This window comes from Pseudoxanthomonas japonensis, assembly GCF_010093445.1.
Taxonomy (GTDB): Bacteria; Pseudomonadota; Gammaproteobacteria; order Xanthomonadales; family Xanthomonadaceae; genus Pseudoxanthomonas_A; species Pseudoxanthomonas_A japonensis.
Window position 1 is genome coordinate 1 of record NZ_PDWW01000030.1, and the last position, 48,308, is coordinate 48,308.

General features: G+C 68.3%; 47 protein-coding genes. 17 read left to right on the forward strand and 30 right to left on the reverse strand.

Going from position 1 to position 48,308, the window contains the following annotated elements; translation table 11 throughout:
* Positions 1-152: 152 nt before the first annotated feature.
* From CSC78_RS16475 to CSC78_RS16530, 12 genes are all read right to left on the reverse strand, one after another.
* Positions 153-365, reverse strand: a complete 213-nt coding sequence (locus tag CSC78_RS16475) for a hypothetical protein (RefSeq protein ID WP_162338956.1) — start codon at positions 363-365, stop codon at positions 153-155.
* 650 nt (positions 366-1,015) lie between these two features.
* Positions 1,016-4,486, reverse strand: coding sequence for a hybrid sensor histidine kinase/response regulator (locus CSC78_RS16480; RefSeq protein ID WP_162338957.1), 3,471 nt, complete (start codon positions 4,484-4,486; stop codon positions 1,016-1,018).
* A gap of 63 nt (positions 4,487-4,549) precedes the next feature.
* Positions 4,550-5,947 carry an FAD/NAD(P)-binding protein gene (locus tag CSC78_RS16485; protein WP_162338958.1) on the reverse strand — a complete coding sequence of 466 codons (1,398 nt, stop codon included), beginning with the start codon at positions 5,945-5,947 and terminating at the stop codon, positions 4,550-4,552.
* Between the two features lie 49 nt (positions 5,948-5,996).
* Positions 5,997-7,406 (reverse strand): cardiolipin synthase, encoded by a 1,410-nt coding sequence (gene cls / locus CSC78_RS16490; RefSeq protein ID WP_162338959.1) that lies wholly within the window; start codon positions 7,404-7,406, stop codon positions 5,997-5,999.
* Between the two features lie 283 nt (positions 7,407-7,689).
* Complete coding sequence (gene rpmG / locus CSC78_RS16495) at positions 7,690-7,854, reverse strand: 50S ribosomal protein L33 (protein ID WP_027070918.1); 165 nt, start codon at positions 7,852-7,854, stop codon at positions 7,690-7,692.
* Between the two features lie 13 nt (positions 7,855-7,867).
* Positions 7,868-8,104 (reverse strand): 50S ribosomal protein L28, encoded by a 237-nt coding sequence (gene rpmB, locus CSC78_RS16500; RefSeq protein ID WP_093489741.1) that lies wholly within the window; start codon positions 8,102-8,104, stop codon positions 7,868-7,870.
* 414 nt (positions 8,105-8,518) lie between these two features.
* Entirely contained in the window at positions 8,519-10,291 is a 1,773-nt protein-coding gene (locus tag CSC78_RS16505; RefSeq protein ID WP_162338960.1) for a DUF885 domain-containing protein, read from the reverse strand.
* Positions 10,292-10,466: 175 nt separating this feature from the next.
* Entirely contained in the window at positions 10,467-11,126 is a 660-nt protein-coding gene (locus tag CSC78_RS16510; protein WP_162338961.1) for a DUF4304 domain-containing protein, read from the reverse strand.
* A gap of 43 nt (positions 11,127-11,169) precedes the next feature.
* Complete coding sequence (locus CSC78_RS16515; protein WP_162338962.1) at positions 11,170-12,066, reverse strand: ParB/RepB/Spo0J family partition protein; 897 nt, start codon at positions 12,064-12,066, stop codon at positions 11,170-11,172.
* A complete protein-coding gene (locus CSC78_RS16520; protein WP_162338963.1) occupies positions 12,066-12,863 on the reverse strand; it encodes a ParA family protein in 798 nt (265 codons plus the stop codon). The genes CSC78_RS16515 and CSC78_RS16520 overlap by 1 nt, the downstream gene beginning before the upstream one ends.
* Before the next feature lie 185 nt (positions 12,864-13,048).
* Positions 13,049-13,705: a 16S rRNA (guanine(527)-N(7))-methyltransferase RsmG gene (rsmG, locus tag CSC78_RS16525; RefSeq protein WP_162338964.1), complete on the reverse strand. Its 657-nt coding sequence runs from the start codon at positions 13,703-13,705 to the stop codon at positions 13,049-13,051.
* Entirely contained in the window at positions 13,702-14,343 is a 642-nt protein-coding gene (locus CSC78_RS16530) for a 4'-phosphopantetheinyl transferase family protein (protein ID WP_162338965.1), read from the reverse strand. The genes rsmG and CSC78_RS16530 overlap by 4 nt, the downstream gene beginning before the upstream one ends.
* A 159-nt stretch (positions 14,344-14,502) precedes the next feature.
* Between CSC78_RS16530 and CSC78_RS16535 the strand changes: the two genes are divergently transcribed.
* Positions 14,503-14,760 (forward strand): GlsB/YeaQ/YmgE family stress response membrane protein, encoded by a 258-nt coding sequence (locus CSC78_RS16535; protein ID WP_162338966.1) that lies wholly within the window; start codon positions 14,503-14,505, stop codon positions 14,758-14,760.
* A 209-nt stretch (positions 14,761-14,969) separates the two neighbouring features.
* Here CSC78_RS16535 and xth read toward each other — a convergent pair whose 3' ends face one another.
* The 4 genes from xth to CSC78_RS16555 all read right to left on the reverse strand — a co-directional run bounded on the left by xth (position 14,970) and on the right by CSC78_RS16555 (position 19,425).
* On the reverse strand, positions 14,970-15,740 hold the full coding sequence (xth, locus tag CSC78_RS16540; RefSeq protein WP_162338967.1) for an exodeoxyribonuclease III: 771 nt from the start codon (positions 15,738-15,740) through the stop codon (positions 14,970-14,972).
* A 27-nt stretch (positions 15,741-15,767) separates the two neighbouring features.
* On the reverse strand, positions 15,768-17,327 hold the full coding sequence (locus CSC78_RS16545) for an MFS transporter (RefSeq protein WP_162338968.1): 1,560 nt from the start codon (positions 17,325-17,327) through the stop codon (positions 15,768-15,770).
* Positions 17,328-17,402: 75 nt separating this feature from the next.
* Positions 17,403-17,894, reverse strand: a complete 492-nt coding sequence (locus CSC78_RS16550) for a hypothetical protein (protein WP_162338969.1) — start codon at positions 17,892-17,894, stop codon at positions 17,403-17,405.
* 4 nt (positions 17,895-17,898) lie between these two features.
* Positions 17,899-19,425: a coniferyl aldehyde dehydrogenase gene (locus tag CSC78_RS16555; protein WP_162338970.1), complete on the reverse strand. Its 1,527-nt coding sequence runs from the start codon at positions 19,423-19,425 to the stop codon at positions 17,899-17,901.
* A gap of 49 nt (positions 19,426-19,474) precedes the next feature.
* On the opposite strand from CSC78_RS16555, the gene CSC78_RS16560 reads away from it, so the two are divergent.
* Together CSC78_RS16560 and CSC78_RS16565 are read left to right on the forward strand one after the other, a co-directional pair.
* Positions 19,475-20,035 (forward strand): gamma carbonic anhydrase family protein, encoded by a 561-nt coding sequence (locus CSC78_RS16560; protein ID WP_379608957.1) that lies wholly within the window; start codon positions 19,475-19,477, stop codon positions 20,033-20,035.
* Between the two features lie 38 nt (positions 20,036-20,073).
* Positions 20,074-20,451, forward strand: a complete 378-nt coding sequence (locus CSC78_RS16565; protein ID WP_162338971.1) for a VOC family protein — start codon at positions 20,074-20,076, stop codon at positions 20,449-20,451.
* Positions 20,452-20,461: 10 nt separating this feature from the next.
* Here the strand turns inward: CSC78_RS16565 and CSC78_RS16570 are convergent, their stop codons facing one another.
* Together CSC78_RS16570 and CSC78_RS16575 are read right to left on the reverse strand one after the other, a co-directional pair.
* The gene (locus tag CSC78_RS16570) at positions 20,462-21,100 is read right to left on the reverse strand and encodes a Pr6Pr family membrane protein (protein WP_162338972.1); all 639 of its coding nucleotides are present in this window, start codon (positions 21,098-21,100) and stop codon (positions 20,462-20,464) included.
* Positions 21,101-21,110: 10 nt separating this feature from the next.
* A complete protein-coding gene (locus tag CSC78_RS16575) occupies positions 21,111-21,389 on the reverse strand; it encodes a YkgJ family cysteine cluster protein (protein WP_379609012.1) in 279 nt (92 codons plus the stop codon).
* Between the two features lie 170 nt (positions 21,390-21,559).
* On the opposite strand from CSC78_RS16575, the gene CSC78_RS16580 reads away from it, so the two are divergent.
* The 7 genes from CSC78_RS16580 (at position 21,560) to CSC78_RS16610 (ending at position 29,683) form a co-directional block, all read left to right on the forward strand.
* Complete coding sequence (locus tag CSC78_RS16580; protein ID WP_162338973.1) at positions 21,560-22,240, forward strand: RDD family protein; 681 nt, start codon at positions 21,560-21,562, stop codon at positions 22,238-22,240.
* Entirely contained in the window at positions 22,237-23,235 is a 999-nt protein-coding gene (locus CSC78_RS16585; RefSeq protein ID WP_162338974.1) for a stage II sporulation protein M, read from the forward strand. Before CSC78_RS16580 ends, CSC78_RS16585 begins: the two co-directional genes overlap by 4 nt.
* The gene (locus CSC78_RS16590; RefSeq protein ID WP_162338975.1) at positions 23,225-24,793 is read left to right on the forward strand and encodes a DUF4129 domain-containing protein; all 1,569 of its coding nucleotides are present in this window, start codon (positions 23,225-23,227) and stop codon (positions 24,791-24,793) included. Before CSC78_RS16585 ends, CSC78_RS16590 begins: the two co-directional genes overlap by 11 nt.
* On the forward strand, positions 24,790-25,989 hold the full coding sequence (locus CSC78_RS16595; protein ID WP_238391321.1) for a DUF4350 domain-containing protein: 1,200 nt from the start codon (positions 24,790-24,792) through the stop codon (positions 25,987-25,989). The genes CSC78_RS16590 and CSC78_RS16595 overlap by 4 nt, the downstream gene beginning before the upstream one ends.
* Positions 25,986-26,987: an AAA family ATPase gene (locus CSC78_RS16600; RefSeq protein ID WP_162338976.1), complete on the forward strand. Its 1,002-nt coding sequence runs from the start codon at positions 25,986-25,988 to the stop codon at positions 26,985-26,987. Before CSC78_RS16595 ends, CSC78_RS16600 begins: the two co-directional genes overlap by 4 nt.
* 366 nt (positions 26,988-27,353) lie before the next feature.
* Positions 27,354-28,652: a DUF58 domain-containing protein gene (locus CSC78_RS16605; protein WP_162338977.1), complete on the forward strand. Its 1,299-nt coding sequence runs from the start codon at positions 27,354-27,356 to the stop codon at positions 28,650-28,652.
* 8 nt (positions 28,653-28,660) lie between these two features.
* Complete coding sequence (locus CSC78_RS16610) at positions 28,661-29,683, forward strand: DUF4380 domain-containing protein (protein ID WP_162338978.1); 1,023 nt, start codon at positions 28,661-28,663, stop codon at positions 29,681-29,683.
* Between the two features lie 10 nt (positions 29,684-29,693).
* Here the strand turns inward: CSC78_RS16610 and CSC78_RS16615 are convergent, their stop codons facing one another.
* The 4 genes from CSC78_RS16615 to aroE form a co-directional block, all read right to left on the reverse strand.
* Positions 29,694-30,467: a ThuA domain-containing protein gene (locus CSC78_RS16615; protein ID WP_162338979.1), complete on the reverse strand. Its 774-nt coding sequence runs from the start codon at positions 30,465-30,467 to the stop codon at positions 29,694-29,696.
* A gap of 79 nt (positions 30,468-30,546) precedes the next feature.
* Positions 30,547-30,897 (reverse strand): hypothetical protein, encoded by a 351-nt coding sequence (locus CSC78_RS16620; RefSeq protein ID WP_162338980.1) that lies wholly within the window; start codon positions 30,895-30,897, stop codon positions 30,547-30,549.
* Positions 30,898-30,965: 68 nt separating this feature from the next.
* Positions 30,966-31,766 (reverse strand): type I restriction enzyme HsdR N-terminal domain-containing protein, encoded by an 801-nt coding sequence (locus CSC78_RS16625; RefSeq protein ID WP_162338981.1) that lies wholly within the window; start codon positions 31,764-31,766, stop codon positions 30,966-30,968.
* Between the two features lie 42 nt (positions 31,767-31,808).
* Positions 31,809-32,657: a shikimate dehydrogenase gene (gene aroE / locus CSC78_RS16630; RefSeq protein WP_162338982.1), complete on the reverse strand. Its 849-nt coding sequence runs from the start codon at positions 32,655-32,657 to the stop codon at positions 31,809-31,811.
* A gap of 353 nt (positions 32,658-33,010) precedes the next feature.
* Here aroE and CSC78_RS16635 point away from each other — a divergent pair, with 353 nt between their 5' ends.
* A complete protein-coding gene (locus CSC78_RS16635; protein WP_162338983.1) occupies positions 33,011-33,733 on the forward strand; it encodes an outer membrane beta-barrel protein in 723 nt (240 codons plus the stop codon).
* Positions 33,734-33,794: 61 nt separating this feature from the next.
* Here CSC78_RS16635 and CSC78_RS16640 read toward each other — a convergent pair whose 3' ends face one another.
* The 4 genes from CSC78_RS16640 to CSC78_RS16655 all read right to left on the reverse strand — a co-directional run bounded on the left by CSC78_RS16640 (position 33,795) and on the right by CSC78_RS16655 (position 36,685).
* Complete coding sequence (locus CSC78_RS16640) at positions 33,795-34,256, reverse strand: GNAT family N-acetyltransferase (protein ID WP_162338984.1); 462 nt, start codon at positions 34,254-34,256, stop codon at positions 33,795-33,797.
* 1 nt (position 34,257) lies between these two features.
* Positions 34,258-35,247 carry a porphobilinogen synthase gene (gene hemB / locus CSC78_RS16645; RefSeq protein WP_162338985.1) on the reverse strand — a complete coding sequence of 330 codons (990 nt, stop codon included), beginning with the start codon at positions 35,245-35,247 and terminating at the stop codon, positions 34,258-34,260.
* A 97-nt stretch (positions 35,248-35,344) separates the two neighbouring features.
* Positions 35,345-35,593 (reverse strand): hypothetical protein, encoded by a 249-nt coding sequence (locus CSC78_RS16650; RefSeq protein WP_162338986.1) that lies wholly within the window; start codon positions 35,591-35,593, stop codon positions 35,345-35,347.
* Between the two features lie 72 nt (positions 35,594-35,665).
* On the reverse strand, positions 35,666-36,685 hold the full coding sequence (locus tag CSC78_RS16655) for a chorismate transformation enzyme, FkbO/Hyg5 family (protein WP_162338987.1): 1,020 nt from the start codon (positions 36,683-36,685) through the stop codon (positions 35,666-35,668).
* 132 nt (positions 36,686-36,817) lie between these two features.
* On the opposite strand from CSC78_RS16655, the gene CSC78_RS16660 reads away from it, so the two are divergent.
* Positions 36,818-37,279 (forward strand): hypothetical protein, encoded by a 462-nt coding sequence (locus CSC78_RS16660; protein ID WP_162338988.1) that lies wholly within the window; start codon positions 36,818-36,820, stop codon positions 37,277-37,279.
* A 61-nt stretch (positions 37,280-37,340) separates the two neighbouring features.
* Here CSC78_RS16660 and CSC78_RS16665 read toward each other — a convergent pair whose 3' ends face one another.
* The 3 genes from CSC78_RS16665 to CSC78_RS16675 all read right to left on the reverse strand — a co-directional run bounded on the left by CSC78_RS16665 (position 37,341) and on the right by CSC78_RS16675 (position 40,808).
* Positions 37,341-37,775, reverse strand: coding sequence for a cytochrome c oxidase assembly factor Coa1 family protein (locus CSC78_RS16665; protein ID WP_162338989.1), 435 nt, complete (start codon positions 37,773-37,775; stop codon positions 37,341-37,343).
* 25 nt (positions 37,776-37,800) lie between these two features.
* A complete protein-coding gene (locus CSC78_RS16670; RefSeq protein ID WP_162338990.1) occupies positions 37,801-40,026 on the reverse strand; it encodes a S9 family peptidase in 2,226 nt (741 codons plus the stop codon).
* Between the two features lie 65 nt (positions 40,027-40,091).
* Positions 40,092-40,808 (reverse strand): glutathione binding-like protein, encoded by a 717-nt coding sequence (locus CSC78_RS16675; RefSeq protein ID WP_162338991.1) that lies wholly within the window; start codon positions 40,806-40,808, stop codon positions 40,092-40,094.
* Positions 40,809-40,917: 109 nt separating this feature from the next.
* Here CSC78_RS16675 and CSC78_RS16680 point away from each other — a divergent pair, with 109 nt between their 5' ends.
* The 4 genes from CSC78_RS16680 (at position 40,918) to CSC78_RS16695 (ending at position 44,844) form a co-directional block, all read left to right on the forward strand.
* On the forward strand, positions 40,918-41,547 hold the full coding sequence (locus tag CSC78_RS16680; RefSeq protein ID WP_162338992.1) for a TIGR00645 family protein: 630 nt from the start codon (positions 40,918-40,920) through the stop codon (positions 41,545-41,547).
* A 3-nt stretch (positions 41,548-41,550) separates the two neighbouring features.
* Positions 41,551-42,051 (forward strand): GNAT family N-acetyltransferase, encoded by a 501-nt coding sequence (locus CSC78_RS16685; RefSeq protein WP_238391322.1) that lies wholly within the window; start codon positions 41,551-41,553, stop codon positions 42,049-42,051.
* Between the two features lie 48 nt (positions 42,052-42,099).
* The gene (gene uvrD / locus CSC78_RS16690; protein ID WP_162338993.1) at positions 42,100-44,316 is read left to right on the forward strand and encodes a DNA helicase II; all 2,217 of its coding nucleotides are present in this window, start codon (positions 42,100-42,102) and stop codon (positions 44,314-44,316) included.
* A gap of 81 nt (positions 44,317-44,397) precedes the next feature.
* On the forward strand, positions 44,398-44,844 hold the full coding sequence (locus CSC78_RS16695; RefSeq protein WP_162338994.1) for a universal stress protein: 447 nt from the start codon (positions 44,398-44,400) through the stop codon (positions 44,842-44,844).
* A gap of 10 nt (positions 44,845-44,854) precedes the next feature.
* On the opposite strand, the gene CSC78_RS16700 is transcribed toward CSC78_RS16695, so the two are convergent.
* Positions 44,855-45,160: a DUF2782 domain-containing protein gene (locus tag CSC78_RS16700; RefSeq protein WP_162338995.1), complete on the reverse strand. Its 306-nt coding sequence runs from the start codon at positions 45,158-45,160 to the stop codon at positions 44,855-44,857.
* A 96-nt stretch (positions 45,161-45,256) separates the two neighbouring features.
* Here CSC78_RS16700 and polA point away from each other — a divergent pair, with 96 nt between their 5' ends.
* Positions 45,257-48,040, forward strand: a complete 2,784-nt coding sequence (gene polA, locus CSC78_RS16705) for a DNA polymerase I (protein ID WP_162338996.1) — start codon at positions 45,257-45,259, stop codon at positions 48,038-48,040.
* The last annotated feature ends 268 nt before the right edge of the window (positions 48,041-48,308 follow it).

Below are 48,308 nucleotides of genomic sequence, written 5' to 3' on the forward strand. Positions count from 1 at the left end.
CAGAGGCTTTGAAAGCATTGCTGTAGCGATGGGTGGTTCTGGGGCCTGGCTTGGGCATGGGGACACTCCTGAGGGTTAGGTCGGGGTGTCCACTAAACCGTAGGAACTACCGGTTCGGCTTGAATGATTTGTTAGGTGTGACGGCCGCTATGCTAGCGACGGCCGTCACGGCGGTAGTTGGGGGCGTACTCGCCATCATTGGGGCGAAGCTTGAACGCATAAGGGTCATCCTTGTAGATAGCGGTCGCGGCGCCGGCAAGATTTGCCATGCAGAAGATCGCACAGAAGACGCGGATAAACTTGTCGCTTGTGCGATATGCAGCGATGGCCAGCCCGATTGCAAAGACTATGAAGACAATGGCCATCACCTACTCTCCAAGGCACACCTAACACCTTGAGTTAAGCCGACCCGCGAAGCGGGTTCGGCTTGAACGAACTGTTATGCAGCCTGGGTAGTAGGTAGCCCGGACTGTCGAAGCGATCTTAGCCGAGAAAGCCGGGCGAAGAGGCAATCACTGGATGGGGTGCGGACAGTGAGTGGCCCGCGCTTTTGCGGCCGAAGCCAACGGCGCCGCCTGTCCGAAGGTTTTGAAGCCATCCTCGTGCCGAGCGGCGCGAGCCTACTGCATCCGGAGCCGTTTGAGGCGGAGCCGCGAGACGCGGGTGATCACGTTGGGTCAGCGACCTACCAACGCCGAAGCCGCAGTGCAAGAACGAGTTACGCGTCACCGAAGCGGACAACACCAACACACCAACCCACGCATAACACCTAGTAGACCCCATACATGGGGTGATAACGCCGAGTATTGAATCTTGGCGGAGGGTCGTCAATCGGGTGTTTCCTTTGTGACATCAACGTCTTGCGCCAGCGCGCTCCCGTATCGGGTGCTGATAGCCCGGGCGTTATCAGACACTCGCCAAGAGGCGGGATTATCAGGGGCTCGATGGGGTGATAACGCCGATTGCGCCGGGAGTGCGGGTGCCCGGCGGAAGGTAGGTCCGTGTGCGGAAAACCTCACTCGCTAGGGGCAGGCATGGTGCTTGGCACGTGGTGGGCGGCCAGGAAGGCGCGCAGCGAGGCGGGCTTCACCGGCTTGGTCAGCAGGCGATAGCCCCGTTCCCGGGCTTCGCGCTTCAGCTCGTCGCGGCCGTCGGCGGTGAGCAGGGCGCCGGCGATGGGGCCGGGGCTGGCGGCGCGCAGGGCGTCGAGCGTGGCCAGGCCGTCGAGGCGGTCGTGCAGGTGGTAGTCGACCAGCATCACCGCCGGGCCTTCTGCGATCTTCTCCAGTGCCTCGTCGACCGTCGTGGCGGTGATGACGTCCACCTGCCAGCGGCCGAGCAGCGCCTGCATGCCGTCGATGATCTCGCGGTCGTTGTCGACACACAGCACGCGAAGGCCGGCGAGGGAGTCGGAGGACAGTGTGCGGCGCGGCGACGTCCGTCGTTCGATGGGCGCGGCGCCGCGCGGTACGACGATGGAGAACATGCTGCCGCGATCGACGCTGCTGCGCGCGTCCAGTTCGTGCTGCAGCAGGCGCGAGATGCGCTGGCAGATCGACAGGCCGAGGCCCAGCCCGCGCTCGCCCCAGTCGAACGGCTGCTGGTAGCGGTGGAACTCGTCGTAGATCTGCCGCATGTGGTTCTCGGGAATGCCGGGGCCGGTATCCCAGACCTGCAGCACGACGCGCTCGCCCCGCACGCGCATGCCGATCACGATGCGGCCTTCGCGCGTGTAGCGCAGCGCGTTGGCGAGGAAGTTCTGCAGCACGCGGCGCAGCAGGCGGCGGTCGCTGCGCACCGGTATCGCGCGTGCGTGCACGTGCAGTTTCAGGCCGCGGCCGGCGGCGACCGGCGCATACTGCGCGGCGAGTTCGCGTAGCAGTTCGCCCGCATCGAAGTCGGTGATCTGCGTCTGCAGCCCGCCGGCATCCAGGCGCGAGACATCGAGCAGACCGTCGAGCAGTTCCTCGGCCGCGCGCAGCGACGCGTCCACGCGTTCGGCCAGGTGCTTGCGCTCCTGCGCCTGGTCGTCGGCTCCTTGTTCGCTGTCGCGCAACGCACTGACGAACAGGCGCGCGGCGTTGAGCGGTTGCAGCACGTCGTGGCTGATCGCCGCCAGGAAGCGCGTGCGCGACTGCTGCGCATGCTCGGCCGCCTCGCTGCGCTCGGCGACGCGCTGTTCCAGCGTCTCGTTGGTTTCCAGCAGCAGCGCTTCGGCATGCTTGAAGTCGGTGATGTCGTTGTAGCTGGTCACGTAACCGCCGCCCGGCAGCGGCTGGCCGCGCATCTCGATCACCTGGCCGTCCGCACGGACGCGCTCGAAGATGTGCGGCGAGCCGGCGCGCATGTAGCGGATGCGCTTGTTGATCTGCGCGTCGATGTCGCCATCGCCGAGCTCGCCGCGCTCGGCGTTGTAACGGATCAGGTCGGCGACCGGGCGGCCCACGTACAGCATGCCGTCGGGATACCCGAACATCTGCTGGTAGCGGCGGTTCCATGCCACCAGACGCATGTCCGGGTCGACCACGCTGACGCCGGCGCTGATGTTCTCCAGCGTCGTGGACAGGATCTCGCGGTTGAAGCGCAGTTCCTGCCCGGCCTGGTCGAGCACCGCCACCACTTCACCCAGTTCCATGCCCGAGCCGCGCAGCACGCTGGTCAGCACGATGCGCGCGGAAGCCGCGCCGATCGCGGCGGCAAGCAGACGCTCGGTGAACTGCACCCAGGCGCGATCCGCCGGCGCATGCGGTTGGAACTCGCGTTCCAGCAGTTGCGCCTGTTCGGCGAATGCACGCCGCGCGTGACGCTCGCCGACCACGCGCTCGGCCAGCGTGCGCAGGTCGCCGACGCGCACGCTGCCGGGCCATTCGCCGGCGACCAGCGCGGGCCGCTGCGCGTAAGGGTCGAGGAACGGCGCGGCACGCAGGCGCTCGTCGACGCCGGGGCGGGAGCGCGCGGAGACGATCATCATGGCGCCGGTGTTCACCAGCAGCGACCAGAACGTGCCGTGCGTCAGCGTGTCCCAGCCGCTCAGGCCGAACAGCTGCTGCGGACGCAGCCAGCGGATCCCGAACGGGCCGTCGTGCAGCCACAGCAGGTCGAACCAGCCGGCCTGCGTCATCGTCGGCAGCAGCAGCGTGTAGATCCAGGTGGCGAAGCCCAGCACCATGCCGACCTCCACGCCGCGCCGGCTGGCGCCGCGCCAGTACAGGCCGCCGATCAGGCCGGGCGCGAACTGCGCGACCGCCGCGAACGCCATCAGCCCGTACGACGCCAGCGTGCTGTCGTTGCTGCTGCTGCGGTAGTACGAGTACGCCGTCAGCGCCAGCAGCAGGATCGCCACGCGGCGGATCCACAGCACGCGCGAGGCGACGTCGGCTTCGGCATGGCGTTTGCCCCAGCCGCGTCGCAGCAGCACCGGCATGATCAGGTCGTTGCTGACCATGGTGGCCAGCGCGATGCTCGCCACGATCACCATGCCGGTGGCCGCGGAGAAGCCACCGATATAGGCGATGATCGCCAGGGCGGTGCGCCCTTCCGCCAGCGGCAACGCCAGCACGTAGCTGTCGTCGGCGACGGCGGTGCCGCCGAACAGCGACGCGCCCGCGGCCGCCACCGGCACCACCATCAGCGAGAACAGCGCGAGATAACCGCCGAATAGCCAGCGCGCCTTGCGGATGTCGCCGACGTCGCTGCATTCGACCACGGCCACATGGAACTGGCGCGGCAGGCAGACGATGGCCAGGAAGCCGAGCAGCGTCTGCGCGATGAAGCCGACCGGTGGTGCGTTCTCGAACAGCGTGCGCGCCGAATCGGTGACGCGGAAGGCGTTGTCGTCCAGCCACAGGTAGGCGAACACGCCCACCGCGATCATCGCCACCAGCTTGACCACCGACTCCAGCGAGATCGCCAGCATCATGCCGTGGTGATGCTCGGTCGCATCGACCTGGCGGGTGCCGAACAACGCGGCGAACAGCGCCATCAGCAGCGCGACATACAGGGCGGGATCGGTGAAGAAGCCGTGCGTGCTGTCGCCGCCGGCGCCACTGAGCACGCTCAGGCTCATCGCCACGGCCTTGTACTGCAGCGCCAGGTACGGCACCACGCCGATCAGCGCGATCACCGTGACCAATGCCGCCAGCCGGCGCGAGCGGCCGTAGCGCGACGAGATGAAGTCGGCGATGGAGACGGTGTTCTCGCTGCGTGCGATCAGCGCCAACCGCTCGATGATGCGCCAGCCGAACAGCAGCAGCAGGACTGGACCCAGGTAGATCGGCAGGTAGCCCAGGCCATTGCGCACCGCGCTGCCCACCGCGCCGTAGAACGTCCACGACGAGCAGTACACCGCCAGTGCCAGGCTGTAGACGACCGGACGCAGCCAAGGGCGGTCGGGATACATCGGGCGGCGGTCGCCCCACCACGCCACGCCGAACAGCAGCGCGGCGTAGCCGATCGACACCAACAGCAGGATCCAGCTGGAAACCAACGCCCTCTCCCGGCGCTCAACCCGTCGCCGAGTGTACCGGCTGCCGCGCGTCGCGGTGGCGGGTCAGGGCGCGGGGATCGCCAGCAATTCGCGCACGGCCGTCTCGGCCTGGCCGCGCAGTTCGGGGATGGCGATGCTCTCCCACACGCAGCCGATGCGCAGGCTGCCGAGGATGAACACGCGCGGCTGCGCGGTGCCGTCGGCGTCGACCATGCGGCCGTCGCGTGCCGCCTTCAGGCCGATGCCATGTGGTCCCGGTTGCGCGTGGCCCTTGCCCAGCACGTCGTGCAGCAGCGGGTTGCGCATGGTCTGCGCGCGCATTTCCACGCCGGTCGCATTGACCACGTAGTCGACGTCGAACTCGTCGGTGCGTCCGTCGCGGGTGTGCGTGGTCACGCGCAGGCGGCGGCCTTCGTTCATCACCGTGTCCAGCCGGCCGCGGTGCAGGCGCAACTGCCCACGGTCGAGCATCGCCTGCAGCACGGCGTGCACTTCCGGCGCGATGCGGTGGCGATGCACGTCCCACTGGCGCACCACGTGGCGCAGGAATCGGCGCTGGTCGGCGATCGACAGCGATTGCCACAGCGCCTGCCCGTGTGGACGGATCCGTTCCATCGCCGCCTGCCACGGCAAGCCGTCGGCGACGGCCTGCTTCGCCGCGGCACGCAGGAAGCGCATGCGCGCGCGCAGACTCATCGACTGCATGGGGGCCGGGTCGAACGTGGCGGCGGGACCATGGCAGTGCGGCAGCGGCAGCAGGGCATGGCGCGACAGCACATGGATGGCGCCGGTATGGCCGTTGTCGGCCAGGCTCAGCACGGTGTCCACCATGCTCAGGCCGGAACCGATGATGCACAGCTCGGCGTCGGAGGGAATCGCCTTCACCGCGTCGAAATCCCAGGCCGCCAGCGAGCGGCCTTCCGGCAACTGCGGCGCGCCGCGCGCCGGCAGCGGCTTCGGCGTGTTGCCGACGGCGAGCACCACGCCCTTGGCCTCGAGTGGCCCGTGTGCGGCCAGGTGCAGCGTCGCGCCGTCGCCGCGCGCGTCGAGTTCGGACACGCTGTCCTGCACGACCAGCAGCGACGCGGGACTGGCGGCGGTAGCCTCCTGCAGGCGGGTGCGCAGGTACTCGCCGTACTGCCGGCGTTCGATGAAGGCATGCGCCAGCGTGTCGCGGTCGGGCCCACCCGGTGGCATGGTGGCGACGACGTAGTCGAGGAAATCCGCGGGCCGGTCGTCGAACGCGCTCATGCGCGCGGCGGGCACGTTGAGGACGTGTTCGCCGTACGTGGTCGCATAGGCCACGCCCTGCGCCAGCACGTCGCGCGGTTCGATCATCACGATGCGCAGCGGCGTGGTGGCCAGGCGCAGCGCCTGCATCGCCGCCAATACGCCCCCGGCGCCGCCGCCGATGATTGCGAGGTCGCAGGGCGGCAGGGGCGTCGGGGTCGCTTCGGTCATGCCGCCATTGTAGGCGAACGGGTCGGTGCATCCCTGCGACGCGATGCCGCTACATCAGCGAATCCGCCAGCCGCGCCACGCCTTCACGGCTGCGCTGCCAGCCGGGGCGCCGGCGCCAGGCGTCGCCGTCGACGTGGTCCGCGTGCGCCAGATAGTCGGCCTCGATCGCGCGGATGCGCGCGACCACGCCGGCGTCGTAGCAGACCAGGCCGATTTCCGCGTTGAGCGCGAACGAGCGGATGTCCAGGTTGATCGAGCCCACCAGCGCCATGTTGTCGTCCACCGTCAGGTGCTTGGCGTGCAGGAAATGCGGCCGGTACAGCGCGATCTTCACCCCGCAGGCCAGCAGTTCCTCGTAGTACGACTGCTGCGCCCAGGCGGTGAGCGTCTGGTTGTTGGTGGCCGACAGCACCAGCTGCACATCGACGCCGGACAGCGCGGCGATGCGCAGCGCGCTGAGGGTGGCGTCGTCGGGGACGAAGTACGGCGTGGTCAGCACGACCTTGCGGCGCGCAAGATGGACCAGCGCATTGACGGTGTCGCGCGCGTTCTCGAACGGATACGCGGGGCCACTGGGCAGCAGCTGCGCGGCGACGTCCTGCGACTGCACGCTGAGGTCCGGCTGCACGTCGAGACGCTCGCCGGTCTCGATGTACCAGTCGCTGGCGAACACGCCTTCCAGGTGCGACACCACGGGGCCTTGCACGCGCGCCACGAGCTCGCGGTTCGGGTGGCCGGGCACGAACACGGCATCGGCCAGGTTCTGCGAACCCACGTAGCCGATACGGTTGTCGATCACCGCTACCTTGCGGTGGTTGCGCAGGTCCATGCGCCCGCTGCGCCGCCACTGCAGGCCACCGGGCAGCATCGCGTGCACCTGCACGCCCGCCGCACGCAGGCGCGGCGCGTACGCCCGCAGGCCGCGCTTGGCGCCGACGGCGTCGAGCAGCAGTCGGCACGTCACGCCACGCGCGGTGGCGCGACAAAGCGCGGCGGTGATGGCTTCGCCCACGGCGTCGTCGAACATCAGGTAGTACAGCAGGTGCACCTGCTGCGCGGCGCCGTCGATGTCGTCGATCAGCGCGCGCAGCGAGGCGTCATACGCGTCGAGCAGCACCACCGCGTTGCCGTGCGTGGGCATGAAGGCGCCCTGGCGTTCGATCAGCGGCGCCATTTCGGCGGCGGCGCCGTCATGCGGCGTCCAGCGCAGCGCACTGAGCGGACGCTGCTCCTCGCGGATCACGTCCGACGCCCGCGCCTGCCGCTCGATGCGCTCGCGCGACAGCCACGGATGCCCGAGCAGCAGGTACAGCGGCAGGCCCAGCAATGGCACGAACCCGACCAGCAGCAGCCAGCTGCGTGCGGCGGCCGGTGTGGTGCGGCTGGGAATCCACCACAGCGCCGCCAGCCGGATCAGCCAGTCGACGATCAGCAGGGCGGTGCCGTAGGACCAGTCCATGCATCGCATCCGTCGGAGGGGGATGGATCGATTCTGCTGGCGGACGTGGGTAAAAGAAAACCCGTTTTCTCCTGCCGGCAGAAAGCCCGGTCTTTTTCCTTCTCCCCGCAAGCGGGGAGAAGGTGCCCGGAGGGCGGATGAGGGGCAGCTTCTCGCGTTTCACCGAAGCCCGAAAGCAGGAAACCCCGCCGAGGCGGGGTTTCCTGTAAGGCGCTGGATCCTCGCCTGTGCGGGGATGACGCCATGACACCGGCGAACGCGCGAGCGCGTTCGCGTCATGGCGTCACTTGATCTTGCCTTCCTTGTAGATCACGTGCTTGCGCACGACCGGGTCGTACTTCTTGATTTCCATCTTGCCCGGGGTGTTCTTCTTGTTCTTGTCCGTCGTGTAGAAGTGGCCGGTGTTGGCCGAGGAGATCAGACGGATCTTGTCGCGCTTGGATGCCATGTGTAGTTACTCCTCAGACCTTTTCGCCGCGCGCGCGCAGCTCGGCCAGAACGGAGTCGATGCCGTTCTTGTCGATGGTGCGCAGGGCGTGCGCGGACACTTTCAGCTTGACCCAGCGGTTTTCGCTGGCGACCCAGAAGCGGCGCTCGTGCAGGTTGGGCAGGAAACGACGACGGGTCTTGTTGTTGGCGTGCGAGACGTTGTTACCGGTCTGCACACGCTTGCCGGTGACTTGGCATACGCGGGACATACGCACCTCGATAGGTAATTGTGTCGCCCATAGCCCGGGAGACGGCGGCCCGGCGGACGGCCTGCAAGGCAGGTCGGACACCACGCGATACGGTAGGAAAACCGCTGCGGACACAAGCCGGAATCGCGTTTCCGGCCGCAGATCCGGTCGGGCCGGACGCAGCGAGCCGCGCATTATGCCGAGGTTTCCCTTGCGCCGCAAGCACTTAGCGCGGAAGCCGCGTAGAGCGGAGCTTGCTCCGCTGCTTTCCGGCCGGTCTCCCTGGGGCCGGATGGCGTACGGAGCCGAGCAAGCTCGGCTCTACGAGGGGTTTCGCCGCACCCGGGCGCAGGTCGGATCTTGGCCCCACATCGCGGCGCCTCCGGAGTCCGGAAGGCCTGGCCGGCGCGGTGGGCCAAGGCCCACCCTACCGGGTCAGGGCGCGGCGGCGGCCGGCTTGGACGGGCCCGCCTTGCTCTCGGCGATGAAGGCGCGGATCTGGCTCTCGAGCACCGGCAGGGTCACCGAGCCCTGCTTCAGCACGGCGTCGTGGAAAGCCTTCACGTCGAACTTCGCGCCCAGCGCCTGTTCGGCCTCGCCGCGCAGGCGGACGATGGCGATCTCGCCCAGCTTGTAGCTCAGGGCCTGGGCCGGCCAGGAGATGTAGCGGTCGACCTCGGTGGTGACTTCGTGCTCGGACAGGGCGGTGTGGTCGCGCAGGTAGGCCAGGGCCTGGTCGCGGGTCCAGCCCTTGTGGTGCACGCCGGTGTCGATGACCAGGCGCGTGGCGCGCCACATCTCGTAGGTCAGGCGCCCGAAGTCCTCGTACGGCGTCTCGTAGATGCCCATCTCCTTGCCCAGCTTCTCGGTGTACAGCGCCCAGCCCTCGCCGTACGCGGAGATGTAGTTGTCGCGGCGGAAGGCGGGCTGTTCGCCCTGTTCCTGCGCCAGTGCGGCCTGCAGGGAGTGGCCGGGCGAGGATTCGTGCAGAGTAAGCGCCGGCAGGTTGTACAGCGGGCGCGAGGGCAGGTCGTAGGTGTTCAGCCAGTAGGTGCCCAGGCCGCCGCGGCCGGCGGTCCAGAACGGCGCGATGTCGGCCGGCACCTCAACGATGGTGAAGCGCCCGCGCGGCAGCGTGCCGATGTACTTGCCGACCTCGCCGTCCACGCGCTTGGAGATCCACGCGGCGCGGTCGAGCAACTGCTGCGGCGTCTTGGCGTAGAACTGCGGATCGGTACGCAGGAAGGTCAGGAATTCGGCGAAGCTCCCCTTGAAGCCGGTCTGCTTGATCACCTCCCGCATCTCGGCCTGGATGCGTGCGACTTCCTTCAGGCCGATCTGGTGGATCTGCTCGGCGCTGAGATCGAGCGTGGTGTACTCGCGGATCTGCTGCGCGTAGAACGCCTTGCCGCCCGGCATGGCTTCGGCGGCCAGCGTGGTGCGCGCCTGGGGCACGTATTCGCTGCGGAAGAAGGTCAGCAGCGTGCCGAACGCGGGCACCACCTGCTGGCTGATCGCCTCGCGGACTTCCTTGCGCAACGCCTCCTGCTCGGCCGCCGGGATGCTGGCGGGCATTTTCTTGTACGGGGTGTAGAACGTGGACTGCTCGGGATCCTTCAGATCGGCGACCGCGGCGATCGACACATCGCGTCCGTCCAGCACCGCGCGCGGCACGGTGAACCCGCGCTCCAGGCCACTGCGCATGTTGGCGATGTGCTGGTCGAAGTAGCGCGGCACGTCGCGCAGGCGCGCGGCGTAAGCGCGGTAGTCGTCGGCGTCCTTCATCGGGCGGCGCGCCATGAACGACAGGTTCGACCAGAACGAGGAGTCGGAATTGAACGGCATCTCGTAGGCGCCCAGGCGCACCTCGTCGGCCAGGTTCTCGACCTGCGGGCGGTAGATCGCCAGGTTGATGCGGTTCTCCGGCGAGAGCGCCTTGGCGTCGATGCCGTCGAGATCCTTCAGCACCTGCTCCCACACCTTCAGCCGCGCCTGCTGCGCTTCGGCACCGACGTCCGGCAGGCGACGCTTGTCGCCGCTGGTGTCGGCGTCCTCGTCCGCCTGCCCGGTCTGTTCCTGCCGCCACTTCCATTCCTTCTCGTACAGCGCCTGGAAGCGCTTGTCGGCATCGGACGGGGCGAAGGCGAGCGCGTGCAGCGGTGCGCAGGCAAGCAGCAGGGCGGCGGTGCGGAGGTTCAAGGCAGGCATCCGGTGAAAGCGGAACCCGGATGGTAATGCAGCGGCGATGTGCCCGTCCGGGCGGCTATCCGCGTCTTTGTGGGAGCGACGTAAGTCGCGAGCTTTTTGCAGGCCACGGATCAATCGCCGCCGGTACCCGTGGAATCGGGCCGGGCCGCGAAGCCGCGTCGGCCTGGATAAACCGTCAAAGCGCGCGATTGACAGCCCCCTCAACGCTTGAAAACAGTCGAGTGAAGCATTTCGAGTCGACCGCCTCCTGTAGCTTGCTTATGGCCAGTTCTTGTTGACCAAGCGCAAGCGCGACGTATCCAGTGGAGTACGAGCGACTTGGGGAGGGGTTGCGCCCGAACCCCCACAGGCGGCACATGTGCTCGTCTTTCTGCAGAAGGACTGACAGGACGTGGGAACGCTCATCGAGTGCCGCGAACCATTCGAGCGCTGTCGACACTTGGCCTAGGACATCCTGGATGCACCACAGCAGATTCTTCCCGGAGGCGTCGATCGACCAGATTGTCTTGTCCGAGGGCGCAGCTGCGACATTTGGAAACAGGCGGCCACGGAACAGACACTCGGCTTCGTTGGGAAGCTGGATTCCACCTTTCACCTTCACGTCCCACGTTGGTGGCACGTAGAGCAGGTACTTGCCCAGGTTTACGCAGAACGAAAAGGTGTTAATGCCAATAACGTCAGCGTTGTAGCTGTTGAAAGACTGAAAATTGACGACATCGATACTGTCTTCGTGATGCCGCCAGGCTGTTCGCTGTGTGAAATGGTCAAATCCTGCGCGCTTCAGGGCAGGCCAAACAGTTTTCTTGATCTCTCGATTGACGATCTTGCTGTCCATGCCATCTGATGCGACGGGCATCACTCCTGCAGTAGTCCAGGCCTCAGCCCCTCGGGCGCAGGCGCTCGAGCACGCCGTCCAGCGTGTCCAGGTCGGTGTACTGGATGATCAGCTTGCCCTTGCCGCCGCGGCCATGCGCGATGGTCACGCGGGTGCCGAGGCTTTCGGAGAGCTCGGTTTCCAGCGAAGCGATGTCGGGCTGCGGCGCGGCCTTGGTGGGCTTGGCCTTCTTACCGGTGACCGGGACCTTGCCGGCGGCGAACTGCTGCGCGCGGTGTTCGACTTCGCGCACCGACCAGCCCTGTTCGGCGGCTTCGGAGGCGAGCTTGCTGGACAGGTCCGGCGACAGCGTCAGCAATGCGCGCGCATGGCCCATTTCCAGGCGGCGCGCTTCCAGCAGCGCGCGGATCGCCGGGGGCAGTTCCAGCAGGCGCAACAGGTTGGACACCGCGGCGCGCGAGCGGCCGACGGCTTCTGCCGCTTCGGCGTGCGTCAGCGAGAACTCGTTGATCAGGCGCTGCAGCGACTGCGCTTCTTCCAGCGGATTGAGGTCTTCGCGCTGGATGTTCTCGATCAGCGCCATCGCGATGACGGTACGGTCGTCCAGTTCGCGCACGACCACCGGCACTTCGGCCAGGCCGGCTTCCTGCGAGGCGCGCCAGCGGCGTTCGCCGGCGACGATCTCGAACTTCCCTGGCGACAGCTCGCGCACGACGATCGGCTGGATGACGCCCTGCGCCTTGATCGACTCCGCCAGCTCGGTGAGCTTGGACGCGTCCATCTGCATGCGCGGCTGGTACTTGCCCGGCTGAAGCTGCTGCACCGGCAACGTGCGCAGGGCTTCGCCCGGCTGGGCTTCCGGCGGCGGCGTCTCGGCGGCTTTCGGGCCGAGCAGGGCTTCCAGTCCGCGACCCAGGCCGCGCTTCTTCGGGGCGCTCATCACGCGTGCTCCATGTGCTGCTGTTGCTTCTTGCGGTCGGCCGCGCGGCGCAGGATTTCGCCGGCCAGGCCCAGGTAGGCGACGCCGCCACGCGAGGCGCGGTCGTAGCCGACGATGCTCTGGCCGTGGCTCGGGGCTTCGGCCACGCGCACGTTGCGCGGCACGATGGTGCGGAACACCTTGTCGCCGAAATGCGTGGTCAGCTCGCCGGAGACGGCGTTGGCCAGGTTGTTGCGGATGTCGAACATCGTGCGCAGCACGCCTTCGATCTCCAGGCCGGGATTCAGGCGCGCGCGCAGCGCATCGATGGTTTCCATCAGCGCAGACAAGCCCTCCAGCGCGTAGTACTCGCACTGCATCGGCACCAGCACCGAGTCGGCCGCGGTCAGCGCGTTGAGCGTCAGCAGCGACAGCGCCGGCGGGCAGTCGATGATGATGAAGTCGTAGTCGCCACGGATCGGCTGCAGCGCGCTCTTCAGGCGCTGCTCGCGGCCGTCGGATTCCATCAGCTGGATCTCCGCCGCGGTCAGGTCGATGTTGCCCGGCATCAGGTCGAAGCCTTCAGCGGTGGTCACCACGGCGGCCTTCGCGTCGACCTCGCCCAGCAGCACGTCGCAGGTCGAGGCTTCCACTTCGCGCTTGTCCACGCCGCTGCCCATCGTCGCGTTGCCCTGCGCATCCAGATCGACCAGCAGCACCCGCTGCGGCGCGCGTGCGAGCGCGGCGGCCAGGTTCACGGCGGTGGTGGTCTTGCCGACTCCGCCTTTCTGGTTGGCGACGGCGATGATGCGGGCCATGCGAGGGCGCCTTATCGAATCCGGGGTGAGGGGGGGATTATGCGGGCTGGGGAGCGGGCGTGCGAAATCACTCCAACGGAGGCATGGGGTCGGCGCGGTCATCGGGCGGCACTTCGCCGCGCCGTCGGCGGCAGGCGCTCAGTCATATCAAGGAGTTACACCGCCCGCACTGGGACGGTGCGGGGTCAGTCGCGACGGACGACCACCATGTGGCGCTCACCCACCAGTGCAGGCACCGCCAGCGGCTGGATCGTATCCACCGACCAGCCGGCCGGCAGGGCGGCGATCTCGTCGTCCGGGCGCACGCCCTTCATGGCGAGCAGCGCGCCACCGGGCTTCAGCAGGTGGCCACCGACCTCGATGATGCCGCTCAGCACGTCGAGCGCGCGCGCGGTCAGCGCGTCGTAGGCCTGCGGTTCGTCCAGCGCTTCGGCGCGCGATTCGGCGACGCGCGCGTTGTCCAGCTTCAGCGTGCGCACGGCCTCGCGCAGGAAGCGCGCCTTCTTGCCGTTGCTCTCGACCAGCGTCACCCGCAGGCCAGGCTTGGCGATGGCCAGCGGAATGCCGGGCAGGCCGGGGCCGGTCCCCAGGTCCGCCAGCGCGCCACCGTTCGCGGCCAGGTCGTCGACGAACGGATGCATCGCCAGCGAGTCCAGCAGATGACGGGTTACCATCTCGCGCGGGTCGCGGATGGCGGTGAGGTTGTAGGTCCGGTTCCAGCGGTCGAGCAGAGCCAGGTAGGCGAGCAGGCGCGGCGCGAGCGCATCGGCATCGAGCCCCAGCGTGCCGAGGCCGCGGTGCAGCTCGTCGCGCAGGTCGGCGGGGAAGGCGGTGTCGTTCATCGCGGCATTATCGCAGGCCGCCATGCGGCGCCGCGCGGATGCCAGGCCAGCGCCGCGCGATAGTCCCGCGCGGCGGCCCATTCGTGCAGGCGCCAGTCGTCGGCGCGGCCGAGCGCGGGGTCGCAGTCGGCCAGCCGTGCACCGTCGTCGTCGAGGCGGACATGGAAACGGTGCAGGCCGAACGAGATGCCCTGGCCGTGCGCCTTCAGCACCGCCTCCTTGGCGCACCACAGGCGCACGAAGGCGAGCACGCGCGCATCGTCGTCCAGCGACTGCAGCCAGGCGGTCTCGTCGGGATGGTAGAAGCGGCGCGCCAGTTCCATCGCGCGCGGCCGAGGCCGCAGCCGCTCGATGTCCACGCCCAGTTCGACGTCTTCGCCCAGCGCCAGCAGCAGGGCTTCGCCGCTGTGGCTCCAGCCGGTCTCCAGATGGTGCAGTGGCGCGATGAAGTGCGGGCGTCCCTGCGGATCGCGGGTGATCGGCAACGCGTGCGGTGCGACGTCCAGCACCTGTGCGAGCCGTTCGCGCGCGGCGGGCTCGCCGCGCTGGCGGGGCGCGTGCGGCAGCAACCACAGCGCGATGCCGTCCAGCCGCCAGTCGGCCGGCGCGTTGCGCCAGCTCACGTTGTCGGCCCGCATGCGTGCTGCGGCACAGCGTGCAAGCCTGTGGCGTTGGCGCTATCAAACAGGTGCACGGAGGCTTCCCCCACAGGGTTAACGACGGTTTCACGCAGTGCGTTGGAGATTGAAGCGTGCCCCGCGCCAAGGGGTCCTGTCCATCGAGGGAGAAGCGACGCAATGAATTTTCTCATCTATCTGATCGTGGGTGGCATCGCCGGCTGGCTGGCGAGCATCGTCATGAAGCGCGACGGTTCGCAGGGCATCATCCTGAATGTCGTGGTCGGCATCATCGGCGGCTTCCTCGGCGGCTGGTTGCTGCCGACCCTGGGCCTGGGCCTGGGTGGCGGCTGGGTCGGCTTCCTGCTCACCGCCTTCATCGGCGCGGTCGTGCTGCTGCTCATCGTCAACCTGCTCACGCGCGGCCGAGCGAGGTAACGGTTCCGCTGCGGCCGCGTGCGCGTTCGAGACGCACCCAAGGCCCGTGGCAATGCAAAGGCCCGGCAACCGCCGGGCCTTTGCTTGTCCTTGCAGGGGGGCTTCAGCCCCGACCAGAATCCACTGTTGCTTCGGGGAGGGAGCGTGCCGCGGAGTGGTCTAGGACGGACCGTTGCGGTCGGGGCTGAAGCCCCTCCTATCGCGTGACGTCAGCTACCCAGCCGCACCCATGCCGGTGCGTGGTCGCTCGGGCGCTCCCAGGTCCGTGGTTCGCGGTCGATGCCGGATTCCACCGCGCTCGCACGCAGCGCATCGGACACCAGCGTCAGGTCGATGCGCAGGCCCAGGTTGCGGCGCAGGCCGCCCATCCGGTAGTCCCACCAGCTGTAGACGTTGGCTTCGTCGCTGTGCAGGCGGAACGCATCGTGCAGGCCCAGCGCGTAGAGCCGCTGCAGGGCAGCGCGCTCGGCGGTGGAGGTCAGGATGTGGTCGTCGTTCCACACCTTGGGGTCGAAGACGTCGCGGTCGTCCGGCGCGATGTTGAAATCGCCCATCACCACCAGTTTCGGATGCGCCTGCAGTTCGGCGGCGACCCAGTCGTGTACCGCGTCCAGCCAGCGCAGCTTGTAGGCGTACTTGTCGGTGCCGACATCCTGGCCGTTGACCACGTACAGGTTGATGACACGCACCTCGCCGACGGTGGCGGCGATCACGCGCTTCTGTTCGTCCTCGAAGCCGGGAATGCCCACCTGCACGTCGCCGACCGGCTCGCGCGACAGCAGCGCCACGCCGTTGTAGGTCTTCTGTCCGGCGAACACGCTGCGGTAGCCCGCCTCCGCCAGCGCGGTGTCGGGAAACTTGTGATCCTCCAGCTTGGTTTCCTGCAGGCCCACGACATCCGGCGCGAACGCGCCCAGCCATTGCGTGAGGTGCGGCAGGCGCACGTTGAGCGAGTTGACGTTCCAGCTGGCGATCTTCATGGCGGGGATTCTATGCGAGGAGGACGGTCACGCGCCCGCTGGGTCGTCGACGGTCGTCGTTGCGTGGCCGGCGCCCTCGCCGTCGCGCATCAGTCGCGCGGCCATCCAGGCGGCAATCAGCATCATCGCCATGCCGAACACCGCGATGGCACGCATGGCATCGGTGAAGGCGGTGCGCGCGGTATCGGCGATGGCCGCTCCCGCCGCGCCACCGACTTCGCCGGCGACGGTGACGGCACCACCCAGTGTCGACAGCGCACGTGTCGTGTCCGCATCGGGCAGCGTCGCCGGCAATGCCGGGTCCAGCCACAGCCGGTACGCCAGCATGCCGAGGCTACCCAGCACGGCGATACCGAGCGCACCGCTGAGTTCGGCACTCGTCTCCGCCAGCGCCGACGCCGCGCCCGCGCGCTCCGGTGGTGCGGTAGTGATGATCAATTCGTTGCCGACGGTGAACACGGGCGCCATGCCCAGGCTCATCGCCAGCATGCCGGCGATCAGGATCCACAAGCCATGCGGCGGCGTGACCAACGCGGTGATGCCGAAGCCGACCGCAGCGAACAGCAGGCCACGCACCATCACCCGCCGTGCGCCCCAGTGGCGCGCCAGCCGTGGCGCCAGCAGCGAGCCGACCGTGAAGCACACTGACCAGGGGATCGTCGCGACGCCGGCCTGCAGCGGCGTCAGCCCGAGCACCAGCTGCAGGTACTGGGTCATGAAGATGTACACGCCCATCATCGACAGGCCCGCCAGCGCATAGGCGACGATGGCGGCGGAGAACGCCGGCCGGCGGAACAGCGTGACGTCCAGGAAGGGATACGCCAGGTGCTTCTGCCGGCGCACGAACAGCGCGCCCAATGCCACGCCCGCCAGCAGCACCGCGACGCCACGCGGATCCATGCCGTACTCGGCGATTCGCTTCAGCCCATAGACAACCGCCAGTACCGCGGACAGCGACTGCGCCATGCTGGCCGGGTCGAGCTTGCCGGCGTCGGGGTCCCGGTATTCCGGCAGCAGTTTCGGCCCCAGGACGAGCAGCAGCACCATCACCGGCACTGCGGCCAGGAACGCCGCGCCCCACCACCACCATTGCAGCAGCAGGCCGCCGACCAGTGGGCCGATGGCGCCACCGACCGAGAACGCCGCGATCCATACGCCGATCGCGAACTGGCGTTCGTGCTCGTCATGGAACATGTTCCGGATCAGCGACATCGTCGACGGTGCGAGCGTGGCGCCCGCCACGCCCAACAGCGCACGCATCGCGATCAGCATCTCCGCGCTGCGCGAGAACGCCGCCAGCACCGAGGCCACCGCGAAGGCCGCCGCACCTATCAGCAGCAGCTTGCGCCGCCCGATGCGGTCGCCCAGCGTACCCATCGTCATCAGGAAGCCGGCCACCAGGAAGCCGTACACGTCGACGATCCACAGCAGCTGGCTGGCGCTGGGGTCGAGCTCGGCGCTGATCGCCGGCAGCGCCAGGTTCAGCACCGTCAGGTCCATCGCATAGACCATGCAGGGCAGGGCGATGATGGCCAGCCCGATCCATTCGCGACGGGTGGCTTTGGCGGGGATGGTCGTGGTCGACATGCGGGTCCGTCGGTGGCGTGTCATCCCGTTCGACGAACGGGGATGGCGTATTTCGACGAAGGATACCGATCCGCGTCAGGTGCCTTCCATGTCTACCCGGATATGCGGGCAATGTCCCGCCAGGTCCCGCGCCCACTCGATGGCGTCGTAGGGAACGCCACGCTCGGACGGGAAACGCAGTGGTGCATCGTCGTGGTCGTACAGGAGAATCCGGTCGTCGCTCTCGTCTGCGCGCCGCACGCGGATCCGCGCGATCCGGTCCAGTGCGATCGCGTGTTCGCCGGGTGCGATCTCGTCGTCCCACCACCATAGCGTGCGCGCCTCGAGGTCCAGCCGGCTGCCCCAGCGACGCACATGCACCAGCATCGCCAGCGCGGTGCCGGCGAACACGAACCCCATCACGAAGGCCACCGGTACCAGCCACGGCGCGCACTGCCGTCCGCTGGCATCGCAGTTGCTGGCCGGATCGAGGGTCAGTCCTGCGTACACGAACATCGCGCCGACCAGCAGCATGCCGTAGACGCGGAGATCGCGCCGGCTGGTGCTGGCCTGCCGCAGCTTGCGCATGGTGCTAGCGGATGATGAAGTCGATGAACCGCGCGACCTTCGAATACGGCGGCTTCAGCAGGTCGCTGCCTGCGCGGCGCGGTTGCCACAGCACCGGCAGCGCCTTGCTCATCGCGTCGAAGCCGGCGCGGCCGTGGTAGGCGCCCATGCCGCTGGGGCCGATGCCGCCGAACGGCAGCGCGTTGATGCCGAAATGCAGCACGGTGTCGTTGACCGTGACGCCGCCAGCCAGCGTCGTGCCGAGGATCTTTTCCACCCGCGCGCGGTCGTGGCTGAAGGGATACAGTGCCAGCGGCCGGTCGTGTGCGTTGACGTAGGCGATGGCCTCGTCCAGCGACTCGACGGTGCGGATCGGCAGGATGGGGCCGAAGATCTCGTCCTGCATGACCTTCGCATCGTCGCCTGGCTCGATGACGACCGTCGGTGCGAACAACCGCTGCGCGCGGTCGTGTTTCGGCGCCAGCGGAACGACCTCATGCCCGCGCTGACGGGCGTCGTCCAGATAGCCTTCCAGCCGTGCGAACTGGCCGTCGTTGATGATGCGGGTGAAGTCGCCGGCCTCGGACAGGTCGCCATAGCGCGCCGCGACCTGGTCGCGCAGCGCCTGCACCAGCGCATCGCGACGCTGGCGGCCGACCAGCAGCACGTAGTCGGGCGCAATGCAGGTCTGCCCGCCGTTGAACCACTTGCCGGTCGCCAGCCGCGCGGCCGCCTGGTCCACCGGGAAGTCGTCGCAGACGATGGCGGGCGACTTGCCGCCGAGCTCCAGCGTCAGCGGCGTCAGGTTCGGTGCGGCGGCGGCCATCACCTTGCGGCCCACCGCCGTGGAGCCGGTGAACACCAGATGGTCGAACGGGAGGGCAGCGAACGCGCCCGCCACCTCGGCACCGCCGGCGGCGACGCTGACGCGTTCCGGCGGGAACACCTCCGCGAGCAGCGAGCGCAGGAACGCGGTCGTGCGCGGCGTGTGTTCCGACGGTTTCAGGTACACGTGGTTGCCCGCGGCGATGGCGGTCGCCAGCGGAATCAGCGCCAGGTTGACCGGATAGTTCCACGGCGCGATCACGCCGACCACACCGACGGGTTCCTGCCGGATCTCCGCGCGCGCTGGCCAGAAGCGCCAGCCCACGCCGACCCGCTTCGGCTTCATCCAGCGGCGCAGGTGCGAGGCGAGGTGGTCGATCTCGTTGAGCACGGTCATGCCGTCGGCGATCAGGGTTTCATGCCGCGAGCGGTGGCCGAAATCGGCGGCGACGGTATCCGCCATCTCCGGCAGCCGGCGCTTCAGCGCGTCGCGCAGCCGCTGCAGGTCGTCGCGACGCTGGGCGTAGTCCGGCTTGCGCGCCTGCCAGGTGTCGCGCAGCCGCTGCAGCACGGGGGCAAGGTCGCCGACCGGCGTATCGCCGTCGGGGGCGCGGGTGCCGTTGCCGGCGGGAGAGGCGGCGTCCGCGGTGGCGGCCGCGATCGCGGCGTTGGCGGCGGTGATGGCCGCGTTCGCGGCGGTCGTGGCGGCGTGCGGAGAGGTCGTCATGGGGCGAGTGTATGCCGTCGTTCCGGAGCCGGCGCACTACAATCCGGGCATGGACCCGAATCTGACCGCCCTGCGCCCCTACCTTGACCGCTTTCCCGTCCTCGGGCCGCGCGTCTACGTCGACCCGGCCGCCACCGTCATCGGCGATGTCGAACTGGCCGAGGACGTCTCGATCTGGCCGGGCACCATCCTGCGCGGCGACGTCAACTTCATCCGCGTCGGCGCGCGCACCAACGTGCAGGACGGCACCATCGTCCATGTCAGCCACCACAGCCCGTACAACAAGGCCGGCTATCCGACCCTGATCGGCGCCGACGTCACCATCGGCCACGGCACCATCATCCATGCCTGCACCATCGAGGACCTGTGCCTGATCGGCATGGGTGCCTGCATCCTCGACGGGGCGACGGTGAAGAAGCATGGCTTCCTCGGTGCCGGCGCGATCCTCGGACCGGGCAAGGTGGTCGGCGAGGCCGAGCTGTGGTTGGGCAATCCCGCCCGCCTCGTGCGCGTGCTTTCGGACAAGGAGATCGAGAGCCTGCATTACTCGGCGGCGCACTACGTGAAGCTGAAAGACCGTTACCTGCAGCCCACACCGACTGCGGCATGATGGCGCGCGGCGCGCTCCGCGCCGACTGGGAGACCCGCATGGCCTGGAAACCGGACGGCTACACCTCGGTGGCCCCGTATCTCGTGGTCGATGGTGCGCAGCGCACCATCGACTTCCTCGTCACGGTGTTCGGCGCCGAACCGCTGCGCATGCATCCGATGGGCGATCGCCTCGGCCACGGGGAAGTCCGCATCGACGATACCGTGCTGATGCTGGCCGATGGCATGGACGGCTGGCCGCCCATCGCCAGCCACGTGCATCTCTACGTGCCGGATGTCGATGCGACGTGGGAGCGCGCGCTCACGGCCGGTGCCGAGCCGGTGCAGGCGCCGGAAGAGAAGGGCGACGGCGACCGTCGTTGCGGCTTCCGCGATGCCGGTGGCACCACGTGGTGGATCTCCACGCAGGTCGGGTGAGCGCGGACGATCAGCGCGACGGCGGCAACCGGCGGTCGACCGCCAGGAACGCGAACGCCGTTGCCAGTGCCGCCACCAGGATGACGGCCACGGTGATGCTCACCTGTCCGTAGCCGAGGGTGTCGGCATTGAGGAACGGATACGGATACCAGCCCGTCATCGCGCCATGCACCATCGTGTAGGCCAGCCAGGCGACCGGCCAGACGAATGCCCAGCGGATCGTGCGTCCGTCGATCCGCGGCCGCGGGCCCAGCAACAGCCAGCCGAGCAGCGTCCACACCGGCGAGAACTGGTGGAAGCCGGCATTGATCCAGATGCCGATGCCGCTGGGGTGTACCAGTCCGGACAGCAGCGTGGCGAACACCACGCCGGTCACTGCGATGCCCAGCAACGCATCGAGTCGCAGCACGCGCCACACCGGGCCGTCGCGGTCGGGCCGGATCACCAGGCTGATGGCCGCCGCCAGCACCAGCAGGTTGCTCTGCACGGTGAAGTAGCTGAAGAACCGCAGCAGCTTCATCGCCAACGGGACCGGCGCGGCCGCCGTCGTCGTATTCACGTCCTGTCCGCCGCTCACCAGCAGGACCAGCTGCGCGACCACCGTCGCGGACACCACCAGGGCGAGGACCAGGTTCCAGACACGCTGCATGCGACGTCTCCTAGCTGAGGGAAAGCGTGATCGGTGCCGTTGCGCGCTCGAGCGCCGACAACAGGGCCATCGCCTCGGCGCGATTGGCCCCGCACATGTCGGCGCCGGGCTTCAATGTGCCGCAGAACGCAGGCCGTTCGGGGTGGCCGAACAGCCGGCAGCGCAGGGCGTCATCCAGTTGCACGCACGGCACGCCGGCCGGCTTGCCCTGCGGCATACCCGGAATCGGCGAGGTGATCGAAGGCGCGATGCAGCAGGCCGCGCACCCCGACCGGCAGGAGATGACGATATCCACGATGGCGCGAAGTGTAGGGCCTGGCTGGGCAAGGATGGCGCGTCCGGCTAAAGTCGGCAGGCATTGGGGAAGGCGCATGGACAGCGGGACACACGGGTTCCACCACATCGATCCGGTCGCTGCCGGCACACCGTCCCGGAGACGTTGCCCGTGGTGAGTGGCTGATGCTGGATACCTATCGCGAAGTCGTCACGCCCGAGGGCGTGGGACTGCACCTGCCGGCGGCCGGCCCGGTGCCGCGCGCGCTGGCGTGGGGCATCGACCTGGGCATCCGGCTCGCCATCATCTTCGTCATGGCGATGCTGCTGGCGCTGTTCGGCGAGGCCGGTGCCGGCCTGCACCTGATCGTGATGTTCCTGGTGTTCTGGGCGTACCCGATCGTGCTGGAGTCGGTCTGGCGCGGGCAGACCCCCGGCAAGAAGGCGCTCGGCCTGCGCGTGGTGTCGGCCGACGGCGCGCCGGTGGGCTGGCTGGCGGCGATCACCCGCAACCTGCTGCGCACGGTCGACATGCTGCCGTTCGGGTATGCCGCCGGCCTGGTCGCGTGCCTGGCCGATCCGCATGCGCGTCGCCTGGGCGACATGGTCGCCGGCACGCTGGTGGTCCATGCCGGTCGTGAGCGCAGCCATGCGCCGGCGCCGGTCAACACGGTGTTCGTGCCGCCGGCCCAGCTGTTGCCGGAGGAGCAGGGCGCGATCGTCGCGTTCGCCGAACGCGCGCCGCAGCTGACGCCCTCGCGCCAGGAGGAACTGGCCAACCTCGCCCAGCCCATCACCGCGGCGCAGGGACAGGCCGGCGTGCAGCGTCTGTACGGCATGGCCAACTGGCTGCTGGGGCGGCGATGAGGCAGGAGCAGTTCGTCGCGCGGCACCAGGCCGAATGGCTCGCCTTCGAGTCGTGGCTGCACGCGCGTGGCGGGAATGCGCGACGCGCGCGCGGCGAGCGCAACACCGGCGAGCTGACCGACGAGGACGTGCCGGCGCGGTACCGCCGCATCTGCCAGCACCTCGCCCTCGCGCGCCGGCGCGGCTACAGCCCGGTCGTGGTCGACCGCCTGCAGGCGCTGATGCAGCAGGGCCACGGCGTGCTGTACCGCACGCCGCCGCCGCGCTGGCAGCGCGCCCTGCGTTTCCTGCTGGCGGAATTCCCGCGCCTGGTGCGCAGCGAGGCCGGCTGCATGTGGGTGGCGGCGGTGGTGTTCGTGTTCCCGCTGGTGCTGATGTTCGTGTTGCTGCAGTTCCGGCCGGAGCTGGTGTACAGCATCGTCTCGCCCGAGCAGGTGGCGATGTGGGAGCGCATGTACGACCCGAACGACGCGCGGCATGCGCTCGGCCGCGAAAGCGGAACCGACTGGCAGATGTTCGGCCACTACATCTGGAACAACATCGGCATCGGCCTGCGCACGTTCGCCGGCGGCCTGCTGGCCGGCGTGGGCGCGCTGTTCGTGCTGATCGTCAACGGCATCAGTATCGGCACGGTGTTCGGTCACCTGCAGCAGATCGGTTCCGGCGACCCGCTGTGGCGCTTCGTCTGCGGGCACGCGCCGTTCGAACTGACCGCCATCGTGCTGGCCGGCGGGGCGGGCCTGCGGCTCGGCCTGAGCCTGGTGGCGCCGGGGCGCCTGCGGCGTATCGACGCGCTGGCGCGTGCGGGCGCGAAGGGTGCCAGGCTGTGCCTGGGCGTGGCGTTCATGCTGCTGGTGGCGGCGTTCATCGAAGCCTTCTGGTCGTCGACGCAATCCATCCCCGCCGTCGTGAAGTACAGCGTGTCCGGCGTGCTGTGGACGCTGGTGGCGCTGTGGCTGGGACTGGGCGGGCGCGGGGTGGCCGATGAGGATTGAGCAGCTGACGGTCCGCCTGCGCGCACGCTCCGACTGGGAAGCCATCGAGCTGGGCATGGCGCTGGTGCGCGGGCATGCCGGGGCGATCTGGACACCCTGGCTCTGGCTGACGCTGCCGGTGTTCGCACTGCTGAACCTCGGCGCATGGTGGATCGACCGGTTCTGGTTGGCGGCGCTGCTGATGTGGTGGCTGAAGCCGGCCTTCGACCGTATCCCGCTGTACGTGATGTCGCGCGCGGTGTTCGGCAGCGTACCCGCGACGCGCGAAACGCTGCGCGCGCAGCTCCGCTGGGGCGTACGCACGTTGCCGCACCTGCTCACGTGGCGCCGCCTCAGCCCGGTGCGCTCGCTGTACATGCCGATCGACCTGCTGGAGGGCGTGCAGGGCGACCGGCTGCGCCAGCGCCGCAGCGTGCTCGGCGGACAGGCCTATGGCACGGCGATCCTGCTGACCTGGATCTGCCTGGTGTTCCAGGGGGTGCTCGTGCTGGGCGGCCTCCTCGCGGTGGTCATGTACCTGCCGCAGGACCTGCTGCCGGACAGCGTGCAGGCGGCCTTCCGCGTGGCGGCCATCGAATGGAACGCCTGGTTCAAGCTCGCCTGGAACGCCTTGCTGTGGGCGGCGATCAGCGTGATCGAGCCGTTCTACGTCGGCGCCGGCTTCGGCCTGTACCTCAACCGTCGCACGCAGATCGAGGCGTGGGATCTGGAGATCGTGTTCCGCAAGCTGCGCGCACGGCTGGCGGCCGCCGCGCCGATGGTGCTGGTCGCGAGCCTGTGGCTGGGCATGGTCGGCACGGCCGGGGCACAGGAGCGGCATGGAGCGCCGCCGGTGGCCGCGGACGCGCCGGTCGCTACCGGCGAAGACGGCAAGCCGGTGCCACCGACGCTGCCGATCGTGTTCGGCGACCAGCGCGTCGATGACCGTACGTTCCGCGAGGCGGCCGACCGGGCGTATCGCGATCCGCTGCTGGGCCGCCGCCAGGTGCAGTCCGGCTGGGAGCGGCGCAACCCGCAGGAAAGGGACACGAAGGAACCGCACGATCTCGACAACGCCTGGCTCTCGGGCATCGGCAAGACACTGGCCTTCATCGGCGAGTGGGGCCTGTGGCTGGTGGCGGGCGTGCTGGTGCTGGTGGTGCTGGCGACGGTGCGCTACTGGTGGCCGTGGATGCGCGGCATCGCGAGATCGCCGGTGGCGCCTCCCGACGCACCGCAGTCCGATGCGCTGGTGTTGCCCGAGGCGCTGCCCGACGACATCGCCACGGCCGCGCGCGCGCTGTGGCGCGACGGTCGCCGGCGCGATGCGCTGGCGCTGCTCTACCGCGCCAGCGTGGAAAGCATGAGCCAGCGCGTCGACCTCGTGCTGCCACCGGGCGCCACCGAGGCCGAATGCCTGCGTGCCTCGCGGCGCCTGCCATTGGCCGAGGACCGCCATGTGTTCGCGCGCATCGTGCGCACCTGGCAGTACGCCGCCTATGCCGAACGGCTGCCCGGCGAGGACGAGTTCGACGCCCTGGTCGGCGATCTGCAGCAGCGCTACGGGTGGGCGTCGTGACGTCCGCGCGCCGCAACGGCCGGGTGGCGGGTGCGACGCTGGTGGTCGTGCTGCTGCTGGCGACGCTCGTCGGCCTGTGGTTCCGCCACACCTTCCATCGCGTCGAGAAGACCGTGTACCTGCCGCCGACCGGCGAAGCGGCGTACAACCCGCTGTACGCGCTGGCGAAGACGCTGGAAGCCGATGGCGTGAAGGTCGATGTGCGCCAGCGCCTGATGCTGGACGACCACCCCATGGCGAGCCGCGACACGCTGCTGCTGTTCAACGATCCCCGCGTGCTGTCGCCGTCCGACGCCGAACGCCTGCTGGCGTGGGTGGAGGAAGGCGGCCATCTGCTGATCCGCACGCCGGCCTATTCGCCCGGCGACGCCACGACGGGGCCGGATGCGCCGCAGGCCGCGATGCTGGACCAGGTGTCGGCCTGGCTGGTGGACGAAACCCCTTCGTGCGAGGACTTCCAGGTGGAAGGCGAGGGCCATCACGTGGAGTTCTGCCGTGGCCGGCGCTTCGCCTTCGACGATACCGTGCCCGAACTGGCGTGGGGCGACCTGAAGCACGGTTACGTGTACGCCCGCGTGGCGGCGGGCGAAGGGCACGTCGACATCCTGGCCGATTTCGATTTCCTGACCAATACCGCCGCGCGCGGCTTCATGCAGGAGGCGCTCGACACACCGCCCGACGGCGGCCTGCGCGACGGTCCCCATCGCGCGCTGGCGCGGCAGGTGCTGGCGCCCAACTACCGCCAGGGCACCATGCACCTGGTCTACGCGGCGGAGATGCCGTCGCTGTGGCGCACGCTGTACCTGCAGGGCTGGATGGTGTGGGCGCCGCTGCTGCTCGCGCTGGCCGCCTGGCTGTGGATGCGCATGCAGCGCTTCGGCCCGCCGGTACCGTCGCCGGCCGGCGAACGCCGCTCGCTGCTCGAACACGTCCGCGCCAGCGGCGAACACCTCTACCGTTACGGCCGCGGCGTGATGCTGTATTCCGCGGTCCGGCAGGCCTTCCTCGCGCGCCTGCGCCGGCGCGATCCGGTCGCCGCGGCCCTCAGCGGCGAGCCGCAGGTCGCCGCCATCGCCGAGCGCACCGGCCAGCCGGCCGACCGCATCCGCACCGCCCTCAACGTTCCTGCCTCGCACGACCGGCAGGCCTTCCGTGACCGCATCGCCCTGTTGATCCAACTGAGAAACCGCCTATGAACGACGAGACCGCCGCCGCGCCGCCCGCGCTCCCGCCGACGCCGCGCAATACCCTGTCCGAGCGCGTCGAGGCCGTGCGCGAGGAAGTCTCGCGCGCCTTCATCGGCCAGCCCGACGTGCTGGACCAGATCCTGATCGCACTGCTCGCCGGCGGCCACGTGCTGATCGAGGGCGTGCCCGGGCTGGGCAAGACCCTGCTGGTGCGTGCGCTGGCGCAGGCGCTGGAGCTGACCTACGCGCGCGTGCAGTTCACGCCCGACCTGATGCCGAGCGACGTCAGCGGCCATGCCGTCTACGACCCGAAGACCGAAAGCTTCCAGATCCGCCGCGGCCCGGTGTTCACCAACATCCTGCTGGCCGACGAGATCAACCGCGCCCCGGCCAAGACCCAGTCCGCGCTGCTGGAAGTGATGCAGGAAGGGCAGGTCACGATCGAAGGCACGTCGTTCCAGCTGTCGCCCCCCTTCATCGCGCTCGCCACGCAGAATCCGGTGGAGCAGGAAGGCACCTATCCGTTGCCGGAAGCGCAGCTGGACCGTTTCCTGCTGAAGGTGCTGATCGACTATCCGGCACTGGAGGACGAGAAGCGCATGGTCGATGCCATCACCACCGGGCGCACCGCCGCCGACTTCGATCTCTCGCAGGTGAAGCGCGTGCTTGGCGCCGCTGACATCGCCGCGATGCAGCGCGAGACCGCCGCCGTGCGCGTGGATCCGGAAGTCGTCGACTACGCCGTGCGCATCGTCGCCGCCACCCGCAAGTGGCCCGGCATCGCGCTGGGCGCCGGTCCGCGCGGCAGCATCGCGCTGATCCGTGCGGCGCGCGCTCAGGCGGTACTGCAGGGACGCGATTTCGTCACCCCGGACGACGTGCGCGACATCGCACGGCCAGCCTTGCGTCACCGCATCACGCTGGCGCCCGAGTTGCAGATCGAAGGCCAGTCGCCCGATGACGCGCTGCGTGCGCTGCTGGCGAAAGTGGACGCACCCAGGAAATGATCGTCTGCGCTGTCGCCACCGGCCTCGTGACCAGCTCTCTACCCCGCGCGCGGGGGAGGGCTGGGGTGGAGGCGCGCGACCAACGTGATGGGGTGCTGACGCATTGGTCCTTCGTTCGCCCCCATCCCAACCTTCCCCCGCAGGCGGGGGAAGGGGCGCGTCCATGAGATTTGTGCCGCTGCTGTCGCTGCTTGTCGGAAGTGGGCGCTCGCGGCCCACGCTCGTCCACGCGATCTGCTCCCTCCCCCGCGCGCGGGGGAGGGCCGGGGTGGGGGCGCGCGACCAACCTGATGGTGTGCATACGCATCCGTTCTCCGTTTGCCCCCCTCCGGACCTTCCCCCGCAGGTGGGGGAAGAGGCGTGCCCATGAGGCCAGCGCCGCTGCTGATCGTGCTGATCGCCTGCTGGGGCCTGGCCGGCCTGGCCGTACCCTTCCTGGGATGGCCGCTGTGGCAGTGGCAGCTGGCGGGTGCAGTGATGCTAGTGGTTGCGGCACTGGATGCCTGGTGGCTGCGCACCCGGCCCACGCCGGACACCGTGCGCGAGGTGCCAGAGGCGCTGCCGCTGGGCATCGAACGCGACGTCGCGCTGTTGTTCGAGTCGCGGGTGAAGCAGCGGCTGGAGGTATTCGACCTGCATCCGGGCGACTGGACATCGACCGGCCTGCCGCGCCGGCTGACGCTGGCCCCGATGTCGGCGACCCGCATCACCTACCGCCTGCGTCCCGCGGCGCGTGGCGACGCGCACTTCGAGGGTGTGCAGCTGCGCCTGCGTTCCGCGCTGGCGCTGTGGCGGCAGTCGCGCGTCGCCGGCGCGCCGCAACGGGTGCGTGTGTACCCGAACTTCGCGCCGCTGACGCGCTTCGCGCTGTTCAGTGCCGAACAGGCGTCGCGGCTGGTGGGCGCGCACCTCAAGCGGCGGCGTGGCGAAGGTACCGACTTCCACCAGATGCGTGAGTACCGCGTCGGCGACAGCCTGCGCCAGGTCGACTGGAAGGCCACCGCACGCTCGCGCAAGCTGATCTCGCGCGAGTACCAGGACGAGAAGAACCAGCAACTGGTGATGCTGATCGACACCGGCCGCCGGATGATGGCGCGCGAGGACGAACTGGGGCATTTCGACCACGTGCTCAACGCATCGCTGGTGGTGTCGTACCTGGCATTGCGGCAGGGCGACGGCGTGGGCCTGTTCGCCGCCGGTGGCGACAGCCGCTGGGTCGCGCCGCAACGCGGCATGGCCGCCATCGATACGCTGCTGCGTGCCAGCTACGACCTGCAGCCGCGCCCGGTGGCTACCGACTACCTGGCCGCCGCCACCGAACTCAGCCTGCGGCAGCGCCGTCGCGCGCTGGTGATGCTGGTCACCAACGTCCGCGACGAGGACATCGACGACCTGCTGGCCGCCGTCCGCCTGTTGCAGAAGCGGCACCTGGTCTGCGTGGCCAGCCTGCGCGAGACGTCGCTGGACGATGCCCTCGACCAGGAGGTGCACGACCTGCAGGGTGCGATCCACGCCGGCGCGGTCGCCCGCTACCGGGAGCAGCGCACGGCGGCGCACGATGCGCTGCGCAGCCATCGCGTGATGGTGCTCGACGTCACCAGCGACGAACTGCCGGCCGCGCTGGTGGAGCGCTACCTGGCGGTGAAGCGCGATGGTGTGCTGTAGTGGCGGCCATGCGCCCGCTCGCTACGCCGCTCGTCCTCGTCGCGCTGTGTCTCGGTGCGGGGCGTGCGCACGCCACGGACGTCGAACGCATCCGGTTGCAGTCGACGGAGGTCGTCGTCGAGATCACGCCGGCCTTGGGCGGCCGTGTGCTGCATGCCGGGCGCGTCGATCGTCCCAACCTGATCAGGACCGGCGAACCCGTCGCGTCGCAACCGACGCCAGCCGTCTCGGCGGACGCGGACGACATCGGCTACCTGGGGCACGACGTGTGGCTGGGACCGCAGAGCGGCTGGTGGTCCGACCAGGACGCGAATCCATCGCGCCGGGCGGCGAAGGCGGTGTGGCCGCCGGACCCGTACCTGGCGTTCGCGGAGACGCGCGTGGTCGCGCGTTCGCCCGAGCGGCTGGTGCTGGAGGGCATCGACAGCCCCGTCACCGGCGTGCGGCTGCTGAAGTCGTTCGCGTTCGATCCGTCCGATCCGTCCACCCTCATCGTGACGGCGACCGCACGCAACATCCGCGGACGTCCTGTCGCGCGCGACCTGTGGTTCAACACGCGTACGTCCGCCGCCACCCGCGTGTACGTGCCGGTGGCCCATGCGCGCGACGTGCGCGTCGAAGGCGAGGATGGCGCCGTGCCTGCGTGGCGGATCGAGCGTGGTGTGTTCGCGTTCCAGCCCGCATCGCCGGATCTTCCGATGCGCCGCGGCAAGGTGTTCCTGCAGCCGTCGGCCGGCTGGATGGCGGGGTTCGCCCACGGACAGGCGTTCGTCATCCGCTTCGATCACCACCCGCGCGCCGCCATCCATCCCGAGCACGGCCAGGTCGAGCTGTATCTGGACCATGCCGGTGACGTCCAGGCCGGCCTGCTGGAGATGGAAGTGCACGCGCCGTTCCGCACCCTCGCCGCCGGCGATGCGATGCAGGCCCAGGAACGCTGGACCCTGCTGGCGTACGACGGACCGGACATGCAGGAGGCGCAGGTCGCCTTCCTGTGCGAACGCCTGGCGCTCTGCGTCGCGCCCGACTGACCGCCGCGCGTCAGCGCGATGCGTCGATGCCCTTGCCCGTCGCCGCCCACCAGAGGCCGCCGTACAGGTGTGCCAGGTACGACGGGTCGTCGTACAGCGCCGGCGTGTGTCCCAGCGCGGTGACGAACACGCGGCCGCCGTCATAGGTGTGGTACCAGGCGACCGGGTGGTCCTTGCCCATGCCGCGGGCGGTCTGGCCGGGCCAGATGCGGGTGGGGTCGTAGCTGGTTTCGTCGACGCTGAGCACGGTGCGCAGGCCGCGCGTGACCGGGGCGTTGAACTCGTACCACTCGTCCGTCCATACCCAGCGCGACGGCAGGCCGAACGTGGCGGGGAACGCCGGATCTTCCACGCGCACGGTGGCGGTCTGCACCATCGGATGGATGCGGAAGGTCCGGCCGATCAGGCGCTCGAACCACGGCCAGTCGCCGGGCGGATTGAAGATCAGCGCGCGATGCACGGCCATCACGCCACCGCCGGTGCGGACGTAGGCTTCCAGTTTCGCGCGCTGTTCGCCCTTCAGCTCGTCGCCGGGCGTATTGAGCAGCACGATGGCGGCATAAGGCGACAGGTCGCCATCGAAGGGCGTGCTGTTCCACGACCAGGCCAGGTCGAAGCCATGCATCTGCGCCATGCGCTCGAACTGCGGCTTGGCGACCACGGCGTAGTCATGGTGGTAGCGGTTGGGGATGGCGACCACCAGCACCTTGAACTGGCCCTGCGCGAACGCGGAGGGCGCCAGGGAGGCGAGGCAGAGGAGCGTCAGCAGCAGGAAGCGTTTCATCCGGCGATGCTAGCCGGCGCGCCTGCCGCCAGGCGTCGCCGCGCTATTCCGTTTTCAGCGATGGCTATGCGGATATGGCCTAGGCCGCGCGCGTGGCCTGCATCGCCTTGCAGGCACCCCAGGCCAGCATCACCAGGCCGGCCGCGGAGACGACACCGATCAGCATGCCGACGGCACTGAACAGACCCATCATGCTGCTCACCGAGGCATAGCCGTCGGTGGCGTTGTTGATCACCCATGCCTGCCACACGCTCATCACGCCGCGCAGCAGGGTGGTCAGCAGCATCAGCGAAATGCCGGCCAGCGCCAGCTTGCGACCCGGCGCCGGCGGCGCCCACATCGCCAACATCGCGGCACCGGCCACGCAGGCCAGCAGTTCGGGCAACTGGTAGCCGAGCATCGTCAGCATCTGGGTGAGGAATCCGTCCACGGTTGTACTCCGATAGGTGCATGGGGCCGTGTTCAGCCACGGCACGAAGCTGTCACTCGTTTGGATCGCTACTCACTCGTTGCGGCGTCTGACTCGGTGTTCTTCGTGGATTCCTTTTTCTGCTGTGCTTTGGCATTCCTCGTCGCCGCCTTTTTGAGACGTTGCTGTGCGTCTTTCACTTTGTCGCCATCCAGAACCTCCCGCTTGAGAATCTCGTTATTGAGGAGATCTGCGATGCTTTCGGCCTCGATCTTCAGGTCGGGAAAGTAGCGCCTCATTTCACGGCGAATAACGCTGGTGACGGCGTCGCCGAGAATGACTTGAGCGACCGTAAACTTGTTCAGCACAGAGATGTGCTGGTGGTAGACGCCCATCGCATCTGTCGTTAGCCCCTCTCGGCAAAGAAGGAATAGCTTGCGCTGATCATCTTCATTCTTGAGGTTGAGGTCCGGTAGGCAAAAAGAAGATACGTGCTCGTAGTCGACGGGCTGTCCGAATTTGATCTTGTACAGTCGCCACTCAAGAGAATTGGTCAGCACGATCCACTCGATCCCCTCGTGGGCGCCGTAATTGATGGCTTGACGTAGATGGTTGTCATTGAGAGCCAAGGCCGCAGCTTTGACCTCGATCAGGATCCTGATCTTTCCTTCGACCTTGACCGCCAAGTCGCAAAACGTACCCCGAATCTGCTGCTCGCTGGTCAACTCGTTGTACTTATCGAAACCGAAAATCTCTGCAAGCATGTCCTTCACGAGGGTGACGGTATCGGCTTCCGAGACGTCCTTCGTTTTGTGGGACACCGCGACGCCGACCAGGTTCTTCACTGCAGCGGGCCACCGGTCCGAGACCTTCTTTGGAATCTTCAGCATGTACTCTCCTTGAGTTATCAACGTTCCACTTGCCTATTGCGCTCAATCCGCCGTCACCAGCACCTTGTCCTTGCCGCGCAGTGCGGCGTAGACGGCATCGGTTTCCGGTCGCACGCCATGCCAGTGCTCGAAGGCTTCGGCGGCCTGCTCCACCAGCATGCCCAGCCCGTCCACCGCATCGTGGCAGCCGGCGGCGCGGGCCCAGGCGAGGAACGGGATCGCGGCTTCGCCATAGTTGAGATCGACCGCCAGCGTGCGCGGCGTCGCCAACGTGAAGGGCAAGGTGAACGCCCCCTGGTCCTGGCGTGCCGCCGAGGTCGCGTTGATGATCAGTGAGAAGTCGCCGAGGTCGCGCAGGTCGTCCCAGTAGCGCGAGTGCGCGCGGTCCGGTTCGCCCAGCGCATCGGCCAGCGCATCCGCACGGTCCGCGGTGCGGTTGACGATGATCAGTTCGCTGATGCCGGCATCCAGCAGCGCGGGCGCCACGCCGCGCGCGGCGCCGCCGGCGCCGAGCAGCAGGGCGCGGCGCGCGCGCAGGTCCAGTCCGTTGCGCTCCGTGAGATCGCGCACCAGCCCGGCGCCGTCGGTGTTGTCGCCGTGCCACTGGCCGTCGTTGCGGGTGAGTGTATTGACCGCACCGGCACGCCGGGCGCGATCGCTCGCCTGCGCGCAGATCGCGAACGCGGCTTCCTTCAACGGCAGGGTGACGTTCGCGCCCGCGCCGCCGTCGCCGGCGAAGCGGTCCAGCGTGGCGACGAAGTCGTGCGGCGCGGTGTCGATGGCCGTGTACTCCAGCGCGATGCCGACCTGCTGCGCGAAGGCGGCATGGATGCGTGGCGAGAGCGAGTGGGCGACGGGATGGCCGAAGACGGCGTAGCGGGAGTGGGACATGGCGCGGAACCCCGTCTGCAGGAGTGAGTCGGATGCCACGGCGGCGTGTCCGCACACGCGGATGCCTGCCGCCGTCTTCGCCGCAGTCTACCCCGCGCCGGTATCGCCTTGACAGGCTGAGCGCTCCGCTGCACTGTGCCGCCGCCGAAGGGGTGTGCCAGGGAGCAAGGCGACAGGCAGGACGGGCTGGGGAGTCCGACTGCCGTCCATCGAGCTCCGTCCTGCGTGGATGCGTGTCGACCGGAAACGGAGCGGCGGCATCCGCGCCCGCGCACCCGTCGGTACGACACCGATCCGCCCCGCCGGTACCGCAAGGACGCGGGGACGCCACCATCACCGAAAGGGGAAACACCATGAAGCCGTTGTTCCGCTACCTGCCGCTCGCACTCGCGGCCTTTGCCCTGCATGCGCAGGCGCAGTCCGTGTCGCCGGCGTACGAAGCCTTCCGCAAGAAGGAGACGACGCAACCCGCGCCTGTCCAGACCACCACGCCAGCCACCCCGCAGACGGCTCCCGTGCCTGCTCCTGCGCCGACCTACGCTACGCCGGCACCCTACGTCGCGCCCGCGTCGACCCGCGAAGCGCAGGAGGACGGGGGCTTCTTCGTCGGACTGCAGGCGGGCCAGGGCTGGATCTATGAAGACGTCGAGCAGGATGCCGTCGCCGTCAGCGCGGGTTACCGCTGGCAGGCGGGGCCGTGGGCGCAGGTCGGCGTGGAACTGTCGGGCGGCCGCCTGGACAGCACCCACTACCGCGGCATCGACGTGTCCAAGGCGACCTACAAGGGAGTCGGAGCCAATGCGCGCTTCAACTTCGGTGACAGCCCATGGTTCGCGACCGTGCGCGGCGGTTACTTCGACGCCGAGCAGGAGTACTCGGACAGCACCTTCTCCACCGACGGCGGCTATGCAGGCGTGGCGATTGGCGTGGACATCAATCGCCACTTCAACATCAGCCTGGGTTACACGGGTTTCGTCTACGCAGACGACTACGACGACTGCTATTACGACGATGACGACTACTGCGACTTCAGTCGTGCCGATACGGTGATGCTGGGTATCGAAGCCCGGTTCTGATCCAAACAGAACGGGAGCCGAAAGGCTCCCGCTTTTTGCATACATCCGACGGAGTGTCCGCTCAGGCATCGTTGGGCGACGTCAGCGCCCGCACGTACACGTGCTGGGTCTTGGCAAGCACGAAGCCCGTGGACGGATAGAACGCATGCGATTCCGGACGCAGGATGTTGGATCGCACGAAGACATCGCAGCCACCGTGGTCGCGGATCCAGTCGCAGGCCGCGTCCACCAGGCGCTGGCCCAGGCCCAGGCGACGCGCCCGCGGATCGACGATCAGCGCGGTGATCTCCGCCCGATGGCCGAACTCGATCATCAACCGCCATTCCGCGGCCACCATGCCCAGCAGATCGCCATTGCCGTTCGACGAGCCCGCCACCTTCACCGCGTGCGCGGGCGACGCCAGCAGGGTGGCCAGCCGTTCCTTCATGCCGCCGGCGTCCACCGGATAGGCGAGCAGCGTGCACAGGCGCGCCACTTCGGCGGCGTCGTCAAGCCGCGCATCGCGGATGACGACGGCCGTCATCTCAGCCGTTGCGCAACCAGCGCGCCGCATCCAGCGCGAAGTAGGTCAGCACGCCATCGGCGCCGGCGCGTTTGAAGGCGGTCAGCGCTTCCAGCGCGCAGGCCCTCTCGTCCAGCCAGCCGTTCGCGGCGGCCGCCTTGATCATCGCGTACTCGCCGCTGACCTGGTAGGCGAACGTCGGCACGCCGAATTCGTCCTTCACCCGGCGGATCACGTCCAGGTACGGCAGGCCCGGCTTGACCATCACCATGTCCGCGCCTTCTTCCAGATCCAGCGCGATTTCGTGCAGGGCTTCGTTCGAGTTCGCCGGGTCCATCTGGTAGGTGAACTTGTTGCCCTTGCCGAGGTTGCCGGCGCTGCCCACCGCGCTGCGGAACGGGCCGTAGAACGCGCTGGCGTACTTGGCGGCGTACGACATGATGCGGGTGTTGATGTAGCCGGCGTTCTCGAGCGCCGCGCGGATCGCGCCGATGCGGCCGTCCATCATGTCGCTGGGCGAGAGGATGTCGACGCCCGCGGCGGCATGCGCCAGCGACTGCTTCACCAGCGCTTCGATCGTCTCGTCGTTGAGGATATAGCCGGTGTCGTCGATCAGGCCGTCCTGGCCGTGCGTGGTGTACGGGTCCAGCGCCTGGTCGCTCATCACGCCGAGTTCGGGGAAGCGCGCCTTCAGCGCGCGGATCGCGCGTGGGATGATGCCGTCCTCGTCCCAGGCGATGCGGCCGTCGGCGGTCTTCGCCGACGGGTCCGGCACGCCGAACAGGTCGAGCACCGGCACGCCCAGTTCCAGCGCCTGTTCGCCGACGCGCAGCAGTTCGTCGATCGACAGGCGCTCGACGCCGGGCATCGACGCCACCGGCACGCGACCCTTCTCCTCGTGCACGAACACGGGGTAGATCAGGTCGTTGGTGGTCAGCACGTGCTCGCGCATCAGGCGGCGGGAGAAGTCGTCGCGGCGCATGCGGCGGGGGCGGATGTGGGGATAGGCCATCACGGGCTCCTGGCAGAGCGGCGAATGATACGCGGGTGGCCCGAGGGGTGGCCTGCGACAGGCGGTCGCAGCGCGGAACGCTGCGACCGCCGCGGAATCAGATGAAGCCGCCGCCCAGCGACAGGCGGATGATGCCGACCACGATCACGATGCCATTGAGCACCAGCCCGGCCTTCGCGCGACCCCGGTTTTCGGTGCGGGTGAACAGGATGCCGATAGCGGCGATGATCGCGCCGACCGCGGCGAACGGGATCAGGAACCAGTTGCCCCACCCGAGCAGCGGAATCAGCGCCAGCACCATCCACAGCATCGCCACGATGCCCCACAACAGGCTGATCAGTCCCATCGAACGTTCTCCAAGGCGTGGCGCGCGGTACGGCGCCTCATGGCACCACTATGCGGATGCGCGACAGGTGCTTCAAGCACCCACGCCGTGCATGCCCTCGATCTCGACCAGCAACTCGCGCCGGCAGACATCGGCATGCAGCATCAGCCACGGCACGCGCGTGCCGAGGCGCGCTTCCAGCTGCGCGGCGACGGCATCGGCGTCGGCGGCATCGCTCACGTAGACCTTCAGGCGCGAACTCGTATCCATGTGCGGCGTCAGCGCCGGCGCATGCTCGCGCGCGGCGCCGAGCAGGCTGTCCAGGTTGGTGAGGGTTTCGTCCAGTTGCGCGCGCAGGGAATCCGCGTGCTGCGATGCATGGCCGACGATGCTGGCCGTGCCCGACAGCAGCAGCGGGACGTGCGGCGAGGGCGGGAGCAGCGCGCGCGCGAAACTGGGCGATTGCGGGCCGTACTCGCGCGGATAGCGATAGGCGCTGACCTGGCGCGGGTTCTCCAGCGGCAGGCCGGGCTCGCGCGCGGCCAGCCAGTAGACCTGCAGCACGCGGCGTCCGTCGCGGCTGCCGATCGCGGTGGCGGCCGGCAGCACGCGCGTATCGACTTCGCCCAGACCCTGCACGCGGCCCACGCAGAACTGCCGGTAGCGCTCGGCGTCGCCGTCGCCGTCGGTGATCGCGTCGAAGTAGTTCCAGATCCGCAGCAGGTGCGGGTATCCGCTGTCGCGCCAGAACGCCGCCATCGCGGCGTAGGCCTGGGCGCTGGCGTGCAGGATGCCGCCATCGGGTTCTTCCCATTCCACCACGCCGAACATCAGCGTCCCGTCATGGCTGTAGCGTGTGGCGCCGTCGCGCCCCGTCGTCACCGGTCCGGCGGCACGCCATACCTCGTAGGGTGCGGCGGCTTCGCGCAGCGGCGATAGCGGCACGCGCAGGTAACGCGGATCGTCGATGGCGGTGGTCGACGGCGCCAGCGCGCCGAAGCCGAACACCGCCAGGGTTTCCGGCAGGCCCAGCAGCGCCTGCGGCGTCGGGGCATGGATGTAGTCGACGGCCAGCCGCTGCGGTGCGGGTGGGTGGTCGGGGGCGGAGCTCATCGTGCAGGAAACGGAAACATGGTCTGGGCGAAATGATAACCCGCCCACCCCGTCACGCCGGTCGCCCGCGGACTGTGCCAAGATTCAGGCCGTCCGGCGGAAGATCGCCGCAGGTCACCGGGAGAAGCCGTCATGACGTTCCGCATCGCACCCGTCCTGGTCGCTGCCCTGCTCGCCGCGGGCTGTGCCAGCAGTTCCAAGGTCATGCTGGGCCAGGCGCGCCCCGCGCTCGATCCCGCCCAGGTGCAGGTCTACCGCACGGCACCCGCCGGGTCGCTGGAGATCGCACAGCTCGAATCCAAGAGCGCCGTCGGCTTCGGCACCCAGGGCCAGACCGATGCCGCCGTGGCCCGCCTCAAGCGCGAAGCCGCCGCGCTCGGGGCCAACGGCATCGTGCTGCTGGGCGTGGGCTCCAGCGGCTCGCCGGTCGGCATGTCGGTGGGTGCCGGCAGCTACGGTCGCCACTCCGGCGGCGGCCTCAGCATGGGCATCCCGACCACGCAGAAGCAGGCGGCGGGCGTGGCGATCTACGTGCCGCCCGGCACGTCGGTCGATCCGTCGCTCGTGGTGCCGGACGCTGCACCGAAGCCTTGAGCAGACTCCAAGCGCGACAGCCCTCCGAAGGCGGCCGATGGCCGCCTTCGTCGTTGAGGACTCACGGCACCGCCGGCGGCCGGTTGTCTTCCAGCACGATGCGCTCGCCGCCCTCCACGTTCACTGCCAGGGTTTCGTAGCGCCACTCACCGGCGCGCTTTTCGGCAACCACATACAACGTGCCTTCGGCGCGCGAGCCTATCAAAGGAATCGCGAGCTCGGCCTCGCCGCTCGCTCCGTTGGTGCTGGTCTTGCCCTGTACGAACCAGCCGGTGTGGACGGGCTCGCCGAGCGCGGCGATCACCGCAGGGTCCGCTTGCGCACGTGCGACGGCCTGCGGATAGGGTGGGGTGGATCTGAGGATGCCAAAGATGAGAGCCGCGAATCCGATGATGCAGGCAATCAACAGCGCGAAGAAAAGCGCCGCCAGCACGGGCACGAACCACTTCCAGTTGCGTTGCCACCAGGTGGGGTGAGCGGGGACGTGCGTCGACATCGCGGTGCTCCTGGTGGATGTGGAATCAGGGCTTCAGGCAACGGGCGAAGAAATCCTCGGTCAGCCGGTAGCGGTGCAGCAGGTCGCTGCCGCGCAGGCCGTGCTTGGCACCGGGGTAGGTCATCAGCTCGAACGGCGTGCCGCGCTTCTGCAGGTCGCTCATCAGCTGGGTCGAGTTGGTGAACAGCACGTTGTCGTCGGCCATGCCGTGGATCAGCAGCAGCTTGGAGCGCAGGCCGGCCAGGTGGGTGAACACGCTGGCTTCGCGGTAACCGGCTTCATTCGCTTTGGGCAGGTCCATGTAGCGTTCGGTGTAGTGGGTGTCGTACAGCGCCCAGTCGGTGACCGGTGCGCCCGACACGCCGCAGGCGTAGGCCTCGCTGTGCTTGGCCAGCAGCATCAGCGTCATGTAGCCGCCGTTCGACCAGCCGTGCACGCCGATGCGCTTCGCGTCGACGAAAGGCTGGGACTTCAGCCACTCGACGCCGCGCAGCTGGTCGTCGACTTCCACCGTGCCCTGCTTGCCGTACAGCGCGCCACCGAACGCCGCGCCGCGGCGTGGGGTGCCGCGGTTGTCCAGCGAGAACACCACGTAGCCCTGCTGGGCCAGGTACTGGTTGAAGAAGGCGTCGCTACGGCCCGGCCAGGCGCGGGTGACGGTCTGCGCGGCGGGGCCGCCGTAGACGAACACCACGACGGGGTACTTCTTCTTCGGGTCGAAGCCGGCGGGCTTGATCAGGCTGTAGTGCAGCGGCGTGGTGCCGTCGGCCGCCGTCAGCGTGCCGAACGTGGTCGGCTGGTGCGCGGCGAGGTACTTCGCGTAGGGATGCCCGGCATCAGCCGCATCGTTCTTGAGCAGCGTCGCCAGCCTCGTGCCGTCCGCCTTGAACAGTTCGATCTGCGGCAGCGTGGTATCGCTGGACCAGCTGTCGACGAAGACGCTGGCGTTGCGGGCGAAGCTGGCGGCGTGCATGCCGGGCGTCTTCGTCAGTCGGCGGGGCTCGCCGCCCGTCAGCGGGACGGCATAGACATGCGTTTCGGTCGCACCCTCACGCGTGCCGCAGACGTAGGCCAGGCCTTTGTCTTCATCCGCCGCCAGCAGGCTGTCGACGACCCAGTCGCCGGTGGTCAGTTGCGAGAGCGCCGCTCCGTCCTCGGACGCCAGATAGAGATGCTCGAACCCGTGGCGTTCCGACGACCACAGGAAGCGTCCATCCTTGAGGAACCGCAGGTCGTTGTGCAGCGGCACCCACGTCTTCGACGTCTCGGTGACCAGCGTGCGCTGCTTGCCAGTCGCCAGGGTGGTTTCGATCAGGTCGAGTGTCTTCTGGTCGCGCGACTGGCGCTGGAAGGTCAGGCGCTGCGCATCGCGCCAGTCCACGCGGGCCAGGTAGATGTCCTTCTCGGCGCCGAGGTCGATCCAACGCGGCGTGGCGCCGCCTTTCGGTGCGATCACACCCAGCTGCACCCGCACGTTGTCGTCGCCGGCCGCCGGATAGCGCTGTTCGATCACTTCCGTGCGGTCGGGATAGACCTCGTAGCGCTTCACCAGCGGCACCGGCGTTTCGTCGATACGGGCGAAGGCGATGGCCGCATCGTCCGGCGCCCACCAGTAGCCGGTGTGGCGGTCCATTTCCTCGTCGGCGACGAATTCGGCCACGCCGTTGCCGATGGTGTCGCTGCCGTCGTGCGTCAGCTGGACTTCCTTGCCGTCGGCCAGCGCGATGACCCACAGGTTGCGCTCACGGATGAAACTGACGAAGCCGCCTTTCGGCGAGATCTTCGGATCGGTGGCGAAGCCGCCACCGCTCGTCAGCTTGCGCACCGCGTCCTTGCCCGACCTGGAGAGGTCGTAGAAGTACAGCTCGCCACCGAGGGGGAACAGCAGCGCCTTGCCGTCCGGCGACCATTGGTAGTCGACGATGCCGGACAGCGCGGCGATGCGCTGCCGCTCGCGGCGCGCTTTCTCCTCGTCGCTCAGCACCTCGTCGCCGGGCAGCACCACCGACGAATCCACCAGCAGGCGCGTCTGCCCGCTGGCGATGTCGTATTCCCAGAGGTCCAGCCGGTTGCGGTCGCTGTCCTTGCCGCGCAGGAAGGTCACCCGCGAGCCGTCCGGCGCGACCTGCGGCTTGGTCAGCGTGGGGCCGGACAGCGGCGCGCTGCCGGTGATGGCTTCGAGGGTGAGCTTTTCGGCGTGGGCGGGCAGGGCGGTGGCGAGGGTCATCAGGGCGAACAGGGCAAGGCGCATCGGATTTCTCGGGCGGCGGGGCCGGTCAGGCCCGGATTATGCCGCGAACCCCCGGTACCGGTGCCTCAGGACTTGGGCGCGCCTTGGCCGAACAGGTGCCTGCGTTCCTCGTCGGTCAACGGCTTGCCGGCATCCGGATTCACCTGCGTCTTCAGCGCGTAGGCGCGCTGCACCGCAGGCCGCGCGGCGATGTCGGCCTGCCAGCGCAGCACGTGTGGATACGGCGAGAGGTCCAGCGGCGCCTTGTCGTAGGCGTTGATCCACGGATGGATCGCCATGTCGGCGATGCTGTAGTCGTCGCCTGCCACATAGGCATGCGTCGCCAGCTGCGTGTCCAGCACGCCGAGCAGCCGCTGCACTTCGCGCGTGTAGCGGTCGATGGCGTAGGGGATCTTCTCCGGTGCGTACACGGTGAAGTGGCCATACTGCCCGCTCATCGGTCCCAGGCCGCCCATCTGCCACATCAGCCACTGGTTCACCGCCACCTTCTGGCGCGTGTCGGTGCCGAAGAAGCGGCCGGCCTTGTTGGCCAAGTAGAGCAGGATCGCGCCGGATTCGAACACGCTGATCGGCTCGCCGCCGTCGGCGGGCGCGTGGTCGATGATCGCCGGCATCTTGTTGTTCGGCGAAAACGCCAGGTACTCCGGCTTGAACTGGTCGCCCTTGCCGATGTTCACCGGCACGATGCGGTAGTCCAGCTTCGCGCCGGCCTCGGCCAGTTCTTCCAGCAGCAGGGTGATCTTGTGGCCGTTGGGCGTGGGCCAGTAGTACAGGTCGATCATGGCATCGTCCGCAGCAGGGGTAGGCGGCCGAGTCTAGCGGCCCGGGCCGACTTGGCAGCGTCAAATCCGGCCGGTACCCTGCGCCATCCTTGGAAAAGACCGTTCCGACATGACCGACCCCAAATCCGCGCGTCTGGGCCCGTTGCCGGCCCTGATCTTCAGTTCGCGCTGGCTGCAGCTGCCGCTTTACCTGGGCCTGATCGTGGCGCAGGGCGTGTACGTCGTCCTGTTCCTGAAGGAGCTCTGGCATCTGGTGCATGGCGCTACCAGCCTCAGCGAACAGGACATCATGCTGCTGGTGCTGGGTCTGATCGACGTGGTGATGATCTCGAACCTGCTGATGATGGTCATCGTTGGCGGCTACGAAACCTTCGTCTCGCGCATGGGACTGGAGAAGCATCCCGACCAGCCGGAGTGGCTGAGCCACGTCAACGCCAGCGTGCTGAAAGTGAAGTTGGCCATGGCGATCATCGGCATCTCATCCATCCACTTGCTGAAGACCTTCATCGGCGCCAGCACGCTGGGCGGCCTGCCGTTGTGCGGCACGCCCGAAGCGTTTGCGGCGGCGGAGGCGGCAAGGACGGCAGGCTGGCAGGCGAAGACGTGCAGCGATTTCACATCGACGGGCGTCATGTGGCAGACCATCATCCATGCCATCTTCATCCTGTCGGCCATCGGCATCGCCTACACCGACCGACTGATGAACAACGGTGCGCCCGCGAAGCACGCCGCACACTGATCCGTGCCGGCCGAACCCCTGATCCGAGACGCGAACGAGGGCGACTACGCCGCCATCGTCGCGCTGAACACGTCCGAGGTCCGGCATACCAGCCCGATGGATGCGGACAGGCTGCGCCACTTGGCGTCCCTGTCCGCCTACCACCGCGTCGTGGTGCTGGACGGCCGCGTAGTCGCCTTCCTTCTGGCGATGCGCGCCGGCGTCGACTACCGCAACGACAACTTCGCCTGGTTCACCGCACAGCATCCCGACTTCCTGTATGTGGACCGCATCGTCGTGGACGCTGCCGCCCAAGGCCACCGCCTGGGCTCGAGGCTGTATGCCGACCTGTTCGCCTTCGCCCGTGAACATGGCATCCCGCGCATCACCTGCGAATTCAATGTGGTGCCGCCGAACGAGCCCTCGCGCCTGTTCCATGCGCGGCACGGCTTCGTCGAAACCGGCCGGCAGTGGCTCGACGATGGGCACAAGCAGGTCTCGATGCAGGTCGCCGAGCTCGCCTGAACGGCGGCGTCTCAGGGTGTGGGCCGCCGCAGGCCGTAAAATGGGCGGATGGATGTTTCCCACCTGCTCGATGATCTGAATCCCGCCCAGCGCGACGCCGTCTCCGCCGAACCCGGGCACTACCTGGTCCTGGCCGGCGCCGGCTCCGGCAAGACCCGCGTGCTGACCCACCGCATCGCCTGGCTCAACGAAGTCCACGGCGTGCCGACCCACGGCATCCTCGCGGTGACCTTCACCAACAAGGCCGCCGGCGAAATGCGCGCGCGCGCCGACGTGCAGCTGCGCAAAGGCAGCCGCGGCATGTGGATCGGCACCTTCCACGGCCTGGCGCACCGCCTGCTGCGCCTGCACTGGCAGGAGGCGAAGCTGCCCGAAACCTTCCAGGTGCTGGACAGCGACGACCAGCAGCGGCTGGTCAAGCGCGTGGTTCAGGCGATGGAGCTGGACGAAGGCAAGTACCCGCCCAAGCAGCTCACCTGGTGGATCAACGAGCAGAAGGACGAGGGCCGCCGGCCCGAGCACATCCAGCCTGCACCCAACGACGACTGGCTGGACGTGCGCCGCCAGGTCTACGCCGGCTACCAGGAGCGCTGCGATCGCGCCGGCCTGGTCGACTTCGCCGAACTGCTGCTGCGCGCGCACGAACTGCTCCGCGACACGCCGGCGCTGCTGGCGCACTACCGTACGCGCTTCCGGCAGATCCTGGTGGACGAGTTCCAGGACACCAATGCCATCCAGTACGCCTTCATCCGCGTGATGGCGGGCAGCGGTACCGATGGAGGCAGCGGCCACGTCTTCGTCGTCGGCGACGACGACCAGAGCATCTACGGCTGGCGCGGCGCGAAGGTCGAGAACATGCAGCAGTTCCTGCGAGACTACCCGTCGGCGCGGACGATCCGGCTGGAGCAGAACTACCGGTCCAGCGCCAACATCCTGGGTGCCGCCAACGCGGTGATCGCCCACAACCCCGCACGCATCGGCAAGCAGTTGTGGACCGACACCGGCGACGGCGAGCCGATCGACCTGTATGCCGCCTACAACGAGATGGACGAAGCGCGCTTCGTCGTCGAACGCATCCGACAGTGGGTGCGCGATGGCGGCAGCCTGGGCGACGCGGCCATCCTCTACCGCAGCAATGCGCAATCCCGCGCGTTCGAAGAAGCGCTGCTTTCCGAGCAGGTGCCGTACCGTGTGTATGGCGGTATGCGCTTCTTCGAGCGTGCGGAAATCAAGGACGCACTGGCCTACCTTCGCCTGATGGCGAACCGCGCCGACGACGCCGCGTTCGAGCGCGTGGTCAACACACCGACGCGCGGTATCGGCGAGCGTACGCTGGACGAGGTCCGACGGTTGGCGCGCGGTGCCCGCGTATCGCTGTGGGGCGCCGCTTCGCTGGCGGCGCAGGGCAGCGAACTGGCGGGTCGCGCGCGCAATGCGCTTGCCGGCTTCGCTGCGCTGGTCGACCAGCTGGCCGAGGAAACCGCGGACATGACGCTGGCCGAGCGCGTCGACCATGTACTCGCCCGCTCTGGCCTGCGCGAGCATTGGGCACGCGAGAGCCGCGGCGGGCTGGATTCGGAATCGCGCACCGAGAACCTCGACGAACTGGTCTCGGTCGCGTCGCGCTTCGTGCGCCGCGAAGACATCGCAGCCGAGGAAGATGGCCAGGAAGGCATGAGCGAACTGGTCGCTTTCCTGTCGTATGCCGCGCTGGAGGCGGGCGAAGGCCAGGTCGAGGCAGGCGAGGATGGCGTGCAGTTGATGACGCTGCATTCGGCCAAAGGCCTGGAGTTTCCGCTCGTGTTCCTGGCGGGGCTGGAAGAAGGGCTGTTCCCCAGCAACCGTTCGCTCGACGAGAGCGGGCGGCTGGAAGAGGAGCGACGCCTCGCCTACGTCGGCATCACCCGCGCGCGCCAGAAGCTGGTGCTGAGCTATGCCGAGGCCCGTCGCCTGCACGGGCAGGACATGTACGGCATTCCGTCGCGCTTCCTGCGCGAGATCCCGGCCAACCTGCTCAACGAAGTGCGGCCGCGGGTGCAGGTCAGCCGGCCGGCCTCCGGCTTCGCCACCCGCGTGACGCCTGGCCACGCGAGCCTGGAAACGCCCGGACTCAAGCTGGGCCAGACCGTGACGCATGCGAAGTTCGGCCCGGGGGTCGTCACCGACTACGAGGGCAGCGGTGCGCACGCACGCGTCCAGGTCAATTTCGACAGCGAAGGCAGCAAGTGGCTGGTGCTGGCCTATGCGAACCTGCAGGCCGTGTAGGTGCGGCGATTGATCCAGATCACGGCGCCCTAAGCCCGGTGGGCGTGTAATGGCCGTACCCCATCAGCATGAGGTGCGGCGATGTACCGGCATATCCTTATCGCAACCGACGGCTCCGAGCGGGCCACCAAGGGCGTGCAACAGGGCCTGGCGCTGGCCGGCAGCCTGCAGGCCAAGGCCACCGTGTTGACCGTCAGCGAGCCCATCAGTACCGGCTTCGACGACGCATTGGGCTGGAGCGCGGTGGCGACCTCGCTGCCCGATTTCCAGAACGCCCGCGACGAAGCGGCGCGCAAGGTCCTGGACGGCGTCACCGCGCTCGCGTCGGCGGCCGGCATCGTCCCGCAACTGCTGCATGTAGCCGACCGTTACGCGGCGGAAGCGATCGTCGATACCGCCGAACAGCAGGGCTGCGACCTGATCGTCATGGCCTCGCACGGACGGCGCGCGCTGGGCCGGTTGCTGCTGGGCAGCCAGACCAGCGAGGTGCTGGCGCGTTGCGGCGTGCCGGTGCTGGTGATCCGCTGAGCGCGGGCGCTCACCAGCCGTAGAGCTTCCAGTACACCGGCGAGATGTCGCTGTTGTCCTTGCTCTTGTCCAGGCGGCCGTCGCCGTCGGAGTCGTACAGGTAATAGGGCGCGCCGCGCGCGGGCGTGACCTTGACCATGCGCAGGTTGCCGGCCACGCGGTATTCCTCGATGGTGTCGCCGTTCTTCTCGGTACGCACGGCGACCTGCGCGTTGGCCAGATCGACGTCGGCGGGATGGCTGCCCCCCGTGGTGGCGCAACCGGCGAGTGCCAGCAGGCAGGACAACGGCAGGGCAAGGCACGTCGTGCGGTTCATGGGGGGCGTCCGGTCGGCGGGTGACGACCCGATTATGCGCCGAATGCGGAGTGCGCGCGTGACGTCCGCCGAGGAGGCGCGGCGTAGAATGCCGGCATGACAAGACTCGTACTGATCGACGGCTCCAGCTACCTGTTCCGCGCGTTCCATGCGCTGCCTCCGCTGACCAATGCACAGGGCGAGCCGACCGGCGCGCTGTTCGGCGTGGTCAACATGTTGCGTGCCACGCTGAAGGAACGCCCCGACTACGTCGCCTTCGTGCTCGACGCGAGCGGCCCGACCTTCCGCGACGAGCTCTATCCGGAGTACAAGGCCAACCGGCCGCCGATGCCGGAAGAACTGCGCGCCCAGGTCGAGCCGATGATCCGCATCGTGCAGGCACTGGGCTTCCCGCTGCTGCGCGTGGAGGGCGTGGAGGCCGACGACGTGATCGGCACGCTCGCGCTGCAGGGTGCCGCGCGGGGCATGGAGGTGACCATTTCCACCAGTGACAAGGATTTTGCCCAGCTGGTGCAGCCTGCGGCATCCGGCGGTGGTGCGATCGCACTGGTCAACACGATGAGCGGCAGCCGGCTGGATTCCGTCGAAGCGGTGGTGGAGAAATTCGGCGTTCGCCCCGAACAGATCGTCGATTTCCTCGCGCTGATGGGCGACACCGTCGACAACGTGCCGGGCGTGGAGAAGTGCGGCCCCAAGACCGCCGCCAAGTGGCTGGGCGAGTACGGCACGCTCGACGCGATCATCGATAAGGCAGGCGAGATCAAGGGCAAGATCGGCGACAACCTGCGCGCTGCATTGCCACGCCTGCCGCTCAACCGCACGCTCGTCACCATCAAGACCGACGTGGCGCTGGAGGGCGGTCCGGACACGCTGCCGCTGCGCGACCGGCACGTCGATGAGCTGCGCGAACTGTATGCGCGCTACGGGTTCAACCAGGCGCTGAAGGAACTCGATGGTGGCGCGAGCGATGCGTCGTCCGTCGCCGAAAAGGAGCCCGGTCGCGCGCGCGGCACCGGCCGCGTGGCCACGGCCACCGTGGACGAGGGTGCGATGGACCCGTCGCTTGGTGTAGCCGGCGAGTACACCGCAGTGATGGAGCGGGCGCAGCTCGATGCCCTGGTGACTCGCCTGCAGCAGGCGGACGAGTTCGCCTTCGACACCGAGACCGACAGCCTGGATCCGATGCAGGCCAATCTGGTCGGTCTGAGTTTTTCCACTGAACCCGGTCACGCCGTGTACGTACCGGTCGGACACGACTATCCAGGCGCGCCGCCGCAGCTCGACCGCGCCGCAGTGCTCGCCGCCCTCGCGCCGGTGCTGGCCGATCCCGCCAAGCGCAAGCTGGGCCAGCACGGCAAGTACGACCTGCACGTGCTGCGCCGTCATGGCGTGGACGTGCAGGGCTATGCCGACGACACGATGCTGGAGAGCTTCGTGCTGAACGCCGGCAGCAACCGCCACGACATGGACAGCCTGGCCAAGCGTTACCTCGGCTACGACACGATCAAGTACGAGGACGTGGCCGGGAAGGGCGCAAAGCAGATTCCGTTCTCGCAGGTGGCGGTCGACGACGCCACCCGCTACGCCGCCGAAGATGCCGACATCACCCTGCGCCTGCATCGCACGCTGGCGCCGAAACTCGCGGCCGAGCCCGGTCTGGAAAGCGTCTACCGCGACATCGAAATGCCGCTGGTGCCGGTGCTGGCGCGCATCGAGGCCAACGGCGTGAAGATCGATGGCGACGAACTGCGCCGGCAGAGCGCGGACCTGTCCAAGCGCATGCTGGCCGCGCAGCAGAAGGCCACGGAGCTGGCCGGCCGCACGTTCAACCTCGACTCGCCCAAGCAACTGCAGGCGCTGTTGTTCGACGAGCTCAAGCTGCCGGTGCTGGTGAAGACGCCGACCGGCCAGCCGAGCACCAACGAGGAAGCGCTGGAGGCCATCGCCGACCAGCACGAACTGCCCCGCGTGATCCTGGAGTACCGCGGCCTGGCCAAGCTGCGCAGCACCTACACCGACAAGCTGCCCGAGATGGTCAATCCCGACACCGGCCGCGTGCACACCAGTTACCACCAGGCGGGTGCCGCGACCGGGCGGCTGTCGTCCACCGACCCGAACCTGCAGAACATCCCGATCCGCACCGACGACGGTCGCCGCATCCGCAAGGCCTTCGTCGCACCGGCCGGCCGCAAGCTGGTGGCCTGCGACTACTCGCAGATCGAGCTGCGGATCATGGCGCACCTGTCGCAGGATCCCGGCCTGGTGCGTGCGTTCGAATCCGGTGCCGACATCCACAAGGCGACGGCGGCAGAGGTCTTCGGCCGCACGCTGGAGGACGTCACCGGCAACGAGCGTCGCGCGGCCAAGGCGATCAACTTCGGCCTGATGTACGGCATGAGCGCCTTCGGCCTGGCGCGGCAGCTGGGCATCGCGCGTGGCGAGGCGCAGGACTACATCGCGCTCTACTTCAGCCGGTATCCCGGCGTACGCGACTACATGGAGCGCACCCGCCAGCAGGCGCGCGAGCTTGGCTATGTCGAGACCGTGTTCGGCCGCCGCCTGTACCTGGAATACATCAACAAGGGCACGCAGGGACAGCGTGCCGGCGCCGAGCGCGCGGCGATCAACGCGCCGATGCAGGGCACGGCGGCGGACATCATCAAGCGCGCGATGATCGGCGTCGATGCATGGCTGGCCGACCACCGCGAGCGCGCGCTGATGATCCTGCAGGTGCACGACGAACTGGTGTTCGAAGCCGACGCCGACTTCGTGCCGACGTTGCTGGAAGAGGCGTCGGCCCGCATGGCCGCCGCGGCGCAACTGAGCGTTCCGCTGGTGGTGGACAGTGGGGTCGGCGACAACTGGGAAGAGGCCCATTGAGCCGGCCTGAAAACGGTTCCCCTTCCGGAACATGGACTTGCGAAATGTTCGGGGAAACCCTGTCAGGTATATTTGTATACCGGCCAGTTCAATAAAATGAATTCCTCCTGAATCTTACGGTTTTTTAACCGGAATCTTCACGAACCATCCATGTGCGGAGTGGTCATATAGCGCGTGACAGATGCAACGTCTGTCACTGATCTCTCCCATCCCCTGGAGCGATCTCCCCCGGAGCGAAGACCCCTCCCCAGGTCCCGCTCCCCTGGCC

Bases quoted from the DNA above. Each gene is read 5' to 3' on its own strand.
- CSC78_RS16635 (WP_162338983.1), top strand. From the start codon at position 33,011: ATGAAGCCGTTGTTCCGCTACCTGCCGCTCGCACTCGCGGCCTTTGCC.
- CSC78_RS16700 (WP_162338995.1), bottom strand. From the start codon at position 45,160: ATGAACCGCACGACGTGCCTTGCCCTGCCGTTGTCCTGCCTGCTGGCA.
- aroE (WP_162338982.1), bottom strand. From the start codon at position 32,657: ATGTCCCACTCCCGCTACGCCGTCTTCGGCCATCCCGTCGCCCACTCG.
- CSC78_RS16485 (WP_162338958.1), bottom strand. From the start codon at position 5,947: ATGACCGAAGCGACCCCGACGCCCCTGCCGCCCTGCGACCTCGCAATC.
- CSC78_RS16610 (WP_162338978.1), top strand. From the start codon at position 28,661: ATGCGCCCGCTCGCTACGCCGCTCGTCCTCGTCGCGCTGTGTCTCGGT.
- CSC78_RS16590 (WP_162338975.1), top strand. From the start codon at position 23,225: ATGAGGATTGAGCAGCTGACGGTCCGCCTGCGCGCACGCTCCGACTGG.
- hemB (WP_162338985.1), bottom strand. From the start codon at position 35,247: ATGGCCTATCCCCACATCCGCCCCCGCCGCATGCGCCGCGACGACTTC.
- CSC78_RS16670 (WP_162338990.1), bottom strand. From the start codon at position 40,026: ATGCGCCTTGCCCTGTTCGCCCTGATGACCCTCGCCACCGCCCTGCCC.
- CSC78_RS16560 (WP_379608957.1), top strand. From the start codon at position 19,475: ATGGACCCGAATCTGACCGCCCTGCGCCCCTACCTTGACCGCTTTCCC.
- CSC78_RS16625 (WP_162338981.1), bottom strand. From the start codon at position 31,766: ATGCTGAAGATTCCAAAGAAGGTCTCGGACCGGTGGCCCGCTGCAGTG.
- uvrD (WP_162338993.1), top strand. From the start codon at position 42,100: ATGGATGTTTCCCACCTGCTCGATGATCTGAATCCCGCCCAGCGCGAC.
- CSC78_RS16515 (WP_162338962.1), bottom strand. From the start codon at position 12,066: ATGAGCGCCCCGAAGAAGCGCGGCCTGGGTCGCGGACTGGAAGCCCTG.
- CSC78_RS16585 (WP_162338974.1), top strand. From the start codon at position 22,237: ATGAGGCAGGAGCAGTTCGTCGCGCGGCACCAGGCCGAATGGCTCGCC.
- CSC78_RS16520 (WP_162338963.1), bottom strand. From the start codon at position 12,863: ATGGCCCGCATCATCGCCGTCGCCAACCAGAAAGGCGGAGTCGGCAAG.
- CSC78_RS16530 (WP_162338965.1), bottom strand. From the start codon at position 14,343: ATGCGGGCCGACAACGTGAGCTGGCGCAACGCGCCGGCCGACTGGCGG.
- CSC78_RS16660 (WP_162338988.1), top strand. From the start codon at position 36,818: ATGACGTTCCGCATCGCACCCGTCCTGGTCGCTGCCCTGCTCGCCGCG.
- rsmG (WP_162338964.1), bottom strand. From the start codon at position 13,705: ATGAACGACACCGCCTTCCCCGCCGACCTGCGCGACGAGCTGCACCGC.
- CSC78_RS16555 (WP_162338970.1), bottom strand. From the start codon at position 19,425: ATGACGACCTCTCCGCACGCCGCCACGACCGCCGCGAACGCGGCCATC.
- CSC78_RS16615 (WP_162338979.1), bottom strand. From the start codon at position 30,467: ATGAAACGCTTCCTGCTGCTGACGCTCCTCTGCCTCGCCTCCCTGGCG.
- CSC78_RS16510 (WP_162338961.1), bottom strand. From the start codon at position 11,126: ATGGACAGCAAGATCGTCAATCGAGAGATCAAGAAAACTGTTTGGCCT.
- rpmB (WP_093489741.1), bottom strand. From the start codon at position 8,104: ATGTCCCGCGTATGCCAAGTCACCGGCAAGCGTGTGCAGACCGGTAAC.
- CSC78_RS16475 (WP_162338956.1), bottom strand. From the start codon at position 365: ATGGCCATTGTCTTCATAGTCTTTGCAATCGGGCTGGCCATCGCTGCA.
- CSC78_RS16640 (WP_162338984.1), bottom strand. From the start codon at position 34,256: ATGACGGCCGTCGTCATCCGCGATGCGCGGCTTGACGACGCCGCCGAA.
- CSC78_RS16680 (WP_162338992.1), top strand. From the start codon at position 40,918: ATGACCGACCCCAAATCCGCGCGTCTGGGCCCGTTGCCGGCCCTGATC.
- polA (WP_162338996.1), top strand. From the start codon at position 45,257: ATGACAAGACTCGTACTGATCGACGGCTCCAGCTACCTGTTCCGCGCG.
- CSC78_RS16675 (WP_162338991.1), bottom strand. From the start codon at position 40,808: ATGATCGACCTGTACTACTGGCCCACGCCCAACGGCCACAAGATCACC.
- rpmG (WP_027070918.1), bottom strand. From the start codon at position 7,854: ATGGCATCCAAGCGCGACAAGATCCGTCTGATCTCCTCGGCCAACACC.
- CSC78_RS16605 (WP_162338977.1), top strand. From the start codon at position 27,354: ATGAGGCCAGCGCCGCTGCTGATCGTGCTGATCGCCTGCTGGGGCCTG.
- CSC78_RS16650 (WP_162338986.1), bottom strand. From the start codon at position 35,593: ATGGGACTGATCAGCCTGTTGTGGGGCATCGTGGCGATGCTGTGGATG.
- CSC78_RS16600 (WP_162338976.1), top strand. From the start codon at position 25,986: ATGAACGACGAGACCGCCGCCGCGCCGCCCGCGCTCCCGCCGACGCCG.
- CSC78_RS16695 (WP_162338994.1), top strand. From the start codon at position 44,398: ATGTACCGGCATATCCTTATCGCAACCGACGGCTCCGAGCGGGCCACC.
- CSC78_RS16565 (WP_162338971.1), top strand. From the start codon at position 20,074: ATGGCCTGGAAACCGGACGGCTACACCTCGGTGGCCCCGTATCTCGTG.
- CSC78_RS16545 (WP_162338968.1), bottom strand. From the start codon at position 17,327: ATGTCGACCACGACCATCCCCGCCAAAGCCACCCGTCGCGAATGGATC.
- CSC78_RS16570 (WP_162338972.1), bottom strand. From the start codon at position 21,100: ATGCAGCGTGTCTGGAACCTGGTCCTCGCCCTGGTGGTGTCCGCGACG.
- CSC78_RS16535 (WP_162338966.1), top strand. From the start codon at position 14,503: ATGAATTTTCTCATCTATCTGATCGTGGGTGGCATCGCCGGCTGGCTG.
- CSC78_RS16655 (WP_162338987.1), bottom strand. From the start codon at position 36,685: ATGAGCTCCGCCCCCGACCACCCACCCGCACCGCAGCGGCTGGCCGTC.
- cls (WP_162338959.1), bottom strand. From the start codon at position 7,406: ATGGACTGGTCCTACGGCACCGCCCTGCTGATCGTCGACTGGCTGATC.
- CSC78_RS16580 (WP_162338973.1), top strand. From the start codon at position 21,560: ATGCTGGATACCTATCGCGAAGTCGTCACGCCCGAGGGCGTGGGACTG.
- CSC78_RS16550 (WP_162338969.1), bottom strand. From the start codon at position 17,894: ATGCGCAAGCTGCGGCAGGCCAGCACCAGCCGGCGCGATCTCCGCGTC.
- xth (WP_162338967.1), bottom strand. From the start codon at position 15,740: ATGAAGATCGCCAGCTGGAACGTCAACTCGCTCAACGTGCGCCTGCCG.
- CSC78_RS16505 (WP_162338960.1), bottom strand. From the start codon at position 10,291: ATGCCTGCCTTGAACCTCCGCACCGCCGCCCTGCTGCTTGCCTGCGCA.
- CSC78_RS16665 (WP_162338989.1), bottom strand. From the start codon at position 37,775: ATGTCGACGCACGTCCCCGCTCACCCCACCTGGTGGCAACGCAACTGG.